This window comes from Methylobacterium fujisawaense (assembly GCF_014138435.1).
Classification (GTDB): Bacteria; Pseudomonadota; Alphaproteobacteria; order Rhizobiales; family Beijerinckiaceae; genus Methylobacterium; species Methylobacterium fujisawaense.
On sequence record NZ_JACJIM010000010.1, the window covers coordinates 1 to 57,671 of the forward strand.

The following is a 57,671-nucleotide window of genomic DNA, read 5'->3' on the forward strand; positions in this document are numbered from 1 at the left end:
GTGGTGACGGACCATCTCGGCACGCCGCGGGAACTGGTCGACGAGGACGGTGCCGTCCATTGGGCGGCGCGAGTGTCGACCTGGGGCGTGGTGCTCGGGGTCAAGGCGGCCGTGCCGGCGCCGGCCAACGACGAGGGCGGTGGGTATGGCAGCCCTGGAGGGATCGGCAGCCCTGTGCCGGTTCGGGTGTCGGGCAACCTGGCGCTGCGGGCGGCGCCGGAGGCGGCGGCGTGGGTGTGCCCGATCCGGTTCCAGGGGCAGTGGGCGGACGCGGAGACGGGGCTCTACTACAACCGGCACCGGCACTATGATCCGGTGGCGGGGCAGTATGCGAGCCCGGATCCGATCGGACTGGCAGGAGGTGACAGGCCGCAGGGGTATGTCAAACGGCCAAGCGCTTGGATTGATCCGCTGGGGTTGGCGCAGCGACTACAAGCGGCCGTCGATCAGGCGGTGCGAGAGCTGGAAGCGAATCCCCAGTTGGCCCGTGAGCTGATGTCGCCGGGAAGCTATCGACATCTCGTCGTCCGGGATCGGCTCGCAGCTGCGTCCTATGGTAAGGCCGTCGAGCGACGAGCAGCACAAATTCTTGGAGAAAATGAGGATCCCACATTGCGGTGGGCCGGAAGGGCTCCAAAGGGTCCAGACGGCCGTTTTATGCAAAGTCCAGACTTCTTCGGTGCCAACGGAGCGACCTATGACATTACGACAGCGGAAGGGATAGGTTCCCATCTCGTTCGACCTTACGGACCGACCGCGACCTTCGCCCCCCATCCCGGATTACCGCCGAGCCTTGTGTTTCCGCCATGAGACAAATTAAAGACCATACGTTTATTGTTGTTAGAGACGTTCATGTCGGATCTGTGTTTTCTGATATATCGTTAAATGGCTGCATGTTTGATAATTGCTCTCTATCGAGGCAAAATAACTTGGCAAAAAGAACTATTGTAAGAAAAGTAGTGGCTGATAAATGTCGGTTTATAGGGTGTCAGATCGGTCCTGCAAAATTCATTGATTGTCATGTTATGAATTCGACATCGAATGATCTCAGCATATTCTGGGGCGCTGTGTTTAAGCATGTCAAAGTTTCAGGTAAATTAACATCAATAAAGATAAACACCAAGATCACTAGTCTGCCAGAGGAAAGTGTCCAGGCCCTTTACGATGCTGATCGTGAAACATTTTATCAGTCCATCGACTGGGCGCTCGACCTGTCAGAGGTTAAATTGAGCAGCTTCTCTTGCGATGGCATACCGGTTCGGTTGTTTCGCCTCGATCATGAAACGCAAGGGGCGGTCATTCTTGAGAATCTTCCTACAAACTGGCAAAATATTGTCAAAAATGACAATGCATGGTTACCTTGGTTGCTGCATAATCTTTGCTTAAGTAATCCAGAAATCGTCTTGATAACACCGTTAACCAGACCGAAAAATGTGCGCGATAAGTTCCTGAACGACCTTAAAGAACTTCGGCAAATGGGAATCGTAGAGCCAGTGTGATCGAGCTTTAATTTGAGACAAACCCGTGCGGCCTGCTCGCCGAGGCGCGGAACGAGGCCACGCGGGTGGAATACATCCGCGACCGGGACGGGCGGATCGTCGAGGAGGATGTCGGCGGGCACCGGGTGCAGAGCCGGTACGATTCCTGCGGCCGGCGTGTGGCGCGGCGGATCTTCTCCGGGATCGACCAGCCGCATGCAGTCCGGCTCGGCGAGCACGTAACCCGCCACGCCTACGATCCGCTGGGCGCCCTGGCCGCGCTGGTGGTGGCCGAGCACGCGCCGCTCGCCTTCACCCGGGACGGTCTCGGCCGCGAGGTCCGACGGGAGAGCGCGGCGGGGTTCGTGCTGGACAGCGCCTGGGATGCGGGCGGGCGGCTGTCGGCGCAGCGGGGCGGGCGGGCGATCCGGAAGCTGGCCGGGGCGGTGGCGGCACAGCGGGCGGGTCTGGCGGCGGACGCGGCGCGGCCGATCGAGCGCAGCTATGCCTGGGACCGGGCGGACGCGCCGACCGCGATCGTCGAGCGGCTGTGGGGCGAAACGGCGTTCGCCTATGACGGCAACGGCCAGGTGGCCGAGGCGCGCTTCGGCGCGCGGGCCGAGCGGTTCGCCTACGATCCGGCGCGCAACCTCGCCGGCTTCGCGGTCTCCAGTCTGGGCGCGGTCGAGCGCTTGCGCAGCCTCGGTGAACCTGCGCCCGACAAGTTGCTCACCCATGTCGCCCCGCTCGGCGGGCGGCACATCAGCCTAACCTGCGAGGACATCTGGCAGAACGCCGCTGCCGAGCTGCCCCGCGACGGATCCCGTCCGCTCAACCTCCGTGAAGAGCCCGGGGCCAGGGTGGTGTGGGCTGCGTTCGCACAATGTTCAGCTTACCGCCGTCCATGCCGCAATCCTTTTGGTGCCCCTCAAAATGCTAGCGCTCGCACTGCACGGGCCGAGCCAGCCTATCGGCTAAGGTTGCACAGGTAATACCCTCACTTGGTGCGGTATGAGAGGCGGAACCTGACTGGTCGCGAGCATCCTGATACCACCAACGCTTGGTTGGACTGGAATTATCTTCAGTGCTTGCACCTTGCAAAGGTGAAGTTTCCGGTGTGCCTGAAGGCGGGATAGCCTTTGGCCGCCGGCGCGGGGCGAGCGACCGTGGAACGGCCGCAGCTTCCCGCTTCTCGCTCGGCTGTACGGGCGCTGTGCCAACATAGTCGGTGCCGGCAAAATAGGCGATACAGCCCTTGGCGAGATCGGTCCCGTTCAAAAGCTCAAAGCGTGCGGAAGTCATCGCAGCCGCAGCCGCCGCATCGAAATCGGGGTCACCGCTTGAATCGATCGCTGCGACACCACTTGCGACCCCCTTCGCCTCTACATCGTATCGGATGAAAGACCACGGCCGCTGTTCCTTCCGGCGGAACGCTTCGGCCACCGTCTCGGGAAGCGTAAGCTGCGGGCGCTCCGTCATACGCATGTTCTTCGCCTCACAAGTCTCGGCAGCGGAGGGCCAATCCTCCTGCCGACCGAGTTCGCTCGTGAGCCGGTGCGTGTCGAGCCACTGCACTTTGGCCTGCGTCTTGGCCTCGCGTTCCACCTCCGGCGAAGGTCCGGCCAGAAGCGTGAATGGCCAGATCTTCCGCAGGTCGAAGCTTGGCTGTTCCGGCCCTTCCTCAGCCGAGGCCGCGCCGATTCCGCTAAGCCCGGCGACGCACAGGCACAGCACGGCGAATATCTGGGACTTTCGTCTCATCCCTTGAGTCTCTCGATACGCTTGAGCAATTCCGGCTCCCATTCGGCGAGGCCGATCTTCGCGATGGAGGCGAGGAGACGGTCCGCCTGCCGCGCCGCATGGCTGCGCAAGCCGAGGTTGCGCAAGTTCTCAAGGATGAAGAGGTCCCAAATCGTCTGATTGCGCAGGCCCCGCGTACCGACGCGCGTCTCATCGAGCAGGGCGAGGGCTTCGTCGATGTGACCGGCTTCGATACTGCTTTGCACTTGGCTCGCCACCGTCTGCAATGCGCGGTCGACGACGAGGAAGCCCTCGTTGCCTTCCTGCCGAGACATGGTCTCCCCGAGCGTCACGGAACGGCGGGTGGCTTCGAGCCATGCTTGGACGGCCTCCGGGATCATAGGCGTGCCATCTGAGAACTGGAGCGCCTCGACGCCCGAGACTGTGCGGAGGAAGCGCGACGCTTCCTCGCGGATCGCCTGAGCGACTTCCTCACGACCGAGATTCAGGGCAATTTGGTACTGGAGATACTGCCCCTCGAACCAGAACGGCTGCTGGCCGCAGGTACGCTCAAGCCGCATCACGAGGGCAGTGTCGGCGCCTCCGCGTTCGGTCGCCTGACGATAGTTGTCAGCAATATCCTCGCTTACAGGGTGCAGAACGCTGCGTTGCGCCGAGCGGCTCAAGGGCGGTGGGGAGGAAATTCCGTACCATGTGGAGAACCGCCTCAATCGGTAGGCGAGGGGATGGGCTGGATTAAGCTCGAGAAGAAACTCTGCCACCGTCGCCAGACTTTGCTTTAATGCCCGCTCATTCGAAGGGTCGAGGCGGAGCTGATCGGACCTTAAGGCGACCGCATCCAGAACATCCGGCTTCGACTCAGTTGCGGAAACGGCGGGCGCGAGGGCCGGCAGTGGATGCGCCTCCTCGTTGGCCCGGACCATCTCGGCGGCCCGGCTGCCGATAAGGCCAAGGTCAAGCCCGAGATCGGGCGAGATTTCGGCGAGCTTCGCCGCGAGCGCATCGCACGCCTTAACCACGACGATGGCGTCGACCGGATCGAGATGGCCTCGGCCCGGCGACGGCATCAGATCTGTAAGGCCCTTCACGAGGTGCTCTGCGAGTTTCTCGCGCGGCCGGTTGCGGGGATGGGGGGCGCCCCCATAGCTGATGTGGAATTGTGCGGCGGCGACCATACAAACGGGCAAAGCCTCAGGGCCGAGGAGATGCGGCGCAGCATGGACCAGAACTTGGAGCAGCCGCAGATCCTTGGAGCTGGTGCGCAGCAAGGCCGCCGCGATCTCCGCGATTGCGGACCAGCGGATACTTGCCTGCACGAGGGTGCCGCGCTTCATCAGATCGGTTTCGATCTCGTCCCAGCTCTCATGCTCGTCTGCCGGCATGCCATAGGCGTCGGGGCCCGGAAGGGGAGCAAGGACGGCCTCCACCCAGCGGTGGCGATCGATCCGCTCCTCGCCCGAGACGAACCCCGACTCGGCGACCGCCTGACGCGTGCTCATAAGGTCTCCGGCACCCGCAGATGCATGAGCGGTTGCTCGCGGAAGGGGTTGACGGGAGCGAGCGCCCGGATCGCGTAGAGGGCGTTCACGCCGTTGACGCTGAACACCACCTCCACCGGGTCGGCCGGGCCACGAACGTCTGTAACGCGACCGGCATCGATCAGCCGGAAGCTTGACCAGACACCGCTATGGGAGATCGCACCATTCGATCGACCGGTGACCGTGAGTGACGAGGCGTTGTTGCGCGTCGTCGAGGCATTGGGCCACAGGATCGTGTAGGTTTGGGCTGGCCCGTGCCGGTAGGGCACAAGCTGTCCCTCGATATTCAGAATCGCCGCCCCGGCGGTGTTCGACAGGCTGAGCGGCTCGATCTGATAGCGCAGGGAAGGCGCCCCCTTCGCGTCGAAATAAATGGCGCGAATCTGGTGCAATTTGTCCAATTCCGATAGAAATTCTGGCCGGATTTCGATGGATTGACGGTCGATGATCTTGGATTTGTGTGTGCTCAAATCGACAAAAGTCGCGAGATAATTGGTAAAAAATCGATCAAAGGTGCCTTGCGGCCCAAAGAATGTCTGAAATTCGTCGAGCGTGACCTCCTCCTGGGTGTTCTTGCGGAAGGGATATTTGTTGGCCAGCGACACGCTGAAGCTGCGGTAGACCTCCCCCTGCCAGACCGCCTGAAGATCGAGCCGAGCCGCCTCCAACACGACCTTCCACGACTGAGCGGCGAGCTTCTCCATGATCCTGTTAAGCGGCGGCGGCTGGTTGACGCCCACCTTCTCGAGGTCGCTGATCGGATCAGTGGTTCCCTGGAGGGTGGCCCGCTCCCGCGCCCGCTCCAGAGCGAGCGGTTTGGAGGAAGCTTCGCCCGCGCGGATTTCTCGCAGGTGGCTCTCGACCGCGCCGACTTTGGCAACGATTTCCTCCATGTAAGGCCTGCCGGTGCCGGTGGCCGTGACGATCCGAGCAAGGGGATCGAACCGCCGGACGATACGTAGACCCTCCGCCTCATTCGGGTCGAACGGCGTGATCGTGTTATCGAGGGCCTTTATGGGCTGGTCCTTGCGCAGTTCCGTCGTCTTCGGCTCGTAGACGACGCTGTTGGCTTTGATCAGCATCAGCAGCCGGCCGATCCCGTTGGCCGGACCGGTGACGTTTTCGAGTACTGCGATGGCGTGGTCGAGATTGCGCATCGCCGTGATGTCGAGGACGTTCACCGCTTGGTCCCAGACGCCGATATAGGTCGAGACGTACCGTTTCAGAACGCTATCCCGGAAGGCGGCGAGGTCTTCGGGCGAGTAGGCGATTGTGTCGCGCTCGCCGATGACCCAGGCATCTTCCACGACGATCGCCGAGATCTGCTCGTTTTGCGGCACGAAGAACTCGTGAAACCCTTTTTTGGTATAAAGAAATGGGATTTGTATATCCTTGCCCTGGAGCGGGGTGCTGGCTCCTTGATCGAAGATCAGGTCGAAGGCCGGTCCGATCTCCTTGCGAAAGGAGACCGGGACGGGATGCTGCATCTCCGCGATGCGCTCAAGGCGGCGCAGGATGCGTTGGGTGCGATCGACCTTGGCAAAATCTGCGCGGGCGGCATCAATCACGGGTTGATGCAGGGCCACCGTGACGTCTGACACTTCGAGGGCGTGGGCGAGGTGTCCGTTCAAGGAATCCTGCACTTGTCCCTGGCCCTGATAGGCGCCCTGCCACCGCTCGGAAAACCAGGTTTCGATGGCTCGTGTTCCGAGTTTTGACGGCGCGCCCTTGGCATCCAGGCGCGCGTCGAGGGCATCGCGTTTGCCCTTGTCTCCCATCAGTAAGTAGACCCGAAGCAGGTTCAGGCGTTCGTCCTCGTCCCGGGTGACATCGTCTCGGCCGAGGGCGACAATTCGGTCCTTCACTTGCGCCGCAAGGGCCGGCAGGAACCGCTCCGCCAGCAGCGTCGCGTAGACTTTCTCGACCGCTGGTCCGATCCGGTGCCCTTGGTAGAGCGCGACGTAGTCCAGCAAATGATATTTGGTGCGCCAGTCGGGAAAGACCGTTGTGGCGTCGCGGATGGCATCCATCGCCGGCCGCAGCAGTGCCACCTCGCCAGAGGCATCGACGCCCTGCGGCAGGGTGACGAAGTCGCGTGTCCTGGCCACGACCGACGCCGCCCGGGCGGCGTTGTCGCGGTAGGCTTCGAACAGGTAGAAGCCGAACGTTATCAGCGCCACGGCGGCGGCCATGCCGGTCGAGTTGACGGCGATCATTTTGCGCCGCTCGACGATCTTGTTATCGCCGGCGAGCCCGGCCTCCGTGAAGATGGCATCGGCAAACAGCCGGGCGAGAAAATACGGCTGCGACAAGCCCGAATAGGCCGGCATGACAGGGGTCGGCAGGGCGTAGTCTTGCGAGATGCGGGCGAGCAGCGCGTTGAACGGCACGCCTTCCTGCTTTGTCGTGGTGAAGTAGAGACCCCGCACCAAAGGCGGAGTTGAAAAACGGTCGGCTTGGAGACAATCGACCAGGAAGTGTTGCAGCACCACCCCTGCCGCCGACAATTGCCGGGTGAACATGTAAATGTTCTTACGCGCCGTGAGATCGCGTTGAGCGTAGAGCCGGTCGATCAGGTCGTCGTTCACCCGGTCCATGAAGGCTGCGAAATCCGTGGCGAAGGTGTCCCGCCAAGCGTCGGCGTGCAGTTCGTCATAGACGTCGAACGAAAAGCCGAACGGCGCGAGCCGCTCGAGCTTGCTGAACTGCTGGAAGTAATCGCGAAAGCCCAGCAGGTGATCGATCTTGTTGACCACCATGTGGATCGTGAAGCGAGTCCCCAGCGCTTCCGACATCTCGACGAGACGGCCATGGATCGAGGCGGCAAGGTTACCCCGCTCCTCCTCCGTGGTCCGCATGAGCTCACAGATGTCGAGCATCAGGATGACGCCGTTGATGGGGCGGCGCGGCCGGTGCTCCGTCAACAAGGCCGAGAAGGCGTTCCAGAGGCAAGACTCGCGGGTCTTGCCCGTCTCGGCTCCCGCCTTCTGAGAGGCTGGCCGCAGCCATGCTCCAGGCAGGTCGAACAGGACGCTGTCGTTCGTGACCCAGTATTGCGGCTCTACCGTGAGTTTGATGCTCTTGAAGCTTTCGAGCCCGAGCAGATGGGCAAGCGGGAACTTCATGTCCGATGCGGCGAGTAGCGACGTCTTGCCGACCGCGGGGGGACCCATCACCACGTACCAGGGCAATGTATAAAGTGTTTGCCGGCCGCGTTCTTCGCCAGTCCACTTGGTGCGGATCGTCTTCACGGCGTTGCGGAAGCTCTGCCGCATCGCTTCGATTTCAAGCTCCACGGGATCTTGCACCACTGGCTTCTCAGGGCTCGGCGGCTTCAGTCCGCGGGTTCGCCAGCGCACGAACACGACGCCGATCAGCCAGCAGATGAAGACGATGAGCAACGCGATGACTCGGTGTGAGGTCGTCGCGAAGGGCTTGTAGCCGTTGATGTCGAGACTCTGGCCGCCGAACCAGATGGCGGCCATGACGGCGAGGGCCATCAGGGCAGAGGCGCCGATAGCCGACGCGACCCACTTCCACAGGAACGCGGCAGTGTTGGCCACGATCTGGGCAGGTGAATATCCAGAAGAAAGCATGGCGGGGCTCTGGTTGAAGTCGAGACTACCAGTGGCAGGCGCGGCGAAGTGGACGCAGCGCTTCGGTGAGCTGTCCCGCCTCGAACAGGTAGGTCTGCGGACCGTCGGGATAGTCGATCTGAATCGCGAGGCGTCGCGAATTGATCAAAGACTTGATGAGATCGATGCTCTCGAGGCCTCTGCCGGCGAGGATGACGTCGCCGTTCTCGTAATCCCGCCAGTGGAGATTGAGGGTCACACCCCGGTCGGTCGTAAGTGCGAACTTGGTGCGGGCGTGGCCGACCGGCTTGGGGAGAAGGATATAGAAGGCGGTGATGTCGTCCTCGCAGGCGAGCATGATCACCGAACGCTGGTCGAGCGTGCCCCGCCCGAGCGGAGACACCCCGTCTCCCTCACGGAGCGTCAGGAAGACATCCGCTGTGTCGGCCGTCCAGGCACGCTGGTCAGCGGGGAGGTCTGCCGACTGGCCCGCCCTGCCGGTCAGGATGCCCTCGAAGGTCGTCGGCTCTACGAAGGCGGCGCTGCGCCAGGGCCGGATACGAACCAGGGCACCGGCCACGCCATCGGGTCGGCCACGCTCCTGGTCGAGGCCGAGTTCTCGAAGCGGACTCGGCTTACGGATGACCTTGGCCGTCTCGGGCGGCGGCGTTTCCGCAGCGCTATCTTCGACGGGAGTCTTGAACAACGCATCGAAGCAGAGGAGACGTCCCACCCTGTCGCGGGTAGCCCGACAGGCGTCGATTTCCGGCGGCGCGGGCGTCCCGGCCCAAGCGGGCGCGATGGCGAAGACCACCAGGGCGATCATGCGTCCAGCGGTTTTCATGCGTTCTCTCCCGCTTCTGGCCCATCGAGGCCGAGCTTCCGCATCTTGTTGGATAGGGTGCGCAGCGGAATGCCGAGATCCTCGGCGGCGAGACGGCGCGATCCCCGGCGCTGTTCGAGCGCCCGCGTGATCAATGAGGCTTCGAATCGGTCGCACGCTTTCGGCAGCGCAAAGCCGGAAACGTCGAACTCCGGCGACTTCGCCGGGGCCACCAGAGCGAGATCCTCGGCTTCGATCATCGCGCGCTCGCCGGACAGGAGCACCGCGCGCTCCACGATGGCCTGAAGCTCCCGCACGTTGCCTGGATAAGCGTAGCCAGCGAGCAGGGCCTCGGCGGTCGGCGCGAAGACTTTCGCGCCCCCGAACTGGGCGCTGTTGGTTGCCAGGAAGTGATGGGCGAGCAGCATGATGTCGCCGTTCCGCTCTCGCAGCGGCGGGCTGACGATGCGGATTTGCGCGATCCGAAAGAACAGATCACTGCGAAATCGCCCGTCGGCGGCCATGTGAGGCAGGTCTGCATGGGTCGCGGCCACGAGGCGGATGTCGGCGCTCTCCTCCCGGTCGGCCCCAACCGGCCGATACCGCCGCTCCTGAAGCACCCGCAGAAGCTTGGCCTGGAGTGCCGGCGCCATGTCGCCGATCTCGTCGAGGAACAGCGTGCCTCCCCGCGCAGCCGCGATCAGTCCAGTGCGGGCCGCCTGGGCTCCCGTGAAGGCGCCCTTGACGTGGCCGAACAACTCGTCTTCGACGAGATTCTCCGGCAGGGAGGCCATGTTCAGGGCGACGAAGGGATGGTCCTTACGGTTTGAGAGCTCGTGCAATTCCCGCGCGATGAGTTCCTTTCCGGTGCCGGTCTCGCCGAGTATCAGCACAGAAATATCTCGACTCGCGACGCGGGCGATCTGCTCGCGCAATCGTTGCATCGAAGGAGAGACGCCGATCAGCCGCCTCTCCATATTGCCCCGCGCATGCCCTGCGGTGTCCCGGCCGGGCTCCGCCTCGAGGCGGTGCGACGCGGCATCCAGGCAGTCGACGCGGAGGGTGCGCTCCATCCCCGCTCCGGCAAAGGCCATGAAGCGGTCGAGCAGCACCAAGCTCGCCGGTGGCACGACCCGCTCCTCCTGCAGCAGAAGCAAGGCGATGACGGACCAGGCTCCGGTTCCGATCCGCCCGGGGATGGCGAGCACCTGCCCCGCCGCGACGCCGAACAGCGTCTCCCGCAACGCGTCAGCGCCTTCCCCCGGACTGAGTATCGTCGCCTGAGTGACCCGCAGAAGCCCGGAGATCGCGCATGCCCCGCCAGGCAGCGGTCCGAGCGGAAACGCCTGTCCTTCGAGTAGGGCCGGCACGCTCGCCAGGCACACAAAGGCATTGCCGATCTGGTTCGGGCCGTAGAGGTACCCGCTCTCCACGTCGGCGAGGATAGCGAGGCCGCGCAGAACAGCTCTACGCATCGCATCGAGATTTTCCGCGGCGGCGACCTCGCGGCAGAGGTCGAGGAGGCGGCCGGTCAGCTCCATCGGCCGGTCCTCATGGCGCAACGACCGTCTCGAAGGCGAAACGGAATCCGTCGCCCTCACCGATGTCGACCGTGGCGGAGACGAGAACGACGTGATCCAGTCCGGCCTGGAGGATGGCTCGGGAAATTTCCGGCAGCAGCCGGCGTTGGATCACCTGATCGACGAGGCGGGCACCGCTCGTCGCCACCAGACATTCCCGACGGATGTGGGCCTCGGCTTCCGCACCGACATGCAGCACGACCCCCTGGCGCGCCCGCAGGATCTCGCCGAGCTCGGCAAGCTTGGCCGAAACGATCTCGCCCATCGCCTCGTCGGACAGCGGCAGGTAGACCAGGGGCTGCATGCGCGCGAGAAGCGCCGGCTTGAAATGCGCGGCCAATCGTGGGCGGATCCGTTCAAGGATTTCAGGGACGCGCACGCCCTGTCCCGTCTGCGCAGCGAGCTGGCTGATTTCTTCCGCCGCGAGGTTCGATGTAAGGAAGAAGACGACGTTGCGGCAATCGATCGCTCGACCTTCGCCGTCGTTCAGTTCCCCTTTGTCGAAAGCTTGATAGAATAGATTAAGGACGTTGATATCCGCCTTTTCGACCTCATCGAGAAGGACGACGGAATATGGCGTCTTGCGGATCGCCTCGGTCAGCACGCCGCCCTCACCGTATCCGACATAACCGGGCGGCGAGCCGATCAGGCGCGAGAGCGTGTGACGCTCCTGATATTCGGTCATGTTGATCGTGGTCAGAAATCGCTCGGAGCCGAACAGCAGTCGGGCCACCTGCACAGCCGTCTCGGTCTTACCCACGCCGGAGGGACCGACCAGCAGGAACACCCCAATCGGGCGCCCAGCCTTGTGGAGGTCGAGCCGTGCGGTCTGCAGCTGTTCCACGATCAGGTCGATCGCGTGATCCTGCCCGCGGATCGCGTCCTTGATGCGCCGTCCGAGCGTCGTCAGTCGGAAGGCCTCGTCCTGGGTCATGGCCGCGACGGGGATGCCGGTCCAATCGGAGACGACCGAAGCGACTTCATCGACTCCCACTTCCAGCGCAACCAGGGGCTCGGTCTCGCGCACGCGCGCGAATTCTGCCCGCAGCCGCTCCATCGCGGTTCGTGTCTCCGCCGTCGCCTGCGCGGAACGAAGCGCGACGAGTTCTCCGGCCAGCCGCCTCTGGATGTCATGTTCCCCGGAGAGGCGGTCGATCTGTGCCGCGATCGCGATGCGGCGCTCCTCGATCTGGCTCAGCCGCTCACTGAATTTGCCGGATCGGTGGCCGGCATCGATGTCACGGTTCAGCGCCTCTGCCTCGTGAGCGAGCATCAGCTCCTCGCGGCGCAGCACGTCGATGCGATGGGGAATGCCGGAGGCACTCGCCTTGACTCGCGCGCAGGCGGTATCAAGCAGATCGATCGCTTTGTCCGGGAGCTGGCGCCCGCTGACATAGCGCGCTGAGAGCGCTGCCGCTGCGGCCACGCCGGCACTGGATATGAAGACGCCATGCGCCTTCTCGTAGGCGGGAACGAGGCCGCCGAGGATGATGCGCGCCTGCTCGATTCCGGGCTCGGCGAGCTGCACGAGCTGGAACCGGCGGACGAGGGCGGGATCCTTCTCGAAGTATTTCTTGTATTCGGACCACGTGGTCGCCGCGATGGCGCGAATCTCACCCCGCGCCAAGGCGGGCTTCAGAAGGTTGGCTCCGTCCGAGCCGCCCTGCGGGCCACCCGCGCCGATGAGCGTGTGAGCCTCGTCGATGAACACGATCATCGGCCGGTCGGCGGCCTTCACTTCGTCGAGCACCGCCTTCAACCGTCGCTCGAACTCCCCCTTGACCGAGGCGCCTGCTTGAAGCGCACCGAGATCGAGGCCGTAGAGGGACGCTCCGACGAGGAAGTCAGGCACGTCGCCCTGAACGATCCGCAGAGCCAACCCCTCCACGACAGCCGTCTTACCGACACCGGCCTCTCCGACGCAGAGCGGATTGTTCTTGCGCCTCCGGGCCAGGATCTCGACGATCTGGCGGATCTCATCGTCTCGGCAGAAGACCGGGTCGATCCGCCCTTGGCGAGCCGCCTCGGTGAAGTCGTGGCCGTAGCGTCCGAGTGCGGTGCCAGCATCTTGCACGGGCCCAAGTACTTGGGGCGCGGCGGCCGCCGTGGCGATCGCCGGCGTTTCCACCGAACCCTTCACGATCTCGTCGAACTGCCCGCGGATATGGGAGAGAGGTAATTGCTCCAGACGCAGGCCGTAATCGAAACGGGCGTAGCGCCCGAGATCGGACAGGAGAGCCAGCAAGATTGCGCCGGAGCGGATCTGCCCTTCTCCGAGAAGCACGGAGGCCACCATCCACGCGTCCTGCAACAACTCGCATACGAGCGTCGAGTAACGTGGGGATGCGCCGTTTCCCGTGCGAAACCGTGCGAACGCACCCTCGACCGCGTTCTTGATCCGGTCGGGATCGGCGTCGCAATGTTGGACGATCAGCCGGCAATCCGCTCCGGGTTGCGTCAGGAGCGGCACGAGGAAGTGTTCGACCGCGACTTCCCGGTGGCCGTGAGACACGCAGGTGACGGCTGCCGCCTGTAACGCCTCGTGGCAGACGGGGTTGAGGCGCTCGATGAGCCCCGGCATCAACTCGATGTCGCGCATGACGTCTCTCATCGGCCGATGATCTGGTTGAGCTGTTCGAGGGAGCGTGTGGCTTCAGAGCGCGTCAGCAGGAAGAACGTCAGGTACAAGAGCACTGCCGTCGCGAAGGCCGCGATCACCACCAGGCTGATGGGTGTCTGCCACGCGACTCGGTGTGCCTTCTGAACGATGCCTTCGGACTTGAAGAGCGACAGCGGCTCGGTGGGGCCGCGCTCCGTGCGGATGACGTCGTGCAGTTCCTTGATGACCGCCTCAAGCTGAACGCGGCCATTGTGCATGGCTCGGTAGCGGCCCTCGTAACCGAGATTGAGGCAGAGATAGAGGAACTCCAGGAGGTCGATGTACCGGTTCGGCTCGGTCATCAGCCGCGCGAGGATGACGAAGAACTTCTCGCCACCCCAAGTCTCATTGTGAAACGTCGCGAGCAGGCTGCGTTCCGACCAGTTGGTCTCGAGCCCCCAGGGACTGTTCATCACCGCCTCGTCGAAAGCCGAGCAGAGGCAGTAGCGGAGGGCGAGCACGCTCACGCGGTCGTAGCCGAGCCGGTGCAACTCAAGCTCGATCGACTCGATCTCGATCGTGGAGCGGCGATGCAGCGTATCGATGTCGTCCAGATGGCCGAGCGTGGCAATGCGCAGCATCAGCGCGATCAGGCCGGCACTGGCGTCGGTCACGCGGTTGAGGCTGCTGCCGCGGATCTCGAACGAGAACGGCCGCTGCGGCTCAACCTGTGGCACCGCGGTGAGATCCTGAGACCGCACCGCGAGGGCGTTCGGATCGGTATCGAAGAGCTCCCGCGCGTCGAATCCCGACGCGCGGGCGAGGGCGCGATCGGTCATGACAGCCTCCCGTCCGTTCGACCACGGATCGCCCAGAACTGCATCTCGAGGTCGGGGAAGTCGCCGGCGATATGAAACGCGAAGCCGCTGGATTTGAGCAGGTCTTTCCAGCCGACCGAATTATTATCAAGAATAAAATAAGTATATCCTGCGTGATAAGGAAGCTGTCTCGGCGCGGTCGGCATCGGTTGCAGGACGACACCTGGAAGATGTGACTGAACCAGTTCCCGGATCTTTTCGATCGACGAGACCTTGACCTGCGAGGGAAACGTCTTGGCGAGCCGGTCGAGGGGAATGGCGGCGCGCACAGCCAACACGAAAGCGCAGGTGCGGATCATGTCCGGATCCGTCAGAGGCGCAGTCAAGACCCCGAATTTGTGCCGGTGTAGGTCGAGGACGATCGCATTGGGCTCCAACATCGTGGTGAGCGAGCGCCGTAACGACCGGATCAAGGGGTCGAAGCAATGTTCCGGCATCTCGTGGTTGTACGGCGGCCAAGCCTCAGGTAGTCGCTGCTCATGGGTGAAGGTGGCCAACTCGCCGGCAGAAGAAGCGAAGATTTCGTACAGTCGTTCAGGATGAACGCGCTTGATGGTTGATAGATGCCTGAATACCGGTTGCCACCGGTTAATTGTCTGGAGAAGCAAGAACTCGGCGATCTCCGCAACGCCATTCTGGCTCAACGAGCCGAGTCGGCCCGCGATCTGCAAAGCGCGCTGGTGAAGCAGGCCGGTGAAATCGTCGAGGACACGGGTCAGCTGCGGGATCGCCTCTAGGCCATAGCTCGTCGGCATGAAAGACGGGTCGAGGCGGATCGACCCATCCGATTGCTTCTCCTGCACCCGGCAAACCGGAAGATAGGCGAAGGACGAGCGGTCTTCCCGCCCAAGCATCAGGCGCAAGTTGAGTTGCGTGACTTCGATCGAATAGGGCTCGGCGGCGTCGCTCGATACGTCGTTGGCATCCTGACCGGCGATCCGGTACCGGGCCCCCTTCGTGGTGGTCTCACCCGTCGGGATCTCGGGCAAACCGCTCACCACAAGGGGCGCGGCCAAGTAGACGATCTCGTTGACGACCGTCACCGCGGAAAGATCGAGGGCGCCAGGCGCCGGCGTCTCGCCCGGGATCTCGAACACCGTCCGATCCGGAAGGATTCCGCTCGCGCGCACGATGTCGATCTTGCCGTGAAGCAGAGTCTCCGTATTCAGTTCGATCTGCTCGAAGCCCACTTGGTAGGCGCTGAGTGCGTCGCCGCGCCGCCGGGCCACGTAATCGTGGTAGCGCTGCTGCTGCTGCAGATGCTGCGGCTTGATAAACAGGCCGTCCGACCACATCACGGCATTACGAAGAGACATCATTTCCTCGACAGAAGCTGGCGCATAGCCTGCCGCTCAGCGATGCGTTTGGATCGCGACGTTTCGGCCTCGAACCGCGACGACGATCTTGTAAGTCTCACCTTTGGGCTTGATTTCATCCAAACTACGCCAGTTGATGTGATCGATATCCTTGTAGCCGACGGCGACGCCGATACTCGACGTCTCTTCTTCGATTTTCCAATCATCTATCACTTTAGATTTGCCCGGCTCGACTTGCTTTTCCTTGTGGCTGACATAAGAGGTCCCGAGCGCATCCTTGGGTGATGCCGAAAGGGTGGCGAAATCCAGAGTTCTGAGGCGCGTGTCGTCGGAGAGCTGGAACAGCCAGACATCGACCGGCGCCGCCTGCCCGAACGCGTTCTTGTTGGCATCCTCCTCGACATAGATGGCGATCGTCGCCTTCGAGGGCTGATCTTTCGGCCGCCCGATGGGCATGTCGGGGTTCATCATGATCTGCCCCATTTTGGTCGCGCCCTGGATCGTCTGCAGCGGCGTGCAGGCGGCTAGGCAGCCGACGACGACGACGGAAAGCAGGAGGGTGCGAGGCGGCATCACCCGTCTCATGGTTCATTCTCCTGCCGAGAGCGTGCGCATCTCGCGGTCGTGCACCTGCCGGAAGACTTCCCAGAACAGGCGCGCGAGGCCGCCCTGCCGGTCGGATGCAATTTCCCGATAGTAATGTTGGTACATCCCCCAATGCCACGCATCGAGATCGCCGGTTCGCGGAACGTGACCTTTGTATTTGAGAAAGCGTCGGGCCAGAGTGACCGGAGACAGCGCTGCAAAAATAGCTCTCAATGCAGCCTCGGCTGCGACCGCGGCGGCAGCTTGATGGTGTTCGATGCTGGCGATGCTCTCGCCGATCGCCGTCTTCGCTGAGAGGTGTACCGGGCTGTGAACCAGAAACAGGTCACGCACGGCCTCGTCCGCATCCCCGGCCAAGCGGAGCGGGTTGTCCTCGATGGCGTGGAGATGGGTGTCACTGGCCAGCACACCCGCCGCACTCCGATCCTGGCTCAACCTCCGCAGCCCGTCGATCGCCGCCCGTAAGGCCTCGCCTATATCAGCGGCCAAGTGGTCAGCTTCGGGACCTGTGAGAGATGTGACCGGAAGGCCGAGGGCCGCACAGAGGGGGCGCAGGACCACGTGATCGACCAGATCTTCCCGTGCGACCTTACGCTCCTCCGCGAGCGGGACTTCGCCGAGCCAAGCGTCGCGGGCAGCCACCTCGTCTGGACCGCGCGCAGCGTGGGCCTTGCGATCCCGCATGTTATTCTCGAGCTCGCCGAGATAGCTGTCTAATTCATCGCGGATCCCGGCCAGTGGGAAGTCCGCCCGACCGTGCTCGGCAGCGTTCATGGAAGTCTCCTTCACCCGTTGCGGTGTGAAATAGGCCGAGGTCGGCAACAGATCGTCAGGGCTTTCCGGCCGTGGTCCCTCGATAGGGCGGCCGAGGACGTACATCTCGAGTCCGGCTGCGTCTGTGCACCCTTCCGGAGGACTCTTCCGGTTCAGAGCCGCAACTGGGTCGGTGGTCACAGGATCGCCCTGACGGACCGTTCTATCCGAGAGGAAAGAGAGAGGATCCTTGTCTTCCTCGTTCTGCTTCAATCGCGCGCTGAACGGATCGAGCCCATGCTGCGCCACGAGGGTCTCATCCAGAAGTTTGCGGTGCTCCTCTTCCTCTCGGCGAGGATCCACGATCGACTCGACGGAAATGAACTTCCGTGCCCAATCCTCGGACTTGGCAGCCCTGCCCGCCTCGTCGACCCGCTGAATGAGGAATGCGGTCATGTCGAACCGGCCGATCGACAGCCTGTCCGCATCGGAGATCCGGAAGGGCTCGCCTGGGCCGAGCGCTCGGACCGAATGGTTCACCCGGACACCGCGCGTGCTCAGCGCCTCGACGCAGAATTGACCATCAGCCTGGAAGACCCGGGCGTGGTGTTCGTCGACGGTCTTCTGCCGGTCGATCAGCGTCCAGGTACAATCCGCCGCAGAGCCGATCAGCCCCCCTTCCACCGGGAAGACCATGGATGACCGGGTGCCGCCTTCGAGCAGCGCCGTGTTGTCCACGACAAGAGTGAGGAAGGTCGTCATCCTCATGCCCTCGCCGTGATCACGACGACCCGTTCCTCGTCACGACGCCCGTCGCCCAGAAAGCTCGACCAGCCGAGCCGGCCGGGATCGTCCCGCGTCAACGCGATGGGCTGGGTGGCCCGGGGACGCAGGCACAGCTTGAAATCGTAAGCGAACTGATCGCGGAGCATGAATTCCACGAGGTTACGGAGCCGCCGATGCTCCTGTCCGCGAGGCAGGAAATCCCGGAAGCGCCGGTCGTCGAGATCGTGAATGACCACCCGGATCTTGCCCTGATAGTCAGGGGCGCGATCGCCGGAGATGGTTCCCTCGCCCAGGCGGGAATTGGCGCCGCCGAGGCCCCATTTCTGGTGCTCTGGGATCGGCACCCGGCGTCGCACCCATTCCTCGATCGAGACTCTCTCGAGCCGGAACGTGTGCCGAATGATGGTGGAAAGCACGGCAGGCGAGCGGTTCCGACTCGCCAAGACCCCAGCAAAGCACAACAGCCGTGGCCAATAAATTCCTGAGTCTGACCTCAATCGTGCATCGTAGAGGCCAAAAAGAGAGTAGATTTTCCGAGAAAAGTCATCATCCCCGCCGGGACGGTAGCGCATGTAATACCGATATTTGCGCCAGCCGCGATGGAGAAGGCCGATTAGACGATTGTGAAAGAAATTGAAGAAATCTGTCAGCACCGATCCTTTCGGATCGTAGCCGGCGATCTGCTCGACATAATAGGAGGGCAGCGGCGATGCCGAACCGTGCAGCCCGAGGAAGGTGACAGTGATCACAAAGCACGGCGGTGAATCCGCCCGCGCACCGTTGCAGGCTGGGTTGAGCAGCCGCATGCTGGCCACGTCCGAGAGTGGAAAACCCAGGCCATTATCGACTTCGAAGATGATCCTTTCCTCGGCTGGCACGAGATGCGTGCCAACCTCGCGTCCGTCGTCGAGGGCGTCCTGGATCATCTGCACAAGGCGATAGAAGGCGTAGGTTGGAGCCCGCGCCTCGGCCTCGGCGCGGATCAGATCAACGGCTGACGGCCGATTGTCGCTGGCCATCTATAAATCTCGCCGTTGTTCTCGCCGCGCAATTCCAATTCGTGAAACGAATTGGTGGTCGTGCTGATGGCGATGAATTCCTTGAGGATGCTACCGAAGAGGTACATCTCCCCCTCTGACTGGAAACATGTCTCGTCGAGGGTGAGGATTGAGCGGATTCCGCGAATCGGGCGCCCTTTGAACATCATGTCCACCGGCCGGGTGCTCAGGTTACGGATGCCGCCGAGACGCAGACGCGCTGCCCGCTCCGCCTGCCGATCGGTCAGCGATCGGTAGTCGTAGATCTGCAGGATCACACCGAGAGCGTCTTTATCCAGTAACGACATATAATTGAGCGACAAATTCGAGATGAGGTTCCAATTCAGCGCACCATCGATTGGCGGATAAACTGGTACTGTCGGTCGACTAATATTTGAGAACTCGATGAAGGATGGACTCGAATCGGTCGCGAGGTCGATGTCGCCGATGGCCAGTTCGGCCGCCCTCGTTCGGTTGAAGCAGGTTAGCCGGATGCTCATCGCCTCTTCAGCAGGCACCGCCTGCTCGCCGTCATGCAGCACGAAGGTGATCGCGTGCTCGAACCCGGCCTCGTTTGCCGCCGCCGTTAGGCGTTGACGGTAGTAGACCTGCTCTCGCCGCGAGGCCATTTCGACTTCGTGATGGAACGATTCGAAGGCAGGGTAGGCGCGCTCGATCTGGAAACGTCTATCCTTCTCCGAAGCACGGAAGCCGACGACATTGTCGATGGAAAATATTTCACAGGCTGCGTCGTCATTTCCGGACGGCCTGACCCGGTATTGCACTTTGCGATGATCGACAGCGATTGGCTCAGCATCGGTCTCGAACAGGTTGACGGCGGGCGAACAGAACAACCTTACATTGTCGGCGCGTAATTTCACATGTGCCGGCAGTGGTCGCTGGAACTCCAAGTCCAGCCCGAACTCCTCAGCCTCGCTACCCGCGGCCGCCGCTGCGAGCCCGTCGATATCGACACAGTGGAATTTGTCGGGGAAGACGAAGAACTCTTGGAGCAGCCGATAGGCATCGAATGCCGTTGATGCGCTGGGTAACAACGTTTCGTCGAAGGCGAAGCCACCGGCCCGTACGCTGGTATTCGGCAATCTCACCCGCCGCCCGTCCGGTGTAGTGAAGTGCAAGGCTAGGAGATAGCGTAGGCACCAGAGATATAGGGTCTGCGCGACGATCGCGTCACCCGTGAACCAAAGGCGCAAATCTGAAAAGTTGACGCTGCCAACCGTGCGTTTGCTTAGCATGGCAAAGCTCAAGGCAAGCTGAGATTGATCTTGTGTACGGGTATGCGCCACGTCGGTCAGTTCGACCGGGTAGACAAGGCAGTCCGCTGTCGTGCGAAAGTCGCACGATCCCCCCTCAATCGGCCGGGCGCGCATCGCCATCCCCCGTGGAATTACATGGGCTTCGGTGATCGTGCCGCGGACCGGCCGGAATTGCATGAGGCAGGTCGGAGGGAAGGGCCGGAGGAAATTGGGCCACAGCAACTGCACGAGCGAATGGGTGAGTTCGGGCAGATCGTCTTCGATCTTTTCCCTCACGCGTGAGGTCAGGAACGCAAATCCCTCCAGCAGCCGCTCTACGTCCGGATCCGTGCTGCTCTCAGAAAGATACTTCGAAAGCTTCGGGTTCAGACGCGAGAATTCCTTTCCGGACTCTCGCAAGTAAATGAGCTCATCGTGGAATAGACTTGCCATCGACCTGACACTCAACTCAAAATAAAGCGACGATCGTTGTTCAAGCACAGATCGAATTCAGCGGAGGATTCAACTCCAGCTTTGCCGATGCGCGCTGTAATGCGGAAGCGCAGGCTTAAGGGCTCGTCGGTTGCCGCGATGTAGCCGACCCGTACATCAGCGATCCGCGGCTCGCCCATCACTATGCAACCGCGGATCGACTCGGCGATCTGCCGGATCATGTCGTTGGAGCGGACCGCCCCGTCGTTCATATCGATGATGCCCAACCCGGGGTTGGCGGCTGCGCCGCCCGCGCGAAGGTTGAGCACGCGGCCGAGATTGCTTTTGATCGAAGCGATCTGCGCCCCATCGACGTCCATCCCGGAGAGGTGCCCAATATCCTCTTCGTCCGCCACAAGGCGATCGAAGAGGCTTCCGTTCAAGATGCGCAGGCGTGATGCCGATGCCGTCGCAGGTTTGCGCGAGATCATAGTCAACCGGTGGCCCGATGCGCGAGGGAGGACGAAGTTAAACCCGGATACACTGCGACTGCTTATCGAGCCGTCGTCGTGTCATCAGACTTGTCGAGCTTGCCAACGAGCGACAATTCGAAATTTGCACCCATATATTTGAAGTGCGGCCGAACCTTCAGCGTCACCTGGTACCAACCCGGATCACCTTCAACATCGCTGACTTGGACGGTTGCATCCCTTAAGGGACGGAGTGACCGAACCTCGGAAGGTGGGTTTTCCTGATCGGCAATATACTGGCGCAACCAAATATTGAGCTCACGCTCAAGGTCCGCCCGCTCTTTCCACGAGCCAATCTGCTCGCGCTGCAAAACCTTGATGTAATGAGCGAGTCGGTTAACAATGAAGAGATAAGGAAGCTGTGTGCCGAGCTTATAATTGGTCTCAGCCGCTTTACCTTCCTTGGTCCCGGGAAACCGTTTCGGCTTCTGGATCGTGTTAGCCGAGAAGAATGCCGCGTTATCCGAGCCTTTGCGCATGGTCAGCGCAATGAAACCGAGTTCGGCCAACTCGTATTCTCGGCGGTCGGTAATCAACACCTCAGTCGGAATCTTGGCCTCGATCTGCCCCAGCGACTCGTAGACGTGGATAGGCAGATCGTGGACCGCGCCACCGGACCTCGGACCAATAATATTGGGGCACCAACGATATTTCGCAAAACTGTCCGTTATGCGTGACGCCAAAAGGAAAGCGGTATTGCCCCATAAATAATTTTCATGATGCGAAGTCACATCTTCGTTGTATACGAAGCTATGTACGGGGTTATCGATCGGATGGTAAGGCTGACGCAAAAGAAATCGCGGCCCAGTAAGGCCGATATAGCGGCTATCTTCACTCTCTCGCAATGCATTCCATTTGCGATAGCGTGGCCCTTCGAAAACTGATGCCAGATCACGGACATTGGGGAGTTCAAGATAGCTATCAATCGCGAACATTTGCGGAGCCGCTGCCGCAATGAACGGAGCATGCGCCATGGCCCCTACGGATGCCGCGTACTGAAGGAGTTTAAGATCGGGAACGGACGGCCCGAAATCGAAATTCGCAATCATCGCGCCAACCGGCTCGCCACCGAATTGGCCGTATTCCGAGGAGTAGATTTGTTTGTATAGGCCGGACTGCACTACTTCTGGCGCGTTCTCAAAATCTTCAAGCAATTCCTGTTTCGAAACCGATAATAATTCAATTTTTATATTCTCTCGAAAATCGGTGCGATCAACGAGAATTTTAAGGCTACGCCAAGCCGCCTCTAACTCCCGGAATTCCGGGTGGTGTAGGATTTTGTCAACTTGCGCGCTGACCTTTTTATCGATTTCAACGATCATTCGATCGACAAGAACTTTGTTGATCTTCTGATTATGTTCATCTGATTTCAAAAGGTCAGCGATAAAGGCCTGCACGCCCATGCGCGCAACATCGTACCCCTCCTCTCCTGGATGGATCCGAGTTTCCTCCATAATCTGCTCAAGTAGGGATCCAGACTCATTCGGAATCCTCTGGGATGACGGCGCTGAAACCAGAGTATCCATGATGGCCTCTTGAGATCGTATTGGAAAGATGCAGATCAAGTCACTATTTCGTAAATTGTGCTCGACGACAGTCAGGGAGATTTAGCCTGCCCGTATCTATATCGAGGCGTTATAACGCCCTACCGATATCGTTTAGAGACGGGATTCCGCTCGGACGGCATCTCAGGATGCGTTCAAATCACCCAGATGAAGCGCTTCCAGCTCAGCAATCAGCCGGCTGCGGCTCTCCTCATTGTCAAGGATTTGCTGCATACGCTTACGAAATGCTGGCATATTTCCAAGCGGTCCCTTCAGCGCAACCAGGGCCTCGCGCAACTGCATCATCTTCATGAGCTCTGGCACTTGTTGAACCAGAGAATCCGGCTCGAAATCTTTAAACGACTCAAATTTCAAATTGACGCTCAGATCCGTGTTACCGTTTTGGTCATCCAGAACGTTATGAACGGTAATATTTTTTCCGATTTGGGCCTCACTCATAACTGTCGACAGGGAATTTCTATCGACATTGATCATTCTTCGCTCTTCGACGGGCGTGGCATCCGCCTTGCCGAGAAAATTTCCGAGCACGACGAGCTTGAGCGGCAACTCCGCCTCAGATATTTGCCCCATTGTCGCCGGAACGTATCGAATATTGATACGTTCTTTCGGAGCAATGGAGCCTTCTATTTCATTCATCGCGTCATTCCTTCAGTGATAGAGAAGCGACAACAATACCACACAAAACGTTTGCTCATATACGGCTGTCGTTGTGCTTCTTGCGACCTTCACGGGGGTCTTGTGAAAGGCTTATTTGCTTTCTGAACTCTTGCCCGCTTTGTTCTCGGCAGCAGAAAATGTTATTTCTGGTATGAAAGTTAAAGTGTAAGCCTTGCCATATCAGCATGAATTTCTAAGGTTACAGCATGTTTATTGGCTATGTAGCTCGCGCTAGCTTGTTGACGATAAAGCATATGTTAGGTTGAGTCGCAATAAGCTAAACGCAGAAAAAACCTTCCATTGATCTTTTTTTCAATTTATATACATGGTAACTCAATATTATAAATTTGCTATAGATCTTTGATCCAGCAGATCGTCTCCAATATTGTTCGGATTATTAGTTTTATTATCGGCATAAATTATTGACGGCTACATTAAACTTAAGGGATGATTTTGGATAGCGTCCCTCAAAGGTCCCTAAAAATGCCTAGCTAGTGTATTCTGTGATCTACGTTTGAGCTTGGTCCAATCTATTTAAGCTGGTATTGACGCGCCCGGATCCGCTTGGCTTCTCTCAGTTCGCGCCGCTTCCACAGCCCCCTGAAACGCACCGGGTTTGTCGAAGGCCCTCTCGGTTACGTTACGCCGTCCTGGCGGTCGAACTCCGCCGAGGGAAAATAGCCCGATGCCTTCCTCAGAGCCTCTTTGAGGAGATCCATCGGCCGTCCCCCTCTGCCTCGTGTAGCAACACGAAGCCCCCCTAGCGGGGCGGAGGGGAGAGCAGATGTGGACGGACCGGCTCCAGGCGTCGACCACCACGGCGAGGTAGAGGCCGCGGCGGTCGGCACGAAGGTGATGTCACCTACCCAGAGCTGGTTGGGGGCCTCGGCCGAGAAGTTGCGGTCCACGAGATCGGGCGCGGGGCGAGCCTCCCGGTCGCGTCGAGTGGTCACGACGCCTCCGCGCCGGCGGCTGACGCCGACAAGGCCCGCCTCGCGCATTAGCCGCGCAATGCGCTTGCGTCCGTGTCGTGCGCCCTGCGCTGCCAGCGTAGCGTGCACGCGCGGCGCACCGTAAGTCTCGCCCGACCCAGCGTGAGCGGTGCGGATCTGCTTCAACAACGCGGCATCCGCCATGGTACGGACGGAGGGCGCGCGCTGCCGCCAAGCGTGATAGCCGGCCTCCGACACGCCGAGCACGCGTGCCATGGCCGCAATGGGGAAGACGGCCTGGTTCACGCTCATGAACTGGAAGAGCCCGATGGCACCGCGCCGCTCTCCCGTGCAAACCAGGCCGCGGCTTTTGAGAGGATGTCGCGCTCCAACCGAAGCTGCCGCACCTCGCGGCGTAGACGAGCCAGTTCCTCCCGCTCGGCGAGCGCCAGGACGTCACTCTTGGAGGCGCCACGGCTCTCCCCACGGTCGGCTTGAGCGACCCAGTTGCGGATGGCCTGGGCGGAGGGCTCGAACTCGCGGGCGAGATCGGCCGGGTCGCGTCCGGCGCGGACCAATTCGACCATTTGACGGCGGAACTCGGGGGCGTAGGGCGGGCGTGTAGGAGGCATGGAGCGCACCTCGTGCGGAAAGTCTGAAGGGCTCCACGAGAACGGGTCAACTTCACGACCGTGGCGGTGTTGGCCTCGAAGGCACCTGGCCTTAAGATGATGCGGGGTACGTCGTGACACGGCGTAAGGGGGGAGCGGCAATGATCTCACAGGCGGGCGGCACGGCCGACCTCGATCGGAGCTGAAGACCGCGGTTTGCGCGTCTCCGCTCCCATTCATCGTGCGGTCCGTCCGGGGATGCGTCGCGCATCGCCGCCGAGGCTGGCTGCCCTGGCCCTCGCCCTGCTGGTCGCTGCGGGCGCTCAACCCGCACGCGCCTTCGACCTGTTCGGTCTGTTCGCCAGCGAGCCGGAACCGCCGCCGCCGAGTCCGACCGCGCTGCCATACACGCTGCGGATCACCGGGACCGACGATTCCGACGTGCTCCGGGCTTTGCAGGACACGTCCACCCTCCATCGCCTGAGGCAGGATCCACCGCCCGACGGTGAGGGATTGCTGCGTCGGGCCGAGGCCGACCGCGCCAAGCTCGCCGACGTGCTGTCGGGCTACGGCTATTATGAGGGAACCGTCACGATCCGGATCGACGGCGCGCCAGTGGCGGAGCAGGCACCGGCCGCGGTCGCCGCCGCGGAGGCATGGCGCAACCGCGGCCTCGTCCCGGTCCGGATCGCGGTCGATCTCGGCCCCCTCTACCATCTCCGCCGGATCACCGTGCGCGATCCGGCGGGCAACCCGTTTGCGGAATCCGTCCTGCCCGCGCGGATCACCCGCGTGGACGAGGATGTTCCGGCCCGCTCGGTCACCGTGCTCGCCCGGGAAGCGCAGATCGTCGACCAGTTCCGCGCGCAGGGCCATCCCTTCGCCAAAGTCGTCGCCCGCGACCCCGTGGTGGACGATTCCGCCCACGTCATGGATGTGACCTTCACGGTGGCGCCGGGCCCGGTCGCAGGTCTCGGTCCGGTCGCGGTGAGCGGCGCACCGGGGATCGACCCGGCGACTATCCGCTCCTTCATCTATGCCGAACCGGGCGACCCGTATTCGCCCCAGGCGGTGGCGGCGATCCGCCGGTCGGTGGCGCGGATCGAGGGCATCGGCGGCGTGCGCGTCCGCGAGGGCACGGCGCTCGACGCCGACGGAAACCTGCCGCTGTTCGTCGAGGTCACCGAACGCGAGCGCAACCTCGTGGGTGTCTCGGCACGCTATTCCACCGTCGACGGGCCGGGCGTGCGGGCCTACTACGCCAATCGCAACCTGTTCGGTGGCGGCGAGTCCTTCCGGGTGGACGCCGACATCTACTATCTGGGCCTCGGCAACGACCCCTTCGCCAACCAGCGCAAGGTTGCGGGAATCGGCACGAACGGCCTCGGCGGACGGCTCTCGGCGACCTACGTCCAGCCGGCCCTGTGGGGCACACGCAACGATCTGCTGGCCAACGCCTTCATCACGCGTGAGGTGCAGCAGAGCTATCTCGTGGATGGCGGCGGTGTCTCTGGGGCGATCCGCCACCGCTTCTCGGACACGTTCTCGGCGCAGATCGGGCTCGACGCCCAGGCGGGCCGGTCGAAGGATGCCCTCGGCACCGTCAATTACCGGCTGATCGGCATCCCCGCCTCGGTAACCTACGATTCCACCGACAGCCTCCTCGACCCGACGCGGGGCGTTCGGGCGATCGCGTCGCTGGCGGTCTATCCCGGCGCGATCTCGTCGCCCGGGATCGTCGTGGCCAAGGCGCAGGGCTCGACCTACTACGCCCTGGATGACGAAGCCCGCATGATCCTGGCCGGCCGCATCGGCTTCGGCTCGGTCTCCGGGGCGCCGCTGGGAGAAATCCCGGACAATTTCCGGTTCTTCGCCGGCGGAGGCGGCTCCGTGCGCGGCTATCCGTATCGGACCCTCGGGCCGATCGGCCCCTACAACCTTCCGATCGGCGGCCGCAGCCTGCTCGAGGCTTCCCTCGAGGCGCGCATCAAGGTCACGGACACGATCGGCGTGGTGCCGTTCTTCGACGCGGGCACCGCCTTCGCCTCGGCGACGCCGGATTTCGATGAGAAGATTCGCAAATCCGTGGGCATCGGCCTGCGCTACTACACCGGTATCGGCCCGATCCGCGCGGATCTCGCCTTCCCGCTCGATCCCTACAAGGGCGGGCACGTGCGGCCGGCCGTCCTGTATCTCAGCCTGGGACAGGCGTTCTGAATGGCTCTTCGGACCGGACTCACGCGACGCCGCGCCACGCCGAACCGCGGCGGCGGCCGGTGGCTTGGCCTCGTCCTGGTCTGCCTGATTCTGGCGCTGCCCTGGGCCGTCACGCTGACCTCCGCCGAAGAGGGGGACAAGTCCGTGCTCGGCGGACTCCTGTCGCGGGCGCTCTCGACGCCCTCGTCCCGGGTGGCGATCGGCGCCATCGACGGCGCCCTGTCCTCCGACGCCACCATCCGGGACGTGGCGATCAGCGACCGCGACGGCGTCTGGCTGAAACTCGACCGGGCCCGCATCGTCTGGCGCCGGCTCGCCCTTCTGTCGGGACGCCTGGAGGTCGACAGCCTCGAGATCGGGCATCTCGACGTGCTGCGGCGACCGATCCCCGGTCCACCGCCGCCCGAAGCGAAGCCCGATGGCCGGCTGCTTCCGGACCTGCCCGTCAAGGTCGAGATCAAGGGCTTCAAGCTGGCCGAGCTGACGCTGGGCGAGGCGGTGGCCGGGCAGCCGGCGCGGCTATCCGCGGAGGGCCGGGCGAAGCTCGGCGCCGCCAGCGAAGGGCTCGACCTCCAGGCCAGGGCCCTGCGCCTCGACGCGCCGGGCCGCTTCCTGCTGTCGCTGCTGTTCGTGCCGAACGGCGAGCGGCTCGAGCTGAAGGCGAACCTCGTGGAGCCGGCGGGCGGCCTGCTCTCGAAGGCGGCCAACCTGCCCGGCACGCCGCCAATCGACTTCGAACTTGATGGAACCGGGACGTTGGACGCCTGGGGGGCCAAGCTCGACTTCACGGCCGGACCCGACATCGGTGCCAAGGGCGGTGCGAAGATCTCCCGGATCGGGGCCGAGCGGCGCCTCGCCCTGGATCTCGCGGCACGGATCGAGGGCCTGATGCCGGGCCCGGCGGCCGCGATCTTCGCCGGCACCACCAAGCTCGACGGCGGCATCGCCTTCGCGGATAGCGGCGCCTTCCGGATCGACCGGCTGGAACTGACCTCCCGCACGGCGCGTCTGGCCGCCGGCGGCAGCCTGACCCGCGACCGGGTCGCCGACCTGACGCTCCAGGCCCGCGCCCTGCCCACGGAGGGCGACGTCACCCGGGCCGGCGAGGCCGAGATCGGCAAGCTCGTCTTCGACGGCAGCCTGAAGGGACCGCTCGCGGCACCGACGGTCCGGGGCCGCCTCGACGCGGCTGCCCTGCGCAGCCGCGATTCCAGCCTGGACCGGATCGAGGCCAGCCTCGGGATCGACCCGCAGGGCGACCCATCGGCGCAGCGTTTCGCCATCACGGCGGACGGCCGGGTCGAGGGATTGAAGCTCGCCGACCCGGCCCTGCGCCGGGCGATCGGCAGCCGGGCCAACGTGACGCTCCGCGCCTCGGCCGGCGCAGACGGCGTGGTCGATATCGCGGCGCTCCGGCTCGACTCCGACACGGCGCGGGCGGCTTATGTCGGTCGCGTCGGCCAGAACACCCTGACGGGCACCGTAGACGCGGCCCTGCCGGACCTCTCGGTGTTCTCGGGTCTCGCGGGCCAGGGCCTTGCGGGCAGCCTCGACGCCAAGGCGCGGCTGAGCGGCGATCCGGCGCGCAAGGCCATCGCGGCCGACCTCGCCGTGACCACGAGCGGCCTCGTCACCGGGATCCAGGCCGCCGACCGCACCCTCGGCCGCGCACCGACCCTTCAGGGGCGCGTCTCCCAGACCTTCGACGGCTACGGCTTCGACCATCTGCGCCTGGAGGGGGCCGCCGTCGCCGCGACCCTGCAGGGCGAGGCGACGGCGTCCCGGGCGGATGTCACCGGGCGGCTCGATCTCAGGAGCCTCGCGGATCTCGACGGACGCCTCACCGGCAAGGCCAGCATCGATGCGCGCCTGACCGGATCCCTGGAACATCCGGATGTGACCGCGGCTCTGACGGCGCCGTCCGCCACCGCGGCGGGAAAGCCGATCCGGGACCTGCGCGCCGACGCGGTCCTGCGGGACGCGCTCCTCGCCCCGGACGGAACGGTCCGACTCAGCGGCGACGTCGCCGGCAAGGCGCTCACGGGCGGTGCCCACCTCGCGCGCGTCGGCGGCGATTGGGTCCTCGACCGGCTCGGTCTCGATCTCGGCTCTGTCGCCGTCGCGGGCCACGCCATGGTCGCGGCCGACACGTGGTTGTCGGCCGGCGCGCTCACCGTGCGGGCCGGCGATCTGGCGGACATCGCGCCCCTGGTCCCGGAGCCGGTCGCGGGCCGACTCGACGCCGCGCTGACCCTCGCCCGTGACGGCGGCCGCCAGGATGCAGCCATCCGCGCCACCGGGGCCGCGCTCCGATACGGGGAGACCAGCCTCGCGCGTCTCGATGCGGATCTCTCGGGCCGCGACCTGCGCGCGCATCCCGTTCTCGAAGGGCGACTCGAAGCCGACCGGCTTGTGGCCGCCGGCCAGCAGGTCGACACGATCCGGCTCCTCGCCAACGGCAGCCCGGCCTTCAGCGACGTGACCCTGACCGCCCGGTCGCGCGGCTTCAATCTCGATGGCGCCGCGCGGGTCGTTCCGGCCGAGGACACGCGGATCGAGATCCAGCGTCTGTCGGCCGCCCGGGGCGGCGATCGCTTCGCCCTCACCGGGCCGGCGGCGATCACGCTTCGGGACGGTGGCGCCGTGATCGACGGCCTGTCCATCGCGGCGGGCGCGGGTCGCATCACGGCCGCGGGCCGTGTCGGGCAGGCTCTCGACCTGCGGGTGGCGATCCGGTCGCTACCCCTGTCGCTCGCCCGGATCGCCGCGCCGAGCCTCGCCCTTTCGGGGACCCTGGACGGCGAAGCCGATCTCCACGGGCCTGTCACGCGCCCCGAGGGACGCTACGCGATCAGCGTCGCGAAGCTCGTCGCCCCGCAGACGCGGCAGGCCGGACTTCCGGCGATCGACGCCACCGCCAAGGGCACCCTGTCGGATGGGCAGGCGAGCCTGGACGGTCGAGTGACGGCAGGGCGCGGCGTCGCCCTGACGGTCTCGGGATCGCTGCCCGTGGAGGCAGGGGGGCCGTTGGACCTGCGCGCACGCGGGACCCTGGACGCATCCCTCGCCAATTCCCTGCTCAGCGTCGGCGGCCAGAGCGTCACCGGCAAGGTTGCCATCGACGGCGGCGTCACCGGTACGCTGGCGGCGCCGCGGGCGCAGGGCGCGGCGGTGCTGACCGGCGGCAGCTTCACCGATCCGCTGAACGGCCTCCGCTTCACCGGGATCGAGGGGCGCGTCACCGGTCGCGGCGACAGCATCGTGGTCGAGCGCCTGACCGCGAGCGCCCGCAACGGCGGCCGGGTCTCGGTCACCGGCCGCGTCTCCCTCGCGCCCGACTTCCCGGGCAGTTTCCATGTCGTTGCCGACAAGGCCGAACTCGTGTCGAGCCCCTTGATGACGGCCGTGTCGAGCGTCGACGTCACGCTGGCGGGTCCGCTGGCGCGGACACCGCGGATCGCCGGTCGCGTGGATGTCGTGTCGATCGATGTCGCGGTCCCGGATCGGCTCCCGGCCACCATCCGGCCGCTGCCGGGGGTCCGCCACGTCAACACGCCGCCGGAGCTGCGCGCGCGCCTGGCGCAGCGGGCAGAGAGGAAGGCCGCGGCACGTCCCGGGCGGCGGTCCGGAAAGCCGGCCGTGCCGTTCGACGCCACCCTCGACGTGACGATCGATGCGCCGAGCCGCATCTTCGTCCGCGGGCGGGGCATCGACGCGGAACTCGGCGGCGCGCTGCGTGTCACCGGAACCTCCGCGTCGCCCAACGCGAACGGCGCCTTCTCGCTGCGGCGCGGTCAGTTCGAACTTGTCGGCCAGCGCCTGGATTTCAGCCGCGGCCGGCTGACCTTCGCGGGAAGCCTGACCACGCCGGAACTCGATTTCGTCGCCGAGACCAAGGCCACCGACGTGACCGCCCGCATCGCGGTCTCCGGCTTCGCGGACGCACCGCAATTCTCCCTGACCTCGGATCCAGCCCTGCCGCAGGACGAGATCCTGTCGCGGATCCTGTTCAAGAAGGCGTCGGCCGGCCTGTCGCCGTTCCAGGCCCTGCAGCTCGCCCAGGCAGTCGCCCAGCTCTCCGGGGGCGCCGCGGGGCCCGACATGTTCGAGCAGGCCCGCAAGAGCCTCGGCCTCGACAGCCTCGACGTTTCCACCGGCGCGAGCGGCGGGCCGGCGATCGGCGCCTCGCGCTACATCTCGGATCGGGTCAGCGTCGGCGTGAAGGCCGGGGCGAAGCCTGCCGACACGGCCGTCGGCGTCGATTTCGACGTCACCCGCCGGATCAAGCTGAAGGGCGAGGCCGGGAGCGACGGCCGCACCAGCCTCGGCGTTGGCGCCGAGTACGAGTGGTAGCCGGCCCGATCCACAGGACCGGCTTGCGCGTCCTCAGCAAGGCTGCGGGATCGACACGCCCGGTCAATGGTTTAGGTTCGGCACAGGCGGCCGCCAGGGCCGCCGATCGGGCGGGAAACACGACGGACGATGGACGAGCTTTTCGAGACGGATGACGATCCGCCGGTTCCGGAGGGCGGCCTTCTCCGCAAGCTCCCGATCATCAACAGGCGGGGCCTCCATGCCCGCGCATCCGCGAAGTTCGTCCAGACCGTTGAACGCTACGACGCCGCCGTGACGGTGACCCGGGCGGGGGAGACCGTGGGCGGACGCTCCATCATGGGCCTGCTGACGCTGGGGGCCGCCATGGGCACACGCATCGCCGTCACGGCCGTGGGCCCGGATGCGGAAGACTGTCTCGACGCCATCGAGGCCCTGCTCGCCAACCGCTTCGGCGAAGACGAGTAGCGGCTAGGCCGTCGATCGGCCCGGCCAGGCGCACAGGTCGGAGACGGGACATCGGGGGCAGGCAGGCTTCCGGGCGGTGCAGATGTCGCGCCCGTGTCGGAACAGCCAGACATGGGCATTGTCCTTGAAGCCTTCCGGCACGCTCCGGGCGAGGCCGTCGGCCACCGCGTCGACCGTCGGGCCCGGGGCCAGAGGGATCCGGTTCGAGACCCGGAAGACATGGGTGTCGACCGCGATCACCGGCTCGTGGAAGGCGAAGTTCGCCGTCACCTCCGCGCTCTTGCGGCCGATCCCCGGGAGGCGGCGCATCTCCGCGGCGCTGCGCGGGACGCCGCCGCCGTAATCCGCCACCAAGGCCGCCGACAGCTTGACGATGTTGCGCGCCTTGGATGGCCCGAGCCCGACCGGCCGGATGATCTCGACGATCCGGGCTTCCCCGAGCGCCACCATGCCGGCGGGGTCGCGGACCTCGGCGAACAATGCCTCTGCGACCCGCGAAACGGTCGGTCCGGTGGACTGGGCCGAGAGCAGCACGGTCACGAGAAGGCGGAACGGGTCGGTGCGGTCGAATCCGGCCTTCGGATCCGGATCCCTGCCCGCGAGACGCGCGAGGACCGCGGCCACCGTGGCGGCGTCTCCCGCCTGACCGGCTTCAGACGCCGGTCCCGCGGCGGCCTTCCGGCGCGGAGCGGATCGAATGCCATGGGTCAGGTCGCGGGTCATGGGCGCCAGCTAGGGTTCCGACGCCTCCCGCGACAGGCTCCCTGCGCGCGGCGGATTGACCGCTCAGGCCCGGGCCCGCCGCCAGGGTACCGCATTGGAGCCGGCGCAGAGGTGGAGCGTTCCGGACACGACTGCGCCGGCCCGGCGCCGGAACTCGACCTGCAGCGCGCCGCGACGGGCGAACAGCCGGGTGACCACCCGGACCAGCGATGCCTCGGCCGGGTCGGCGATGATCGGCCGCGCGGCCGTCCGGGCGTCGAGGGCGAGGAAGGTCTCGACCGCATCGCGGACGGCGGCTGGTTCGGTCACGGCCAGAATCTCGGACTCCGCGGGCTCCCAGCCTGCCGGGCGGATGCCGATCAGGTTCCCGGCCGGAACCGAACGCGGTCGCGCCGGACGGCTCGCCGCCAGGATGGGACGCCGCGGTCCCTGATCCTGTACGGGCGCCGACTCACCGACCAGGCGGAGCGGGCGGCGCAGCGCCCCGAGCCGTTCCCGCAAGGCCCGGTCCACGGCCTCGGCGGCTGCGTGCTCCACCAGGGCTGCGGCGTCAGGCTCCGCGGGCTGCCAGGGCCGGGCCCGGCCGCCCCAGACCGAATGGGGCATCGCCAGCGGGACGACCCCGCGCAGCGTCTCGCGGCCGTCGCGCGCATCCCGGCTCCAGGCCAGGGCGACGGCGACGGAACGCGCCGCCGGACGATGCTGGGCCAGCGGCAGGAGATGATCCGGGTCGCGGAGCGGATCGCTGACGGCATTGCGCACCAGCATGGCCCGCCAGGCGGCGACCGCCGCCGCATCCACGGCACCGGGCCGCTGGAGATCGACCCGCCACGTCTCGGCCTGCGGACCGGCTCCGGCATCCGGAATTGCCGTGTCGTCCGCCCGCTCGGACAGGCCGCCCTGTATCACGGTGAAGCGTCGCACCATCGCGTGTCCTGCCTGTCGACGATCCGTCCCGATCCGGGACGATCCGGCGCCTCAGGGGCGCCATTCGGCTCGATGGCTTCAAGGATGGTGCCGCCCGCCGGCGTCAGGGGCCGGGGATCGCCAGGGGGTTGTTGGTGAGCGCCGCGGCGTCCGGCGCGTCGATCCGGGGACGGCCCAAGAAGGCGTCCCAGAGCTGGCGCACGAAGGCGGGATCGAGATCGCGCAGGATCAGCACGAGCCGCGAGGTGTGGTCTGGATCAGGCCAAGCCGGCAGCGTGATCGGCGCGTGGAACACGTGCTGAACGCCGTGGACGACGAGCGGGCGCTCGGGATCGTCGGCAAGGGCGACGATGCCCTTGAGCCGCAGCAGCTTCGGACCGTGGCCGGAGCGCAGGAGGTCCATGAACATCTCGAAGGCGGGGCGCGGCACCGGCGCCGGGCTGGTCAGGCAGATCGCCTGGATCGCGGCGTCGTGGCGGTTCACGTCGGCGTGGTGGCGATCCTGCGCCAGCGCCGCGTCGCCGAGCCAGGCGCGCACGTCGGCCGCCTTGCCGTCGAGACCGAACAGACCCCCGAGGAGCGCCTCCGCGGGGGCGTCCGGCGCGACGATCGGGGCGGCCGGGTTGAGCGCCGCCAAGCGTGCGCGGATGCCCGACAGGTCGCCCGCGAGATCGGTCTTGGTCAGCACGATCCGATCGGCGACCGCGGCCTGCCGCAGGGCCTCCGGATGGGCGTCGAGGGTCTCGGCGCCGGTCAGCGCATCCACCAGGGTCACCACGGCCTGGAGGCGGTATCGGAGCACCAGATAGGGATGGTAGATCAAGGCGTGGAGGATCGGTGCCGGATCGGCGAGGCCCGTCGTCTCGATCACCACGCGCCGGAACGGCCGTATCCGGCCGTTGTCGCGCTTGCGCAGCAGATCCTCGAGGGTGGCGATCAGGTCGCCCCGCACCGTGCAGCACAGGCAGCCGGCGCCGAGAAGGATCATGTCCTCGTCGACGGTCTCGATGAGCAGGTGATCCAGGCCGATCTCGCCGAACTCGTTGACGATCACCACCGTGTCGGCGAGCGCGGGATCGCGCAGCAGCCGGTTCAGCAGGGTGGTCTTTCCGGCGCCGAGGAAGCCGGTGAGCACGGTCAGCGGGATGGGCTCCGGGCGACGCGGGTCCGGAGCGGGCACGATGGTGTCTGACATAGGCGGCGAAGTGGGGTGCGTCGGGCTCCGCGGCAACGCGGCGCCACGCCGGACACCCGCGATGACCTACTCGTCCGCCGCGGCCTTCTTGGCGGCCGACTTCCTGGCCGGCGCCTTGGCCGCCGCCTTGGCATCGGGCTTGGTCTCGCCCTTGGTCGATCCGGACTTGTGGGCGGCGGTCTTCGGCGCGGACTTGGTCAGGCCCTTGCCGGGCTTGGCCTCGGGCATCCCGGGCGTCTCGTCGGCCGTGTAGGCGCTCGCGTTCCGCGGCACGCCGTGACCCGGCTTCGCGGCGACCTTCGGGGCCGTCTTGGCGGCGGCCTTCGCGGCCTGGGCGCGTTCGAGCCGGGCCGCCTGGGCCTGCTTGGCCGCCTCAAGGGCCGCCGCGCGCTTGGCCTTTGCGGCCTCGAGCTTGGCGGCGCGGGTGTTGGCGGCGGCGGCCTTCTGCTCGGCCTCCTGCGCGTCGAGGATATTCTGGCCTTCGGCCGGGTTGCGGCCGATCCAGACGGCGATCGGCTGAAGCGGCGCCCGCGGCGGCAGGGAGCGGGCCCGCAGGGCAGGATTGGAGAAGGCGGCCAGCGCCAGCGCCGGCGAATTCGCCGCCGAGCCACCGATCAGCTGCGCAGCGGAACCGGGAGCGCTCAGTGCGCCGGCCCCGTCCTCGATGGCCGGCGGCTTCTTGCCGCCGCAGATGAAGGGGCGCATGTCCGGCGGCGCGGACAAGGCCGAGGCCGGGAGCGCATCGAGGGTCGGGCTCGTCCAGCCGGCGCTCTGGCCAAAGGCGTAGTCGAACAGGTCGGCGGCCTTCACGTCGCGCTCGCGCGGGCTCGGCTGCCCCATCACGATGGTGACGATCCGCCGACCGTTACGCGTGGCGGTCGCCACCACGTTGAAGCCGCCCGAGCAGATGAAGCCGGTCTTCATGCCATCCGTGCCGGGATAGCGTCCGAGCAGCCCGTTGTGGTTCGCCATCACGGCGCGGCCGAACTGGATCGCCGAGATCGAGAACAGGTCGTGGGAATCCGGGAAATCGCGGATCAGAGACCGGGCGAGAACCGCCATGTCGCGGGCGGAGGTCCATTGCCGCGGATCGGGCAAGCCGTTGGGATTGTACCAGCGGCTGTCATGCATGCCGATCCGCTGGGCGGTCTCGTTCATCAGTGCGGCGAAGTTGTCGACGGTGCCGCCGAGCGACTCGCCGATCGCGTAGGCGACGTCGTTCGCCGACTTGACCATGATGATCTTCAGGGCGTTGTCGAGGGTGAGCTGTGTCCCCGGCTTGAAGCCCATCTTCGAGGGCGGCTCGGCGGCGGCGGCGGCCGAGATGGTGATCATCGAATCGAGCGAGACCTTGCCCTGCCGCACGAGATCCAGGGCGACGTAGGTGGTCATCAGCTTGGTGATCGAGGCCGGATACCAGGGATCGGTCGGCGCCTGCGCGTAGATCACCTTGCCGGAATCCACGTCCGCCACGAGGATCGGCACCGTCACGGCATTCGCGGCGCCGATCCCGATCAGGCCCGCCCCGAGCAGACCCGTCAGCGCCGCAAACCCGACGGTGACGCGTCGGTAGAGAGAAGAGGACATTCGAGCCCGACTCATCAGAGGATCGCCTGGTCGACGCCGCGGGGCGTCGGTTTTCCGGCCGGCCAGCCGGAGAGCGGCGCAACCCGGCCGGCCGAAAGCGGTCGCCGGACTGCATCTCGGCATGAACGAGTCCACCATGGCAAGAGCAAGGCGAGATCGCACCGCGAGTCTGCTCGGCGCGGTTGTCGGTGGCCCACCGGCCAGGCACGGCTTATGTGCAGTCAGAGCGCGGAGCGGACCGCGCGCGGACGTGACTGGGACAGTTGTGGCTTACGCGGTCAAGGAGATTTTCCACACACTTCAGGGTGAGGGCGCCCAGGCCGGCCGCGCCGCCGTGTTCTGCCGCTTCGCCGGCTGCAACCTGTGGTCCGGTCGCGAAGCCGACCGCGCGTCAGCGGCCTGCCGATTCTGCGACACGGATTTCATCGGGATGGACGGGGAGGGCGGCGGCCGCTTCACGGATGCGGCGGCGCTCGCCGACGCGATCGCCGCCACCTGGGCGGGAGGCGCCGAGAACCGCTACGTCGTCTTCACCGGCGGCGAGCCGCTGCTCCAGCTCGACACGCCCCTGATCGAGGCCGTCCACGCGGCCGGGTTCGAGATCGCGATCGAAACCAATGGGACTTTGCCCGCGCCGCCCGGTATCGACTGGATCTGCGTCAGCCCCAAGGGAAGCAACGCCCTGGCGCAGACCTCCGGCCATGAACTGAAGCTCGTCTATCCGCAGGCGGACGCCGATCCGGCGGCTTTCGTCGGGCTCGCATTCCAGCACCGCTTCCTCCAGCCCATGGACGGGCCGGACCGCGCCGCCAACACGGAGGCGGCGATCGCCTATTGCCGCCGCGATGCCCGCTGGCGGCTGTCGCTGCAAACCCACAAGATCATTGGCATTCCCTGACAAGATCAGCGCAAGACGGGGGACGCCGCTCGACAGTGCTCTTCCCATCGCGCGGAGAATCGGAAACGATCAGCCCTGTGTTTCATCTGCGGAACAGGGCCGTTGAGCGCCGATGGATCTTTCTCACAGCCGCGGATCATCTCCGCGCCAGCGCGGAATGCGCACGCTTCCGAATGCCACGGGATCTGGCCGGTCGATCCCGATCCGCATGTGACGAACCTGTCCGGCCGTCAGCTTTGGCATTTCCGGGGCGGGGTACCGGTGGCGGCCGAGATAAACGGAATCCGCATCGCCGCGGATGACGCGCGGATCGCCCAGATCGGCATCCGGCGGGACACCCAAGCCCGCCCCTATCCAGCGCGTTTCACCCACGCACCGGCAACCGGCGAGATCCTGCGCAACCCCGCAACCGCCGAGGAGCCGGCCACGCTCGACATCGACCGCGGCAGCTTGAGCGAGCTTCCTCTGCCGAGCGGCGTGCCGGTGCTGCTCCGGGCCGGGCGCCCGGCCGCGCTCTACCTGTTTCAGGAAAACCTGGGCGCCTTGGACACCTGGGACGGCCAGACGTTCCTGCCCATCGGCCGTCTGCCCGCCGCTGCACCGCGAACCACGCCGACAGCGTCTCACGCGGGGATCGCCTATACCACCGTCGACGCGCTGGTCTCGGCAGGACTTCCGCAACTCGGTCCCCGCCTCGCCTCCGGCGAAGCGGGCCTGCCGCGCCTGCGCTTTCTCTCCGCTCCGGGCTGGGACGGGATCGACCTCCTCGCCCTGGCCGAACGGGACGGGCGGCTCATCCTGTGCCGCGGCACGGTCGGCTCGGACGCCCTCGCCCTGCTGGACCTCGACAGGTCCGTGTCCGGAAGCCGGTTCTCAGGTCCCTGGACAAACCGCCTGGGCGACATGTTCTGGACTGGACCCGACGGGTTCGTCGCGTTCCGGGCGGGCGGCGCAGGCGCGGCTTTCGTTGCTTGGCCGGACGGCTTCGCGCCGATAACCGCGCAGGCGCCGTGGCGCGACCGGGCCGACCAGCACCACCAGCTCGGCATCCTGGAGGGTCGCTACCACCTCGCCGCAGTGACGCCGGACCGGACGCTCCGCCCCCTCGACGGGCCGCGCCTCGCCGCCGGACCCGTCGCCTACTGGGGCGCGGACCGCTTCGACCTGCCCTGGCAGCCGCCGGCCGAGACGCTCACGCTCGGAGCGCATGCGGGCGCTCTCCTCGTTCCGCTGCTGGCCTTGCCCCGCGATACCGTGCTTCTCGCCCTGGACATCGACGCTCCGCGCGCCGGATTCCTCCAGAGCGCCGCTCTCCGCGAACCGGTGATCGGCCACGTCCTGCACCACGCCCACGGGGTTGGCCTTCACCGCCTTCCGATCACCCTGGAGGTGGCGTCACGCGGCGACGCCGACGCGCTCCTGCACGACAACGCGCTGTACCTCTGGACCCGGTCCGGGCGCAGCTGCCACGCGCTGCGGCTTCAGACGGCCTGAGGTCGCTTCTGACCCGCGCGGCGCTCGCGCTGCTCGTCCTCTGGTCGCCCCCGGTCCAGGCCGCCGCCCATCAGCTCGTGCTCATTCAGGATTCCGGATGGATGGAGCCGTTCCTGAGCGCCGAGGGCTCGCAATTCCGGCCCTTCGTTGAGGCACTGGCGGCCGCCATCCGCGTGCCGGAGGGCACGATCGCGATCGGGACCTTCGACCAGGACGGTCAGGTTCCCGGGCGCAGGTCGCCGCGCATCCTGCACAAGATGCGCAAATAGGCGCCGCCGGGCTCGGGCCGCACCGCCGTGACGGCCCTGTTCTCGCTGAACTACTCGGCGCTGAGTCGAGCCGTGCTCGCCACACGCGGGAGTCTGGACTTCGAGGAAGCCGCCGCTCAGGCCGGCCTCGACAAGGTCGCGGCCTTCTTCGGGGTCGCCCGGGGCGAGGCCGAGCGCCACCTCCCGACCGTCGATCCGGCGGCCTTCGCGACCGACGCCCTGCTGCGCCTTCTGGATCGGACGCCGCCGGCCCCGCCGGAGGAGACGGCGATGCGGTTCTATCTCTATCGCGACGCGGTGACGGGGCCGTTCCCGCTCTCCGCGCTCGTCGGCATGGCGCGTTCGGGCGCCCTGCGGGCGGACACGCCGATCCATCCGCTCGGGGGAGCGTGGATGCCGGCCGGCGGCCAGCCCGAGCTGGCGCCGCTCTTCGTGCCGGCGCCGCCGGACCTGTGACGTCCCGCTCAGCCGGCCATGGCCCTCCGCTGGGCGCGCGCCGCTCGGACCGCCAGGCGGGCGAACCGTCCGTCGACGTGCGACGGGTCGGGATCCTGCCCGGCCAGGATCGTGCGGCGCAGGGCGACCAGCGCGGGATCGCCCCAGGCGTCGAGTACCAGCGCGAACGCCGCGTGGCGTCCGGCATCGAACGGGATCGGCCGACCGGGCCGGTCCCGGGCCGGATGCGCCGGTTGGAGCGCGCCGCAGGGCACCCAGCCCTGCGGGATCGGCGCGGTGGCCGCATGGGTCCGTCCGAGCCGCAGCAGCTGCGGCAGGACGTGGCTCTGCGGTCCGGACCCCGCTTCGGCCGGATCGGGCCCCGGGGCGAAGACCTCGATGCGCCCGCAGCGCGTGATGAAGACCCGATCCGGGTGCGCCGCGAGCGACCGCAGGATTCCCGCATCGCCGGACGCCAGGAGCGGCCGGCCCGCCAGCGCCCGAAGCCTACCGATGCCTTCGGGATCGGCCACCCGCAGGCAGGCATCCACGGCGCGCAGGCCGAGGCCGAGGTCGAACAGGGACGCGGCGCGGTCCTGCGGCCGGATTGCCGCCGCATCGGGCCCCAGCTCGGTCAGTACGGTGCGCCCGCCCATGGCACAGGCCGCTTCGGGGAGGCAGAGCGCGACCGCTTGGCTCCAGCCGCCGTTGAAACCGGTCTCGTAGGCGAACGGCCTGAGATCCGGCGGCATCACGAGGGCGAGGGCGCCCCGGGCCGTGACGATGCCGATCCCCCCATCCTCGAGGGGCCGGGCCGCCTCGTCAGGGTCCCGCGCGAAGACGGCGCCGGCTCCGTAGCTGCCGAGGCTCCACGTGCAGGCCGGATCGGCCATTTGGGCCCGCAGCAGGGTCTCCACCGCGGATCCCGGTCCGGCCGTCATCGGCTCCTCGCACGCACGCCACCGCAGCGGGCACGCCTTGACACGGACGGCGAATGACCGGAAGTCGCGGGGCATCACCGAGGTTGTGGTCGGCAAGGCGGGCGCGCGGCCCGGAACGACCGATGCGGAGACGTCCGCTGGACCTCGCGACGGGATCCGCAAGAAGGGCGCTGGCATGGACGTCATCGAGACCGAGATCCCGGACGTGAAGCGCATCGCGGTGAAGCGCTTCGGCGATACGCGGGGCTGGTTCTCCGAGACGTTCCGGGCCGACGCCCTGGCGCGGGTCGGCATCACGACGCCGTTCGTACAGGACAACCAGTCCTTCTCGGCGCCGCAGGGCACGATCCGCGGTCTGCACTTCCAGATCGCGCCCCGGGCCCAGGCCAAGCTGATCCGCGTGCTCCAGGGCGCGATCCTCGACGTCGCGGTCGACATCCGCAGCGGGTCGCCGACCTACGGAAAATACGTCGCCGTCACCCTCGACGCCGAGACGGGCGATCAGCTCTACATCCCGCACGGCTTCGCCCACGGCTTCTGCACCCTGACCCCCGACGTCATGGTCGCCTACAAGGTCGACGAATACTACAGCCCCGAGCACGACCGGGCGCTCGCCTGGAACGATCCCGAAGTCGGGATCCCGTGGCCGGTCTCGGGCGAGGCGGCGATCCTGTCCGACAAGGATCGCCGCGCCCCGCGCCTCGCCGATCTCGGACAAGTCTTCTGAGCCGCGCGGCCCGGCCGCAATTTCGTCACGCCGGCCAGTCTTACGCTGCCCGGCTATTCCGTTTCTGACCTATCCGAAGAGGTGACACGCCATGCGCATCCTGGTGACCGGAGGCTGCGGCTTCATCGGCTCGGCGCTGGTGCTGCACCTCGTCAACGATCTCGGCCACGACGTCTGCACCCTCGACGCGATGACCTATGCGGCCAACCCGGTCTCGCTGGCGCCGCTCGCCGACGACCCGCGCCATCGCCTGGTCGAGGCCGACATCTGCGACCGCGCCGCCGTGCAGAAGGCCTTTGCCGACTTCAAGCCGCAGGCGGTGATGCATCTGGCCGCCGAGAGCCACGTCGACCGCTCGATCACCGATCCGGGCGCCTTCGTGCGCACCAACGTCATCGGCACGCAGACCATGCTGGATGGGGCGCGGGGCTATTACGAAGCCCTGCCGGAGGCGGACAAAAAGAGCTTCCGGTTCCTCCACGTCTCCACCGACGAGGTCTACGGCTCGCTTCCGCCGGACGCGTTCTTCACCGAGGAGAGCCGCTACGATCCGCGCTCGCCCTACTCGGCCTCGAAGGCGGCCTCCGACCACCTCGCCCGCGCCTGGCACGAGACCTACGGCCTGCCGGTGCTGGTGACCAACTGCTCGAACAATTACGGGCCGCGGCACTTCCCCGAGAAGCTGATCCCGCTGATGATCCTGAACGCCCTGGAGGGGAAGAAGCTGCCGGTCTACGGCGACGGCCTGAACGAGCGCGACTGGATCCACGTGGAGGATCACGCCAAGGGCCTCGTCGCCGTTCTGGAGCGCGGCCGGATCGGCGAGACCTACCTGCTCGGCGGCCGGGCGGTGCGCAACAACCTCGCGGTGGTGAAGGCGCTGTGCGCGGCCTTCGACCGGCTGCGTCCGCAGAACGCCCCGCACGAGCAGTTGATCAGCTTCGTGGCCGACCGCCCGGGCCATGACCGGCGCTACGCCATCGACTGCACCAAGGCCGAGGCCGAACTCGGCTGGCGCCCGCAGAAGACCTTCGAGCAGGCGCTGGAGGAGACCGTCGCGTGGTACCTCGCCAACGAGGGCTGGTGGCGCCCGATCCGCGAGGGCCGGTACAAGGGCGAGCGCCTGGGACTGAACGGCTGATGGACATCCTCGTCCTCGGGGGCGCGGGCCAGGTCGGCACCGAGCTGCAGGCCCTGTCCTGGCCGGATGGCGTCCGCGTGCACGCACCGGGCCGCGCGGATCTCGACATCACCGACGCGGACGCCGTCGCGGCGGCGCTCGCCGCGCGCGACTACCGGGCGGTGATCAACACCGCCGCCTACACGGCCGTCGACAAGGCCGAGTCCGATGTGGTCGCGGCGTGGCGCCTCAACGCGCTCGCGCCGGCGATCCTGGCGGCCGCCACGGCGGCGCAATCCATCCCGCTGGTCCACGTCTCGACCGACTACGTCTTCGCCGGCACGAAGCGCGACGGGGCCTACGCGCCCGACGCACCGATCGACCCGCAGAGCGTCTACGGCGCCAGCAAGGCCGCCGGCGAGCTGGCGGTGCGCACCGGCAATCCGCGCCACGCCGTCGTCCGCACCGCCTGGGTGGTGAGCCCGCACAGGGGCAACTTCGTCAAGACGATGCTGCGGCTCGCGGCCGAGCGCGATGCCCTGACCGTCGTCGACGACCAGCACGGCTGCCCGACCTCGGCCGCCGACCTCGCCGCCGCCCTCGCGACGATCGCGCAGCGCATGGCCGGGGATGCGGACGCTCCCACTGGCACGTTCCACTGCGTGAACGCCGGCGACACCACATGGTGCGGCTTCGCCGAAGCGATCGTGGCGGGCTCGGCCCGCCGCGGCGGCCGCTCGGTGCCGGTCAAGGGCATCCCGACTTCCGCCTATCCGACACCGGCCCGGCGGCCGGCCAATTCGCGCCTGTCCACCGACAGCCTCACGGCCGCTTACGGCATCGCGCCGCGGGCCTGGCAGGCGGCGCTCGACGATATCCTGGACCGGCTCGTCGGGCCGGTTTCAGAGGGAGTTTCCAAGCCATGAAGGGCATTGTTCTGGCCGGCGGATCCGGCACGCGCCTGCACCCGGCCACGCTGTCGATCAACAAGCAGCTCCTGCCGGTCTACGACAAGCCGATGATCTACTACCCGGTCTCGGTGCTGATGCTGGCCGGCATCCGCGAGATCCTGATCATCTCGTCGCCGGAGCACCTCGACAATTACAAGCGCCTGTTCGGCACCGGCGAGCAGTTCGGGCTGAAATTCTCCTACGCGCTGCAGCCGCGGCCGGAAGGCCTCGCCCAGGCCTTCGTGATCGGGCGCGACTTCGTGGGCGACGACGACGTGGCGCTGATCCTCGGCGACAACCTGTTCTTCGGCGCCGGCATGGGCGAACTCCTGGATCGCGCCGCCGCGCGCAAGCAGGGCGCGACCGTCTTTGCCTACCACGTCGACAACCCGCAGGCTTACGGCGTGGTCAACCTCGACAAGGCGGGCCGCCCGACCAAGATCGTCGAGAAGCCGCAGAACCCGGAATCCACCTGGGCGGTGACCGGCCTGTACTTCTACGACAATCAGGTGCTCGACATCGCCGCCGACGTGAAGCCCTCGGCCCGCGGCGAGCTGGAGATCACCAGCGTCAACGAGGCCTACCTGCAACGCGGGCAACTGCACGTGGAGCGCATGTCGCGCGGCTATGCGTGGCTCGACACCGGGACCCACGACAGCCTGCTGGAGGCGAGCGAGTTCGTGCGCACCCTGCAGCACCGCCAGGGCCTGCAGGTCGCCTGCCTGGAGGAGATCGCCTACCTCCAGCACTTCATCTCCCGCGACCAGCTCGTGGCTCGGGGCGAGATGTTCGCCAAGACCGCCTACGGCCAGAACCTGCTGCGGCTCGCCCGCGAGAGCGAGGACGACCTGCGGCTGCGTCGCGGCAAGTAGCCGGAGTGCCCTCGGTCGGACGCGCCTCCTATTTCGGAGCGCATCCGATGCAGATGCCCCGCATGATCCGATCGTTCTGCGCCTCGTTCGGCGTGAGCGTGCGCCGGTCGTCGGGCGTCGCCGCGCCGGCCCCCCGGCTCGGCGGCATCACACGGCCGAGGGAGGAGGTGTTCGGCGCGGTCGCCGTCGAGGCGGGACCGCCGCCGGTGCCGGTCTGAGCCTGCGCCGCCGCGGCGCTGGCCGCCAGGATTGGCAGGAAGATCGCGAGGCCGAGGGTGGTGAGCGGTCGGGTCATCTGTCTGGAACTCCGTGCCGGGCCATAACGCGGGTGTGACCATCCGGTTCGACCCCACGGGCCGATCCCTACCTTTGTTCGCCTTTGCAGAACCGATGCGGCGCCGTATCAGGAGCCGCGTTCCCGCAGCCGACATTCTGAAGCGTCGAAACCCGGAGCCGCCGCGACGATGCGGGACCCCAACGCGATCGACTTCTGGCGCGGCTTCGCCCTGATCACGATCTTCATCAACCACATCCCCGGCAACACCTTCGAGCGCTACACCTTTTCGCAATACGGCATCTCGGACGCGGCCGAGCTGTTCGTGTTCCTCGCGGGCTGGTCGATCGGCATCGCCACACGGGGTCGCGACGGCAACCCCGAGCCGCCCGGACGGAGCGTGGTGCGGCTGCTGGCCCGCACCGTCGAGGTCTACCGGGCGCAGCTCACCGTCATGCTGCTGGCGCTGGCGATCATCGCGGGCGCGGCGCTGCTGCTCGACAACCCGCTCATCCTCGAATGGCACAATGCCGGCGGCTTCTTTGCGGACCCGATCCAATCGGTCTGCGGCATGGCGCTGCTGACCTACCAGCTCGGCTACTTCAACATCCTGCCGCTCTACGTGCTGCTGATCGGCATCGCGCCCGTCTTCGTGCTCGTCGGGCGCGTCAGCCTGCTCGCGGCCCTGGCGCTCTCCGTGGGCGTGTATCTCGCCAGCCTCATTTTCGGCTGGAACCTTCCGTCCTGGCCGGGGGAAGGGGACTGGTTCTTCGATCCGTTCTGCTGGCAGCTTCTGCTCGTACTCGGCTTCGTGCTTCAGGGCTGGAACCTGCGCTCCGATATCCTGCGCCGCTGGGCGCGACGCCTGTTTCCGATGGGCGTCGTCATCGTTCTCCTCGGGATCCTGCTCGCGGTGACGGAGATCCGCCCGGATCCGATGCTCGTTCCGGAGCCGCGCCTGCTCTTCACGTTCGAGAAGACCTACCTCACACCGGCCCGGCTGCTTCATTTCTTGGGGGTATTGTTAGCGTTTGCGCCCCTTTACAGGGTACTCGCCCCCCGAATCGGTCGCATTGTCGGTTATCTAACTCAGATGGGCCGGAACTCGCTGGCTGTCTTCTCGATGGGTTCGATCCTGAGCCTGATCGGGCAGCTCGTGCGTTTCCAGACTGGCGGCGGCGTGCTGATCGATATGCTGGTCGCCGGCTCGGGCCTCGTCGGGCTGGGGTTTACGGCATGGTTCGTCGAATGGCGCAGCCGCAGCAGATCGTCGCGACCGCGGACATGATGCGGGCGGGATATCCTGTGCGCCCATCCCGGGCCGTCCGGACCGGTGCCGCCGGCGGGCTCGCCCCGGCGCTGGCCACCTGGATCCTGACGGCCAGCCTGTGGGGCATTCCGGGCGGATCGGCCGCGGCGGAGCAGCCCACCATTCCAGCCCCGGGCGATCCAACCCTCTCCTTGGAGTGCCGGGTTCCCGGCGCACAATTGTACACCGTGGCCCAGCTCGGCGCCGTCAAGGCGGCGCTGGCGGAGAACCGCCCGCTCAAGATCCTGGCGATCGGCGGCAGCGCGGCGCCCGGGGCGTCCGCCTCCTATCCGGCCAAGCTCGAAGCCGCCCTGGAGCACGCTCTGCCGAAGGTCGACGTGACGATCGACCATCGCGGCCTTCCGGGCGAGATCGCCTCCGGGGCCGCCGAGCGCCTGCGGACCATGGTGGCCGAGGCCGAGCCCGACCTCGTGGTCTGGCAGGTCGGCACACACGATGCCATCGCCCGCGTCGACGTGGACGCCTTCGCGAGCGCGCTGGCCGAGGCCGTCGGCTGGATCCGCTCTCACGAAATCGACGTGGTGCTGGTCGACCCGATCTATACCGCAAGCATGGCGGCCGACGTCGACTACAACCGGATCGTCGAGGCGGTCCGCACCGTCGCGACCCAGCAGGGCGTGCCGCTCGTGCGACGCTACGAGGCGCTGCATTACCTGTCGAGCCGCACGGACAAGGGCGAGGGGCACATGCTCGGCCGCCAGTTTCGGCTCAACGATCTCGGGTTGCGGTGCATGGCCGAGCATGTCGCCCTGACGATCGCAACCTCCCTGATGCGGACCGAGACGCCGAAGGAACCCAAGGCGGCCCCGGCCCAGCCGCCCTTAACCGAGCCGCAACGCGCCCCGGGCTAGACCGGACGGCCAGAGATCGGCCTCCCGCCGAGTTCAGGACGGGCGCGGAGCGCGTAGTGTCAGCCACGGCTCTCCCTCTCCGCGCGTTCCGGCACCTCCGGGCTCTGAAGACCGGTCCCCAGCGGGCGGCCCTCACGGTCTTCGCGATCCGCGTGGGGGCAGCCGGCTTCGCCTACGGCGCCCAGGTGCTCGCGGCCCGGATGATGGGCTGGGACGCCTACGGGATCTTCGCCTCGGTCTGGGTCTGGACCGCGATGCTCGGCCATACCCTGACCCTTGGCCTGTCGCAGGGCGCCTGCCGCTTCGTGCCGGGCGATCAGGCGCAGGGCGATCTCGACCTCGCGCGGGGCTATATCCGGGCCGGCGCCCTGGTGACCGGCGGTGCGGCCCTCGCCATCGCGGGGCTCGGTGCGGCCCTGCTGATGCTCGAACCGGACCTGTTCGCCCCGGCCTACTGGGCCCCGATCGCGGTCGCGCTCGGCGTGATGCCGCTCTTCGCGCTCCAGGATTACCTCGAGGGCGTGGCCCGCAGCCAGAACTGGGTCGGGCTCGCCATCGCGCCGCCCTACCTCCTGCGCCAGACCCTGATGATGGGCTGCATGATCGCGGCGATCCTGCTCGGCGCGCCGCCCCGCGCCGAGGTGGCGATGGCCTGCATGCTGATCGCCGCCGCCGGCGCCACGGGCCTGCAGGCTGCCCTGCTCGCCGCGCGGCTTCGGCGGAGTCTGCCGGCCGGGCCGCACCGCTACCGGTGGCGGGCTTGGCTGGGGACGAGCCTGCCGATCGCCGCCATCGACCTCGCCAATGCCGGCTTCACCTTCGTCGACGTCATCGTGCTCGGTGCCCTGGTGAGCCCGGCGGAGGTCGGGGTCTACTTCGCGGCGACGCGGATCCAGCAATTCGTCGTGTTCGTCCACTACGCCGTCAGCGCGGCGACGCTCCAGCGCTACAGCGCCGCCCAGGCACAGGCCAACCGCTTCCTGCTCGCCGAGCTGGTCCGCCGCCAGGGCCGCATGACGGCAGCCGCGACGCTCGTGGTCGGCGGCGCGATCCTGGCCGTCAGCCCCCTGCTGCTCGCCATGTTCGGCCCGGGACTCGGCGCCAGCGTGCCGATCCTGTGCATCCTGATCGCCGGCAGCGTCGGAGCGAGCCTGTTCGGGCCGGGAGAGGACCTCCTCACCATGCTGGGCGGCGAGCGGCTCTGTGCCGGCATCACCGTGGGGAGCCTCGTCGCCGCCGCAGGTCTGTGCCTCGCCCTGGTCCCGGCCTTCGGGACGCTCGGCGCCGCCATGGCGGTGGCGCTCGCGACCATGGGCCGGGCCGCCCTTCTGGCCCGGGCCGCCGGGCGGATCCACGGGCTGCCGACCCCGGTCTGGGCCGCCGGGATGGCCCGATGACCGCGGCGCCCCCCCTCCGCGCGCCCTCCGACGTCGCGTTCGCGCTGACCGACGCACCGGATCCCGTCGCCTGGGATGCACTGGTCGCAGCGAGCACCGCCCCGCATCCGCATTTCGCGCGGCACGTGATCGATGCCCATCGGGCCGCAGGACTCCTGTCGGCCGCTCTGCGCTATGTCACGGTCCGCCAGGGAGACCGGCTCGTGGCGCTGCTGCCGTATGCGCCGACCCGCGACCTGTGCGGCCTCGGCAGCCGGATCCTGCGGCCGTTCCTCTCCCCCTACGTGACCGCCACCGCGCCGCTGATCGCCGACGGCCCGGACCGGACGGCCCATGCGCGGGCGCTGGTGGCCGGCCTCGAGGCGGCTTCCGGCGGCCGGGCGTGGCGCTGGCCTCTGCTGCCGACCGGAGAAGGCGCCGTGCCGGACATGCTGGCGGAAATGCGCCGGCGCGGCTGGGCGATCGGCACGGTGGCGGCCTTCGACCGGCCGGTCATGGACCGGCGCGCCGACCAAGCGGCGTTCCTCGCCGATCATCCCAACCGGGCGCGCTTCAAGGATCTGCGCCGCCGGGCGCGCCGTCTGGCGGAGAGCGGCGCCGTCGCCCATGTGAGCGCCGCGGACGGACCGGACCTCGCCCGCCTCGTTGCGGCATTTCTCGACCTGGAGCGCATCGGCTGGAAGGGAAAGGCCGGCACCGCCATGGCCTGCCGCCCGGAGAGCGCCGCGCTCGCCCGCGCCCTGTTCACGGCGACACCGGGCCCGGTCGGCGTCCGGGCCGATGCGCTGACCCTCGACGGGCGGCCGATTGCCGTCAGCCTGGCCCTCGTCACCGGCGGCACCGCGACCCTGCTGAAGACCGCCTACGACGAAGGCCTGCGCAGCCACGCCCCGGGCCTCCTGCTGGAAGCCGAGATCGTGCGGGCCTGCCACGAGACCGGCTTCGCCGAACGCCTCGACTCGGCGACGTTGGACGGTTCGGCTCTGGAAAGCCTCTACCGCGACCGGACCCCGATCGCCGAGATTATCGCCGTTCCGCCCGGTCGGCAGGTGATCTCCCTGGAGCGGCGCCTCCGGCTCGCCCGATTCGAGCGGGACGCGCGCGCCGCCGCCAAGCGGGCGCTGCGGCGGCGCTAGATCGGCGCGGCGCAGGTCGCACCCACGGGCGCCCTGCGGAGATTTGCGAGCGCGATCTCCGGTCATCCGCCCCGGGAAGGCCGGTGACGGCGCCCGTGCTCCGCGCGCAGGCCGGCCCGGCGGCGTGTCCGAGCCAGGGCGCCAGGGCGAACTGCGCGTTGCCCGCGACCGCATCGGTCGTATTCTCCATTTCCGGTCCGCCGCACGGACCACCTGCCGGGCGACCACCGGACCGGCCCTGGGGTTTGGCGCCGGGTGGCCATGCCGCGGGAGGACCGGCAGCCGGGCCGCTCGGAACCGCGGCCCGGTCGCGTCGGGCGATCAGCGCGGAGGGGGCATCATGGACGACTGGAAAGCGGGGCTCCGGGCGGAACTGCGGGCGATCGACATCGCTACCGGCGACGCGGCTTCGGCGCAGCTGCCGGACCTGCTGCGACGCCTGAGCCGACATCAAGCCGGGCTGGGTCGCAACCCTATCCTGTCCCTCTATCGCCAATGGCGCATCCGGAGCCTGGCGCGGGCCGTGGCGGACGCGCGCTGGCACGTGGAACAGGGGCGCCGCGCGCGCCTCAGCGGTCTCGATTCGCGGTCGTGAGAGGGTGCGGTCAGGCCGCGGCGGATCGGCCGGCCGCGCCGCGACCCGACCGCGGCGTCTCACTCAGGGTCTTCAACCCGGGGCCGGCCGCCGCGAGGGGGACCGGCGGATCCAAACGGTCGGCCGGCACGGCCGGCAGGCGCACGAGGACGATCGTGCCCACCGTTTCCTCGGAACGGATCCGAAGCGAACCGCCATGCAGCTCGACCATCGAGCGGGTGATGGCGAGGCCCAAACCCGATCCCTTGTGGCTGCGTGTCATTTGCGTCTCGACCTGGGTGAAGGGCCGGCCGAGCCGGTCGAGATCGGAGCGCGGAATGCCGATGCCGTTGTCCTCGATGTACAGATGCGTGCACGCCCCGGCACGGCGCGCGCGCACCGCGACGCGCCCGCCGGCGGGCGTGAACTTCACGGCGTTCTGCAGGAGGTTGGCGAGGATCTGCCGGATCGCCTGCGGATCGGCCAGCAGGTCCAGCCCGGACGTCACGTCAACGCTGACGGTGATCGCCTTCTCGCGGGCGGCCGGCTCGACCGGGGCGAGCGCAGCCGTGATGGCGGCCTCCGCCGAGATCGCCTTCGGGATCAGCCGCACCCGCCGGGCCTCGAGGCGGGCCATGTCGAGGATGTCGTCGATCATGGACAGCAGATGCGAGCCGCTCTCGCGGATGTCGCGGCAATATTCGGTGTAGCGCGGGGTGCCGAGCGGGCCGAGCACGGCATTCTCCATCACGTCGGCAAAGCCGATGATGGCGTTGAGCGGCGTGCGCAGTTCGTGGCTCATATTGGCCAGGAATTCGGCCTTGGCCTGGTTCGCGGCCTCGGCGACCGCCTTCTGGTCGAGATAGCGCTCGGCGAGGTCGGCGAGCTGCTGGGTCTGAAGCTCGAGGGTCCGGCGGGACCGTTTGAGGTCCTTCACGGTCTCGATCAGTTCGCGCTCGGACGCGAGGAGCTGCTCCTGATTGCGCTTCAGGCTGGTGATATCGGTCCCAACCGAGACGTAGCCCCCATCCTTGGTGCGCCGTTCGCTGATCTGCAGCCAGCGGCCATCGGTGAGTTCGGCCTCGAAGGTCCGGGCCGCCATGCTGGTCAACGCCATGCCCGCCTCGGGTGATTCCCGACGGACCTGAGGCAGCACGCCGCGACCCATCACGTCCGTGTAGCTTCGCCCGGCCTGCGCATCCTCCGGGCTCAGGGCGTGGAGGTGGCGGAACTTGGAATTGCACAGGACCAGCCGATTGCCGGTATCCCAGAGCACGAACGCCTCCGAGATCGCCTCGACGGCGTCGCGCAGGCGCATGTCGGCCGCCGCGTTGGTCTCTTCGAGGGCCCGCTGTTCGCTGATGTCGGTGGCGATGCCGACGAGGTGGCGGCCACCATCGGCGGCGTCGGCCACGACCTCGGCCCGGGCACGCAGCCAGACATAGGCCCCGTCGGCGCCGCGCATCCGGAAGGCGTGGTCGATATGCGTCTGATTGGCGGCGAGCCCCCGGGCGAGGCTGTACAGGTCGCCATCATCGGGATGGACCAAGCCGTTGACGTCGCCGAACGAGAGATACTCGTTTTGTCGCCGGTAGCCGAGCAGCGTGTACATCGAGTCGGACCAGTAGATCCGGCCCCGGGCGATGTCCCAGTCCCACAGCCCACAGGCACCCCGGCGCAGGGCGGTCTCGAGGCGACCGCGGATCTGCTCGCGGGCGCGGTCGGCCCGGGCCGCCTGACGGGTCTGCAGCCCGTAGGCCAGTCCGACGCCGACGATCACGAGGGCGGCGGCGGCGATCAGGACGATCTGGTCGCGGGTGCGGGCGCTCCAGCCACGCAGCAGCGGCTCGATGGGCTGCAGCACCGCCACCTGGCCCGCGCCGCCCGGGAGGCTGTGCATGGCAGCGAGCACGCTCTCGCCCCCGGGGAGTTCGAGGGCCATGGCGCCTGCGCGCTCGCCGAGGCCGGAGAGCGGCTCGCTGTCGCCGAGGACGGCGGCGAGCGTCGTCCGGTCGGCGGGCAGCGGCGGATGGGCGGCGAGAATGCGGGTGTCGGGGCGGACCACCAGCAGGCGGCGGCCGGGATGCCGTTCGCTCTCCGGCATCAGCGCCCGCAGGTCCTCCGCGACGGTACCGGTCGGGTCCACCGCCCGGGCGGCCAGACGGGCGAAGCCTTCGACCTCGGCCCGGGCACCCGCCAGGATCTCGGCCCGCTGGCCCTGGATGTGAAGCGCCGCGAGCCCGACGAGGCAGGCCAGGAACACCGCCAGCGTCCCCGGCACGGCGTAGCGCAGCCAGCGTTCGGCTTGGCCGAGCCGCGGATCCCGGGTCCGCATCGGCCAGGAGATCGTGAGATTCGAATCCGCACGCGCGGAGAAGGAAGCGGAAGCCGCCTCCGGCATGGCCGAACCTCACCCGTGGGAACAGCGATCCGGTACGGGCGCCCGGCCCCCGAAGGCCCCCCGAATCTGAGTGAATACAATCACCTCGGGGGGCCGTTTGTCCACGGGTTTTTTACCATAACGACTTGACGCCCGTCGGGTGTTGCGCGGCCGCCCGGGAATCAATTTCTACCGCAGGTTCAGACGCTTAGCCGTCTCCAAGGGTGCGGGCGAGGATGTCGGCCGTGTCCCGGGAAAGGCCGGGGATCGCCTTGATCCCATTCAGCATTTCGACCGCTTTGGCGCCGCGTGATTTTTCCAGCCGACGCCATGATCCGAAGGCCGTGAGGAGCCGCGCGGCAACCTGTGGGTTGGTCGAATCAAGCGCCGCGACCGTGTCGGCCACGCGGGCGAAGCCCGACCCGTCCGGCCGGGCGAACTGGGTCGGGTTGCCGAACGCGAAGCTTCCGATCAGCGCCCGGACGCGGTTCGGATTGGTCATGGTGAAGGCGGGGTGCTCCTGGAGACGGGCGATCCGGTCGAGCGTGCCGGGTTCCGGGATCTGGGCCTGGATGGCAAACCACTTGTCGAGCACGAGGGGTTCGTCGGCGTAGCGCGTTGCGAACTCCGCGAGGGCAACCTCGCGGGTCTCGCCCGGAATCAGCGCCAGGGTGCCGAGGGCGGCGAGCCGGTCGGTCATGTTGGTCGCCTCGGCCAGCCGCTCGGCGGCGCGGGCCGCGCCGGTCCGGGGATTCCCGGCGGCGATCAGGTCGAGGGCAGCGTTGCGGAGCGACCGGCGCCCCGCCGAGGCGGCGTCGGGGCTGTAAGGGACACCCGCGTCCGGCACGAGCGCCGCGTCGATCGCTTCGAGCCGCGGCCGCAGGACCTGGCCGAGACGGGTCCGCAGATCGGAACGCCCCCGGTGGATGGCGTCGGGATCGACCTCGGCCGGGACGGCGTCGGCGGCCTCGCCTTCGCTCGGCAGTGCCAGGACCAGCGCCGCGAAGGCCGGGTCGGCCAGGGCCTCGCCGTCGAGGAAACGGCCGAGCGCCGCCGCGAAGGCTTCGGTCCGGTCGGCGTCCGGGTCGAGGATCAGCCGCAGCGCCACGTCCTGCGCGGCCTGCCAGCGATTGAAGGGGTCGCTGTCCTGTGCCAGGAGCCGCATCCGCTGCGCATCCGTCAGGCCGAGATCGAGCTTCACCGGCGCGGAGAAGTCGCGCAGGAGCGACGGGACCGGCTCCTCGGCGACGGCGTCGAACACGATCGCGGCCTCCGGGCGGTCGAGCACGTAGACGCCGTCCCGCACATCCGGGCAGGTGGCGCCGGTCAGTGGCCCCGTGGCCCCCACGAGGCCGAGGGCCACGGGGATGACCAGGGGTGTCTCGTCGGAGTCGGCGGTGCCGGGCAGGCTCTGAGCGAATTGGAGGGTGTAACGCGCGGCGGCCGGATCGTAGGCGGCCGTGACGGCGAGGCGGGGCGTACCGGGGCGCTCGTACCAGCGGGCGAACGCATCGAGGTCGCGCCCCGTCACGGCCGCGAAGGCCGCGAGGAAATCCTCCACGGTGGCGGCGCGCCCGTCGTTGTCGGCGAAGTAGCGATCCATGCCGGCCCGGAAGGCCTCGGGACCGATCAGGGTCCGCAGCATCCGGACGATCTCGGCGCCCTTGTCGTAGACGGTCGCCGTGTAGAAGTTGTTGATCTCGGCATAGGCCCGCGGCCGCACCGGATGCCGCAGCGGCCCGGCATCCTCGGGGAACTGACGCGCCCGCAGCGAGCGCACCTCGGCGATGCGATGCACCGGCCTGGAGCGCATGTCGGAGGAGAATTCCTGGTCGCGGAAGACCGTGAGACCCTCCTTCAGGCAGAGCTGGAACCAGTCCCGGCAGGTGACGCGGTTGCCGGACCAGTTGTGGAAGTACTCGTGGGCAATGATCGCCTCGATGGCGGCGTAATCGCCATCGGTGGCGGTCTCGGGGCTGGCCAGCACGTACTTATCGTTGAAGATGTTGATGCCCTTGTTCTCCATGGCGCCCATGTTGAAGTCGGACACCGCGACGACGTTGAACACGTCGAGGTCGTAGGCGCGGCCGAAGGCCGTCTCGTCCCAGGCCATGGAGCGGATGACGGCGTCCAGGGCATAGCCCGCCCGATCCTCCTTGCCGGGCTCGACGTAGACCGCGCAGCTGACGGTGCGGCCCTCCATCGTGTTGAAGGGGGTCTCGACCTTCCCGAGCCGGCCGCCCACGAGGGCGAACAGGTAGGCGGGCTTGGGGTGCGGATCGTGCCAGAGGGCGTAATGGCGGCCGGGCCCGGCATCGCCGGCCTCGACGGGATTGCCGTTGCCGAGCAGGACGGGCGCCTCGGTCCGGTCGGCCTCGATGCGCGTGGTGTAGACCGCCAGCACGTCGGGACGATCGAGGAAGTAGGTGATCCGCCGGAAGCCGTCCGCCTCGCACTGGGTGCAGTAGACCCCGTTCGAGCGGTAGAGCCCCATCAGCTTGGTGTTGGCGGTCGGATCCACCTCCGTGACGAGGCGCAGCGCGAAGGGCCGCGGAGGCGGATCGCGGAGGATGAAGCCGGACGGCGTCGCCGCGTATACGTCGGGCGCCAGCGGCGCCCCGTCGAGTTCGGCCGAGACCAGCCGGAGATCGTCGGCGTCGAGGGTGAGCGGAGCCGCCGGCACACCGGCCGGGTTCGGCCGCAGCGTCAAGGTCGCGTCGATGCGGGTCGCGTGCGGGTCGAGACGGATGTCGAGGTCGACCCGATCGATCAGGTAGTCGCTGGGCCGGTATTCCTCGAGGCGGATCAGCGGCGGCGTCTCGGTGCGCATTCGGCTCACTCCGGGTGCGGGATGGGCCCGTTCTGGTCCCTCGGCGCGCGCGGCGCAACGATCGGAGCCGCCGAAACGGCCCCGGAGAGACGGCGCGCCGTCGGGACAGCCTTCGCGCGTCAAACCGATCCGATCACCGCGCCGCAGCGCCCGGCGCTGGCGGCCGGCCGCGGCAACGGACGCGTCCGCCGTCGTCTTTCGGCGGGAGTTCGCCTCGCGCCGGCCGCCGGATCGGCACGGGACGCAGGAGCGCCAGGGTCGATTTATGGTCCGTCCGGCGCGCGCGGCCTTCTCACCGCCGGGCCGGCCGCTAGCTAGCGGTGGCGATCAGCCGGAGGCGGGACGCGCGTCCCGAACAGGACGCACGATCCACCTCCGACCAGCCACAGGATAGGTCCGATGGAATACCTGCACACCATGGTCCGGGTCGCTGACCTCGACAGGGCCCTCGCCTTCTACGTCGACACGTTCGGCCTGAAGGAGGTCCGCCGCGTCGAGAACGAGAAGGGGCGCTTCACCCTCGTGTTCCTGGCCGCCCCCGGCGACGTCGAGCGGGCCACGGCCACACGATCCCCGCTCATCGAGCTGACCTACAATTGGGATCCGGAAACCTACTCGGGCGGGCGCAACTTCGGCCATCTCGCCTATCAGGTGGACGACATCTACGCCTTCTGCGCGCGGCTGCAGGAGAAGGGCGTGACCATCAACCGCCCGCCGCGCGACGGCTACATGGCCTTCGTGAAGTCGCCGGACGGCATCTCCATCGAGATCCTCCAGAAGGGCGGCGCCAAGGCGCCGCAGGAGCCGTGGACGTCCATGGAGAACACCGGCACCTGGTAGCGCGGGTCGACTCCCTTGACCCGGACGGCCCCGCGGGCGCATCTGCCCGCGGATCAGCCGGCCGGGCGGCCGCTCCGGACGCGCGAGCGTCCGGGGAGGAAAGTCCGGGCTCCATGGAGAGACGGTGCCGGATAACATCCGGCGGGGGCGACCCCAGGGACAGTGCCACAGAAAGCAGACCGCCCCGGATCCGTCCGGGGTCAGGGTGAAAGGGTGCGGTAAGAGCGCACCGCGGACGCGGCAACGCGGACGGCACGGCAAACCCCACCGGGAGCAAGACCGAATAGGGGCGGCGCGCCCTTCGCGAGAAGGGCAGGCCGGCTCTCCAGGCCAGTCGCCCGGGTTGGTTGCTCGAGGCGGTCGGCAACGACCGTCCCAGAGGAATGGCCGCCACGTCGGCGCGCGCGAGCGCTCCGGCCCTACAGAACCCGGCTTATAGGCCGGCTGATCCACATCCCGATAAGCCCTGCGTCCTCAACGCCTTATCGGCCCGGCGCCGCGCCCGCGCCGCAGCACGCCGCGCCGAAGATTCCGGTGCGGCAAAAACCTTCGGTTAACCTTGCCGGGTTCAGATCGTTCGGCGCGGCAGCGCCAAGCTTGTGCGTTGACGATCCTCCGAGGCCCATGATACCCGGCATCCTCCCGTCAACGGCGTGTATCGGATCGCCGGGCGCAACCTGCCTTCCTGCAGGTCCCGTCCGTGCGCGGCGTTTTGCGCGCTCCGCATCCGGTGCCGTTCCCGTCACGCGCGCCGCGCTCGCGCGGCCCGGCACAGGGCACCATGAGACGCACGAGCCGCTTCCGCGTCCGGATCTCCGGACCGCGCCGATCCTCCGCCGGTTCTCGCAACCCGCGTCGCGCCCCGTCGGCGAGGCGCCCGTGAGCCGGCGCCGTCCTTCTCCCGAGAGCTCGCCCCGCCACAGCGGCGCCGTCGCGCCGTCGGAACCGCACGTGCCGGTCCTCCTCGATGAAGTCGTCGAGGCGCTCGGCACCGCGGGCGGGATCGCGGTCGACGGCACGTTCGGTGCCGGCGGCTATACCCGCGCCCTCCTGGCGGCGGATCCGGACCTGCAGGTCGTCGCGATCGATCGGGACCCCACGGCGATCGCAGCCGGGCAGGCGCTCGTCGCGGAATCCGGGGGGCGCCTGCGCCTCCTGCCCGGCCGCTTCGGCGCGCTCGACACCCTCCTGGCGGAGACAGGTCTCGCGCAGGTCGACCGGGTAGTCCTCGATATCGGCGTCTCCTCGATGCAGCTCGACGTGCCGGAACGGGGCTTCTCGTTCCGGAGCGACGGGCCCCTCGACATGCGCATGGGCTGCGACGGGCCGAGCGCCGCCGACCTCGTGAACGAGGCCGACGAGACCGTGCTCGCCGACATCCTCTATCATTACGGCGAGGAGCGTCGCTCGCGCGCGGTGGCACGGACCATCTTCGAGGCGCGCCGCCGCGGACGGATCGAGACCACGGCGCAGCTCGCGGAGCTGGTCGCCAGCGTCGTACGCGTCGAGCCCGGCAGCCACATTCACCCGGCGACGCGGACGTTCCAGGGCCTGCGCATCGCCGTGAACGACGAACTCGGCGAATTGGTGCGGGCGCTGCACGCCGCCGAGCGCGTGCTCAGGCCGGGCGGCCGGCTCGCCGTCGTGACGTTCCATTCGCTCGAGGACCGGATCGTCAAGCAGTTCTTCGCCGCGCGGAGCGGCCGCTCCGCGCAGGGCTCTCGCCATCTCCCGGGAGCCCCGGTCGAGACCGTCCGCAGCTTCCGTCTCGTCACCAAGGGCCCGGTCCTGCCGGGCGAGGCCGAGACCGCCCGCAACCCGCGCGCCCGCTCCGCCAAGCTGCGGGCTGCGGAGCGTACCGAATCCGACGTACCCGAACCGCTGGCGGCCCTGACCGCCCTGGCGAGCCTGCCGGATGCGGCCCGCGGAGGCCATCGCCGATGATCCGCCTGCTGAACCTGCTGGCGGTGGCCGGCCTCGTCGCCTCGGCGATCTACGCCTACTCGATCAAGTACGACACGCTCTACCAGGGCGGTCAGGTCTCCAAGCTCCAGACGGCCCTGCACAAGGAACGGCAGGCGATCGCCGTGCTGCGTGCCGAGTGGCAGCTTCTGACCCGGCCCGACCGCCTCCAGGCGGCCGTCGACAAACATCTGGCTCTGGAGCCGATCGGCACCAGCCACTTGGCGCG

45 protein-coding genes, 1 other RNA gene and 1 pseudogene (1 of these 47 running past the window's edge) are annotated in these 57,671 nt (G+C 67.1%); 23 read left to right on the forward strand and 24 right to left on the reverse strand.

Annotated elements, in window-relative coordinates; all coding sequences use genetic code 11:
• The 3 genes from GGQ91_RS28460 to GGQ91_RS25105 form a co-directional block, all read left to right on the forward strand.
• Positions 1-810, forward strand: an 810-nt coding sequence (locus tag GGQ91_RS28460; protein WP_210281441.1) for an RHS repeat-associated core domain-containing protein, incomplete at its 5' end; no start/stop codon positions are given.
• Entirely contained in the window at positions 807-1,499 is a 693-nt protein-coding gene (locus GGQ91_RS25100) for a hypothetical protein (RefSeq protein WP_182593095.1), read from the forward strand. The genes GGQ91_RS28460 and GGQ91_RS25100, both read left to right, overlap by 4 nt.
• 65 nt (positions 1,500-1,564) lie before the next feature.
• Positions 1,565-2,470 carry a hypothetical protein gene (locus GGQ91_RS25105; RefSeq protein ID WP_182593096.1) on the forward strand — a complete coding sequence of 302 codons (906 nt, stop codon included), beginning with the start codon at positions 1,565-1,567 and terminating at the stop codon, positions 2,468-2,470.
• Here GGQ91_RS25105 and GGQ91_RS25110 read toward each other — a convergent pair.
• From GGQ91_RS25110 to GGQ91_RS28325, 16 genes and pseudogenes are all read right to left on the reverse strand, one after another.
• Positions 2,415-3,239 (reverse strand): hypothetical protein, encoded by an 825-nt coding sequence (locus GGQ91_RS25110; protein WP_182593097.1) that lies wholly within the window; start codon positions 3,237-3,239, stop codon positions 2,415-2,417. The genes GGQ91_RS25105 and GGQ91_RS25110 overlap by 56 nt on opposite strands.
• On the reverse strand, positions 3,236-4,738 hold the full coding sequence (gene tssA / locus GGQ91_RS25115; RefSeq protein ID WP_182593098.1) for a type VI secretion system protein TssA: 1,503 nt from the start codon (positions 4,736-4,738) through the stop codon (positions 3,236-3,238). Before tssA ends, GGQ91_RS25110 begins: the two co-directional genes overlap by 4 nt.
• Positions 4,735-8,373 carry a type VI secretion system membrane subunit TssM gene (tssM, locus tag GGQ91_RS25120; protein ID WP_182593099.1) on the reverse strand — a complete coding sequence of 1,213 codons (3,639 nt, stop codon included), beginning with the start codon at positions 8,371-8,373 and terminating at the stop codon, positions 4,735-4,737. The genes tssA and tssM overlap by 4 nt, the downstream gene beginning before the upstream one ends.
• Positions 8,374-8,398: 25 nt before the next feature.
• A complete protein-coding gene (locus tag GGQ91_RS25125; protein WP_182593100.1) occupies positions 8,399-9,178 on the reverse strand; it encodes a type VI secretion system-associated protein TagO in 780 nt (259 codons plus the stop codon).
• 14 nt (positions 9,179-9,192) lie between these two features.
• The gene (locus GGQ91_RS25130; RefSeq protein WP_182593101.1) at positions 9,193-10,716 is read right to left on the reverse strand and encodes a sigma-54 interaction domain-containing protein; all 1,524 of its coding nucleotides are present in this window, start codon (positions 10,714-10,716) and stop codon (positions 9,193-9,195) included.
• Positions 10,717-10,726: 10 nt separating this feature from the next.
• Entirely contained in the window at positions 10,727-13,354 is a 2,628-nt protein-coding gene (tssH, locus tag GGQ91_RS25135) for a type VI secretion system ATPase TssH (RefSeq protein WP_182593102.1), read from the reverse strand.
• A gap of 8 nt (positions 13,355-13,362) precedes the next feature.
• The gene (icmH, locus tag GGQ91_RS25140; RefSeq protein ID WP_053611391.1) at positions 13,363-14,193 is read right to left on the reverse strand and encodes a type IVB secretion system protein IcmH/DotU; all 831 of its coding nucleotides are present in this window, start codon (positions 14,191-14,193) and stop codon (positions 13,363-13,365) included.
• Positions 14,190-15,551, reverse strand: coding sequence for a type VI secretion system baseplate subunit TssK (tssK, locus tag GGQ91_RS25145; RefSeq protein WP_210281442.1), 1,362 nt, complete (start codon positions 15,549-15,551; stop codon positions 14,190-14,192). The genes icmH and tssK overlap by 4 nt, the downstream gene beginning before the upstream one ends.
• Positions 15,552-15,584: 33 nt before the next feature.
• Positions 15,585-16,133, reverse strand: coding sequence for a type VI secretion system lipoprotein TssJ (tssJ, locus tag GGQ91_RS25150; RefSeq protein WP_182593103.1), 549 nt, complete (start codon positions 16,131-16,133; stop codon positions 15,585-15,587).
• Between the two features lie 3 nt (positions 16,134-16,136).
• Positions 16,137-17,669, reverse strand: a complete 1,533-nt coding sequence (tagH, locus tag GGQ91_RS25155) for a type VI secretion system-associated FHA domain protein TagH (RefSeq protein ID WP_182593104.1) — start codon at positions 17,667-17,669, stop codon at positions 16,137-16,139.
• A gap of 2 nt (positions 17,670-17,671) precedes the next feature.
• On the reverse strand, positions 17,672-18,712 hold the full coding sequence (tssG, locus tag GGQ91_RS25160; protein WP_182593105.1) for a type VI secretion system baseplate subunit TssG: 1,041 nt from the start codon (positions 18,710-18,712) through the stop codon (positions 17,672-17,674).
• Entirely contained in the window at positions 18,676-20,439 is a 1,764-nt protein-coding gene (gene tssF, locus GGQ91_RS25165; RefSeq protein ID WP_182593106.1) for a type VI secretion system baseplate subunit TssF, read from the reverse strand. The genes tssG and tssF overlap by 37 nt, the downstream gene beginning before the upstream one ends.
• A gap of 11 nt (positions 20,440-20,450) precedes the next feature.
• The gene (gene tssE / locus GGQ91_RS25170; RefSeq protein WP_182593107.1) at positions 20,451-20,909 is read right to left on the reverse strand and encodes a type VI secretion system baseplate subunit TssE; all 459 of its coding nucleotides are present in this window, start codon (positions 20,907-20,909) and stop codon (positions 20,451-20,453) included.
• A gap of 62 nt (positions 20,910-20,971) precedes the next feature.
• On the reverse strand, positions 20,972-22,474 hold the full coding sequence (gene tssC, locus GGQ91_RS25175; RefSeq protein ID WP_182593108.1) for a type VI secretion system contractile sheath large subunit: 1,503 nt from the start codon (positions 22,472-22,474) through the stop codon (positions 20,972-20,974).
• Positions 22,475-22,636: 162 nt separating this feature from the next.
• Entirely contained in the window at positions 22,637-23,149 is a 513-nt protein-coding gene (tssB, locus tag GGQ91_RS25180; protein ID WP_182593109.1) for a type VI secretion system contractile sheath small subunit, read from the reverse strand.
• An 810-nt stretch (positions 23,150-23,959) separates the two neighbouring features.
• A pseudogene (locus GGQ91_RS28325) lies at positions 23,960-24,734 on the reverse strand (IS3 family transposase); the annotation flags it as partial.
• 237 nt (positions 24,735-24,971) lie between these two features.
• Here GGQ91_RS28325 and GGQ91_RS25195 point away from each other — a divergent pair.
• The 3 genes from GGQ91_RS25195 (at position 24,972) to GGQ91_RS25205 (ending at position 31,730) form a co-directional block, all read left to right on the forward strand.
• Positions 24,972-26,930, forward strand: coding sequence for an autotransporter assembly complex protein TamA (locus tag GGQ91_RS25195; RefSeq protein WP_182593112.1), 1,959 nt, complete (start codon positions 24,972-24,974; stop codon positions 26,928-26,930).
• The gene (locus tag GGQ91_RS25200) at positions 26,931-31,283 is read left to right on the forward strand and encodes a translocation/assembly module TamB domain-containing protein (RefSeq protein ID WP_182593113.1); all 4,353 of its coding nucleotides are present in this window, start codon (positions 26,931-26,933) and stop codon (positions 31,281-31,283) included. It abuts the gene before it with no gap.
• A 129-nt stretch (positions 31,284-31,412) separates the two neighbouring features.
• Entirely contained in the window at positions 31,413-31,730 is a 318-nt protein-coding gene (locus GGQ91_RS25205; protein ID WP_043349643.1) for an HPr family phosphocarrier protein, read from the forward strand.
• A gap of 3 nt (positions 31,731-31,733) precedes the next feature.
• Here the strand turns inward: GGQ91_RS25205 and GGQ91_RS25210 are convergent, their stop codons facing one another.
• The 4 genes from GGQ91_RS25210 to GGQ91_RS25225 form a co-directional block, all read right to left on the reverse strand.
• Positions 31,734-32,354, reverse strand: coding sequence for an endonuclease III domain-containing protein (locus tag GGQ91_RS25210; protein WP_244538880.1), 621 nt, complete (start codon positions 32,352-32,354; stop codon positions 31,734-31,736).
• A gap of 162 nt (positions 32,355-32,516) precedes the next feature.
• Entirely contained in the window at positions 32,517-33,380 is an 864-nt protein-coding gene (locus tag GGQ91_RS25215; protein ID WP_043384299.1) for a hypothetical protein, read from the reverse strand.
• A gap of 103 nt (positions 33,381-33,483) precedes the next feature.
• Positions 33,484-34,575, reverse strand: a complete 1,092-nt coding sequence (locus tag GGQ91_RS25220) for a CobW family GTP-binding protein (RefSeq protein ID WP_043384296.1) — start codon at positions 34,573-34,575, stop codon at positions 33,484-33,486.
• Between the two features lie 66 nt (positions 34,576-34,641).
• A complete protein-coding gene (locus GGQ91_RS25225) occupies positions 34,642-36,162 on the reverse strand; it encodes a D-alanyl-D-alanine carboxypeptidase family protein (protein WP_182593114.1) in 1,521 nt (506 codons plus the stop codon).
• 265 nt (positions 36,163-36,427) lie between these two features.
• Between GGQ91_RS25225 and queE the strand changes: the two genes are divergently transcribed.
• The 4 genes from queE to GGQ91_RS25245 all read left to right on the forward strand — a co-directional run bounded on the left by queE (position 36,428) and on the right by GGQ91_RS25245 (position 39,279).
• A complete protein-coding gene (gene queE, locus GGQ91_RS25230) occupies positions 36,428-37,060 on the forward strand; it encodes a 7-carboxy-7-deazaguanine synthase (RefSeq protein ID WP_182593165.1) in 633 nt (210 codons plus the stop codon).
• A 210-nt stretch (positions 37,061-37,270) separates the two neighbouring features.
• A complete protein-coding gene (locus GGQ91_RS25235) occupies positions 37,271-38,554 on the forward strand; it encodes a hypothetical protein (protein ID WP_343066861.1) in 1,284 nt (427 codons plus the stop codon).
• 101 nt (positions 38,555-38,655) lie between these two features.
• Positions 38,656-38,823, forward strand: coding sequence for a hypothetical protein (locus tag GGQ91_RS25240; protein WP_182593115.1), 168 nt, complete (start codon positions 38,656-38,658; stop codon positions 38,821-38,823).
• A gap of 27 nt (positions 38,824-38,850) precedes the next feature.
• Positions 38,851-39,279 (forward strand): DUF4339 domain-containing protein, encoded by a 429-nt coding sequence (locus GGQ91_RS25245; RefSeq protein WP_182593116.1) that lies wholly within the window; start codon positions 38,851-38,853, stop codon positions 39,277-39,279.
• A gap of 8 nt (positions 39,280-39,287) precedes the next feature.
• Here GGQ91_RS25245 and GGQ91_RS25250 read toward each other — a convergent pair whose 3' ends face one another.
• Positions 39,288-40,199: a DUF6925 family protein gene (locus tag GGQ91_RS25250; protein ID WP_182593117.1), complete on the reverse strand. Its 912-nt coding sequence runs from the start codon at positions 40,197-40,199 to the stop codon at positions 39,288-39,290.
• Positions 40,200-40,374: 175 nt separating this feature from the next.
• Here GGQ91_RS25250 and rfbC point away from each other — a divergent pair, with 175 nt between their 5' ends.
• The 4 genes from rfbC (at position 40,375) to rfbA (ending at position 43,868) form a co-directional block, all read left to right on the forward strand.
• Positions 40,375-40,926, forward strand: coding sequence for a dTDP-4-dehydrorhamnose 3,5-epimerase (rfbC, locus tag GGQ91_RS25255; RefSeq protein ID WP_043345777.1), 552 nt, complete (start codon positions 40,375-40,377; stop codon positions 40,924-40,926).
• Between the two features lie 91 nt (positions 40,927-41,017).
• Positions 41,018-42,067 (forward strand): dTDP-glucose 4,6-dehydratase, encoded by a 1,050-nt coding sequence (gene rfbB, locus GGQ91_RS25260; RefSeq protein ID WP_043345764.1) that lies wholly within the window; start codon positions 41,018-41,020, stop codon positions 42,065-42,067.
• Entirely contained in the window at positions 42,067-42,972 is a 906-nt protein-coding gene (rfbD, locus tag GGQ91_RS25265; RefSeq protein WP_182593118.1) for a dTDP-4-dehydrorhamnose reductase, read from the forward strand. The genes rfbB and rfbD overlap by 1 nt, the downstream gene beginning before the upstream one ends.
• On the forward strand, positions 42,969-43,868 hold the full coding sequence (rfbA, locus tag GGQ91_RS25270; protein WP_043384277.1) for a glucose-1-phosphate thymidylyltransferase RfbA: 900 nt from the start codon (positions 42,969-42,971) through the stop codon (positions 43,866-43,868). Before rfbD ends, rfbA begins: the two co-directional genes overlap by 4 nt.
• A 28-nt stretch (positions 43,869-43,896) precedes the next feature.
• Here the strand turns inward: rfbA and GGQ91_RS25275 are convergent, their stop codons facing one another.
• Positions 43,897-44,163, reverse strand: coding sequence for a hypothetical protein (locus GGQ91_RS25275; protein WP_051044598.1), 267 nt, complete (start codon positions 44,161-44,163; stop codon positions 43,897-43,899).
• A 169-nt stretch (positions 44,164-44,332) separates the two neighbouring features.
• On the opposite strand from GGQ91_RS25275, the gene GGQ91_RS25280 reads away from it, so the two are divergent.
• The 5 genes from GGQ91_RS25280 (at position 44,333) to GGQ91_RS25300 (ending at position 49,451) form a co-directional block, all read left to right on the forward strand.
• A complete protein-coding gene (locus GGQ91_RS25280; protein ID WP_182593119.1) occupies positions 44,333-45,430 on the forward strand; it encodes an OpgC family protein in 1,098 nt (365 codons plus the stop codon).
• Positions 45,391-46,323 carry an SGNH/GDSL hydrolase family protein gene (locus GGQ91_RS25285; protein WP_051976117.1) on the forward strand — a complete coding sequence of 311 codons (933 nt, stop codon included), beginning with the start codon at positions 45,391-45,393 and terminating at the stop codon, positions 46,321-46,323. The genes GGQ91_RS25280 and GGQ91_RS25285 overlap by 40 nt, the downstream gene beginning before the upstream one ends.
• A gap of 56 nt (positions 46,324-46,379) precedes the next feature.
• Entirely contained in the window at positions 46,380-47,720 is a 1,341-nt protein-coding gene (locus tag GGQ91_RS25290) for a lipopolysaccharide biosynthesis protein (protein WP_179696690.1), read from the forward strand.
• Entirely contained in the window at positions 47,717-48,856 is a 1,140-nt protein-coding gene (locus GGQ91_RS25295; protein ID WP_182593120.1) for a GNAT family N-acetyltransferase, read from the forward strand. The genes GGQ91_RS25290 and GGQ91_RS25295 overlap by 4 nt, the downstream gene beginning before the upstream one ends.
• A gap of 340 nt (positions 48,857-49,196) precedes the next feature.
• Positions 49,197-49,451: a hypothetical protein gene (locus GGQ91_RS25300; RefSeq protein WP_182593121.1), complete on the forward strand. Its 255-nt coding sequence runs from the start codon at positions 49,197-49,199 to the stop codon at positions 49,449-49,451.
• A gap of 10 nt (positions 49,452-49,461) precedes the next feature.
• Here the strand turns inward: GGQ91_RS25300 and GGQ91_RS25305 are convergent, their stop codons facing one another.
• A complete protein-coding gene (locus GGQ91_RS25305; RefSeq protein ID WP_043384266.1) occupies positions 49,462-51,831 on the reverse strand; it encodes a PAS domain-containing sensor histidine kinase in 2,370 nt (789 codons plus the stop codon).
• A 187-nt stretch (positions 51,832-52,018) separates the two neighbouring features.
• Positions 52,019-54,640, reverse strand: coding sequence for an aminopeptidase N (gene pepN, locus GGQ91_RS25310; protein WP_182593122.1), 2,622 nt, complete (start codon positions 54,638-54,640; stop codon positions 52,019-52,021).
• Between the two features lie 399 nt (positions 54,641-55,039).
• Here pepN and GGQ91_RS25315 point away from each other — a divergent pair, with 399 nt between their 5' ends.
• The 4 genes from GGQ91_RS25315 to ftsL all read left to right on the forward strand — a co-directional run.
• Positions 55,040-55,480, forward strand: coding sequence for a VOC family protein (locus GGQ91_RS25315; protein WP_043350719.1), 441 nt, complete (start codon positions 55,040-55,042; stop codon positions 55,478-55,480).
• A gap of 53 nt (positions 55,481-55,533) precedes the next feature.
• An RNA gene (gene rnpB, locus GGQ91_RS25320) (RNase P RNA component class A) lies at positions 55,534-55,932 on the forward strand.
• A gap of 499 nt (positions 55,933-56,431) precedes the next feature.
• On the forward strand, positions 56,432-57,424 hold the full coding sequence (gene rsmH, locus GGQ91_RS25325) for a 16S rRNA (cytosine(1402)-N(4))-methyltransferase RsmH (protein WP_053608393.1): 993 nt from the start codon (positions 56,432-56,434) through the stop codon (positions 57,422-57,424).
• On the forward strand, positions 57,421-57,671 hold the 5' portion of the coding sequence (gene ftsL, locus GGQ91_RS25330; RefSeq protein WP_043384256.1) for a cell division protein FtsL. The gene runs 163 nt beyond the window's last position; only the first 251 of its 414 coding nucleotides appear in the window; its start codon is at positions 57,421-57,423; its stop codon lies beyond the right edge, outside the window. The genes rsmH and ftsL overlap by 4 nt, the downstream gene beginning before the upstream one ends.

Coding starts and splice junctions, on each gene's coding strand:
- GGQ91_RS25300 (WP_182593121.1), top strand. CDS start 49,197: ATGGACGACTGGAAAGCGGGGCTCCGGGCGGAACTGCGGGCGATCGAC.
- GGQ91_RS25250 (WP_182593117.1), bottom strand. CDS start 40,199: ATGACGGCCGGACCGGGATCCGCGGTGGAGACCCTGCTGCGGGCCCAA.
- rfbA (WP_043384277.1), top strand. CDS start 42,969: ATGAAGGGCATTGTTCTGGCCGGCGGATCCGGCACGCGCCTGCACCCG.
- icmH (WP_053611391.1), bottom strand. CDS start 14,193: ATGACCGATCGCGCCCTCGCCCGCGCGTCGGGATTCGACGCGCGGGAG.
- tssF (WP_182593106.1), bottom strand. CDS start 20,439: ATGGCAAGTCTATTCCACGATGAGCTCATTTACTTGCGAGAGTCCGGA.
- GGQ91_RS25295 (WP_182593120.1), top strand. CDS start 47,717: ATGACCGCGGCGCCCCCCCTCCGCGCGCCCTCCGACGTCGCGTTCGCG.
- GGQ91_RS25200 (WP_182593113.1), top strand. CDS start 26,931: ATGGCTCTTCGGACCGGACTCACGCGACGCCGCGCCACGCCGAACCGC.
- tssE (WP_182593107.1), bottom strand. CDS start 20,909: ATGATCTCGCGCAAACCTGCGACGGCATCGGCATCACGCCTGCGCATC.
- rfbC (WP_043345777.1), top strand. CDS start 40,375: ATGGACGTCATCGAGACCGAGATCCCGGACGTGAAGCGCATCGCGGTG.
- GGQ91_RS25215 (WP_043384299.1), bottom strand. CDS start 33,380: ATGGTGCGACGCTTCACCGTGATACAGGGCGGCCTGTCCGAGCGGGCG.
- GGQ91_RS25315 (WP_043350719.1), top strand. CDS start 55,040: ATGGAATACCTGCACACCATGGTCCGGGTCGCTGACCTCGACAGGGCC.
- tssC (WP_182593108.1), bottom strand. CDS start 22,474: ATGGATACTCTGGTTTCAGCGCCGTCATCCCAGAGGATTCCGAATGAG.
- GGQ91_RS25225 (WP_182593114.1), bottom strand. CDS start 36,162: ATGTCCTCTTCTCTCTACCGACGCGTCACCGTCGGGTTTGCGGCGCTG.
- tagH (WP_182593104.1), bottom strand. CDS start 17,669: ATGACGACCTTCCTCACTCTTGTCGTGGACAACACGGCGCTGCTCGAA.
- tssA (WP_182593098.1), bottom strand. CDS start 4,738: ATGAGCACGCGTCAGGCGGTCGCCGAGTCGGGGTTCGTCTCGGGCGAG.
- tssG (WP_182593105.1), bottom strand. CDS start 18,712: ATGGCCAGCGACAATCGGCCGTCAGCCGTTGATCTGATCCGCGCCGAG.
- tssB (WP_182593109.1), bottom strand. CDS start 23,149: ATGAATGAAATAGAAGGCTCCATTGCTCCGAAAGAACGTATCAATATT.
- GGQ91_RS25125 (WP_182593100.1), bottom strand. CDS start 9,178: ATGATCGCCCTGGTGGTCTTCGCCATCGCGCCCGCTTGGGCCGGGACG.
- rfbB (WP_043345764.1), top strand. CDS start 41,018: ATGCGCATCCTGGTGACCGGAGGCTGCGGCTTCATCGGCTCGGCGCTG.
- GGQ91_RS25195 (WP_182593112.1), top strand. CDS start 24,972: ATGCGTCGCGCATCGCCGCCGAGGCTGGCTGCCCTGGCCCTCGCCCTG.
- GGQ91_RS25110 (WP_182593097.1), bottom strand. CDS start 3,239: ATGAGACGAAAGTCCCAGATATTCGCCGTGCTGTGCCTGTGCGTCGCC.
- GGQ91_RS25285 (WP_051976117.1), top strand. CDS start 45,391: ATGGCGCAGCCGCAGCAGATCGTCGCGACCGCGGACATGATGCGGGCG.
- GGQ91_RS25275 (WP_051044598.1), bottom strand. CDS start 44,163: ATGACCCGACCGCTCACCACCCTCGGCCTCGCGATCTTCCTGCCAATC.
- GGQ91_RS25130 (WP_182593101.1), bottom strand. CDS start 10,716: ATGGAGCTGACCGGCCGCCTCCTCGACCTCTGCCGCGAGGTCGCCGCC.
- tssK (WP_210281442.1), bottom strand. CDS start 15,551: ATGATGTCTCTTCGTAATGCCGTGATGTGGTCGGACGGCCTGTTTATC.
- rfbD (WP_182593118.1), top strand. CDS start 42,067: ATGGACATCCTCGTCCTCGGGGGCGCGGGCCAGGTCGGCACCGAGCTG.
- pepN (WP_182593122.1), bottom strand. CDS start 54,640: ATGCGCACCGAGACGCCGCCGCTGATCCGCCTCGAGGAATACCGGCCC.
- GGQ91_RS25220 (WP_043384296.1), bottom strand. CDS start 34,575: ATGTCAGACACCATCGTGCCCGCTCCGGACCCGCGTCGCCCGGAGCCC.
- tssH (WP_182593102.1), bottom strand. CDS start 13,354: ATGCGCGACATCGAGTTGATGCCGGGGCTCATCGAGCGCCTCAACCCC.
- GGQ91_RS25305 (WP_043384266.1), bottom strand. CDS start 51,831: ATGCCGGAGGCGGCTTCCGCTTCCTTCTCCGCGCGTGCGGATTCGAAT.
- GGQ91_RS25205 (WP_043349643.1), top strand. CDS start 31,413: ATGGACGAGCTTTTCGAGACGGATGACGATCCGCCGGTTCCGGAGGGC.
- tssM (WP_182593099.1), bottom strand. CDS start 8,373: ATGCTTTCTTCTGGATATTCACCTGCCCAGATCGTGGCCAACACTGCC.
- GGQ91_RS25240 (WP_182593115.1), top strand. CDS start 38,656: ATGGAGCCGTTCCTGAGCGCCGAGGGCTCGCAATTCCGGCCCTTCGTT.
- tssJ (WP_182593103.1), bottom strand. CDS start 16,133: ATGAGACGGGTGATGCCGCCTCGCACCCTCCTGCTTTCCGTCGTCGTC.
- GGQ91_RS25100 (WP_182593095.1), top strand. CDS start 807: ATGAGACAAATTAAAGACCATACGTTTATTGTTGTTAGAGACGTTCAT.
- GGQ91_RS25280 (WP_182593119.1), top strand. CDS start 44,333: ATGCGGGACCCCAACGCGATCGACTTCTGGCGCGGCTTCGCCCTGATC.